This is a genomic window from Pseudoalteromonas sp. MB41 (assembly GCF_020966275.1).
GTDB classification, from domain to species: Bacteria; Pseudomonadota; Gammaproteobacteria; order Enterobacterales; family Alteromonadaceae; genus Pseudoalteromonas; species Pseudoalteromonas lipolytica.
In genome coordinates this window covers 1-57,671 of sequence record NZ_JAJJZF010000015.1, presented here as the reverse complement: position 1 = coordinate 57,671, position 57,671 = coordinate 1, and the positions used below count along the sequence as shown (strand labels likewise).

Genomic DNA, 57,671 nt, shown 5'->3' with positions numbered 1-57,671 from the left:
CTACCACAACCATATGTTTTAAATTTTGCATCTTCAATAACACCTTCTGGTGATACTTTAATTTGCAATTTCATTACGTCACCACACGCAGGTGCACCCACCATACCTGTTGCAACAGATGGATCATTTTTGTCTAAAGAACCCACGTTACGTGGATTTTCAACATGATCGATTACTTTATCACTATAAGCCATAATACTATCCTCACTACCTGCTAGCGGCGGCGATCACTGATTAGTGATGCGCCCACTCAACTGAATCTAAATCAATACCTTCTTGATGCATTTCCCATAAAGGAGACATCTCACGTAAACGGCCAATCGAGTTTTTGATTAGTTCGACGGTATAATCAATCTCTTCTTCAGTCGTAAAGCGGCCAATGCTGAAACGAATTGAGCTGTGTGCTAATTCGTCGTTACGGCCTAACGCACGTAGTACATAAGAAGGCTCTAAGCTTGCTGAGGTACAGGCTGAACCTGATGAAACAGCAATGTCTTTAACAGCCATTAATAACGACTCACCTTCAACAAAGTTGAAGCTGATGTTTACAATACCCGGAACTGACTGACTTGGTTCACCATTAAAGTAAACTTCGTCCATATCAGCCATAATGCCATCAACCAAACGCTTACGAAGTGCGCTGATATGTGCATGGTCTTTTTCGAAATCTTCTTTTGCGATTCTAAATGCCGCACCCATACCCACTAATTGGTGAGTAGCCAGTGTGCCTGAACGCATACCACGCTCATGACCACCACCGTGCATTTGTGCTTCTAAACGAGCACGTGGCTTACGACGAACATACAATGCGCCAACACCTTTCGGGCCATATACTTTGTGGCCAGAGAACGACATAAAATCAACTTTTAACTGTTGCACGTCGATAAGTACTTTACCTGCACTTTGTGCCGCATCAACGTGGAACATAATTTTGCGCTCACGGCACATTTCGCCGATTGTCGCGATATCTTGGATAACACCTAGCTCGTTGTTAACGTGCATGACACTAACAAGTACCGTGTCATCACGCATAGCGGCTTCAAGCTTTTTAAGGTCAAGTAAACCGTTTTCTTCAACGTCCATATAGGATACTTCGAAACCTTGACGCTCTAATTCACGACATGTATCAAGCACTGCTTTGTGCTCTGTTTTAACCGTGATGACGTGCTTGCCTTTCTTTTTATAGAACTGTGCAGCACCTTTAATGGCGAGGTTATTTGATTCTGTAGCACCTGAAGTGAAAACAATTTCACGTGGATCAGCGTTAATCAGATCAGCAATGTCTGTACGCGCTTGATCAACCGCTTCTTCTGCTTGCCAACCAAAACGGTGTGAGCGTGATGCAGGATTACCAAAATTACCGTCCATAGTCAGGCATTGCATCATTTCTTTTGCCACACGTTCATCAACAGGCGTGGTTGCTGCGTAATCTAAATAAATCGGTAACTTCATTTCTCTCTCCGCTTTCGTCAAGCTACAGTTGACAGCTTACTTGAATGTTTTCCAGTTGCTTAATTGCAGTGTTGATGCTGTTATCTTGGCGCGATGCGACTTCTTTCACATCTGATTTTTCTACCAATTCAGCAAGGGTAATACTATTTAAAAAATCTTCGATACGCGCGCTTAAATCTGACCACAATGTATGAGTCAAACAGCGCATGCCACTTTGGCAGCCACCCGTTGCACCATGGCAGCGAGTTGCATCAACAGACTCATCAACGGCATTGATAACATCGCCAACAGAAATTTCATTCGCGCCACGTCCTAATAAATATCCACCACCTGGGCCACGCACAGAAGTCACAAGGCCATTTTTACGTAAACGGGCGAATAATTGTTCGAGGTAAGACAACGAAATTTCTTGTCGTTCAGAAATATCGGCAAGGGGCACTGCACCCACATTTGTATGGAGTGCAACATCCAACATGGCGGTTACTGCGTATCTGCCTTTTGATGTTAACTTCATGGAGCCCCCGATGTTACTGCACGCTAAGGTGTGCAAATTTTAATTACCAGACCAAAATAGTCAAGTATTATCACGTGATAAAAATTGATACTTGCCATTGATAAAACCGAATACCCGACTAAATTGGTCAAGTACTATGTCTATTGTAATTACCTGAGTAATTTAGTCAAGTATTATGCTTATAACCTGTGATTATTTTATAGACTTATTAATTGAAGTCAGAATGCCGCGTAAGATATTCATTTCGGCTTCTTCTGGGCGCGCACGATTAAACAAACGACGTAATTTAGTCATCACCATACCTGGGTGCTGTTTGATGATAAACCCGGTGTCGTTTAATGTTTGCTCTAAATGCTCATAGAACAACTCAGTTTGTTTTGCGTTAGGGTAAGTAACGTCGTCTTGTTCTTGCTGTTTTGGCTGGGTGTTTAAATACGCCATACGTGTTTCATAGCACAGGGTTTGTACTGCCATAGCAAGGTTTAATGAGCTGTATTCTGGGTTCGCAGGAATGCACACATGATAGTTACACTGTTGTAACTCTTCATTGGTTAAACCGCTATTTTCACGACCAAACACGAGTGCAACTGGGCCATTCGCCGCTTCTGACACTAATTTTTCACCACATTCACGTGGCTCAACCATCGGCCAAGACAAGGTGCGCGAACGAGCACTGGTGCCAATCGTTAAACTACAATCAGCAATCGCATCAGCAAGGGTATCAACAACCACGGCTTTGCCTAAAACATCGGTTGCACCTGCAGCAAGCGCACTGGCATGACTATCAATTTCACATGCAGGGTCAACAAGATAAAGGTTTGATAAGCCCATCGTTTTCATAGCACGTGCTGCTGAGCCAATATTACCAGAATGAGATGTGTTAACTAATACGATACGAATATCATCAAGTGTCATTGCGTTGTTACTTACTGAATGTCAAAAATTGCGCGAATTCTACCATGAAAGCTATTCTGGAGGCTATACAGATCACGCGATCAATCAGTATTGATCACAGATCATGGGCGGTGCTAGGGATTTTTCTTTTACTAGTACATCCTTATTTTTAGTATCAGATTTATGTATGAAACGCCCTGTATAATTTTTAGCTTTTAAAAATAGTCAGATAGAAATTTAATTTAAAATCAGTTCAGTACAAAAAACAACCAAAAGTATTTCCGCTTTGTTGTTTACTTTGCAGTAAAAACCGCTAGAATACGCCGGCTTAAATATATTCGTTCTTTTACAACCCAAAGGTAATGCTATGCATCCAATGTTAAACATTGCGGTTCGCGCTGCGCGTAACGCAGGCAAAATTTTACTTCGCGCAAGTGAAGACTTATCAAAAGTTGATGTACAACAAAAAGGCACTAACGATTTAGTGACTAACATCGATAAAGAAGCTGAAGCCGCAATCCGTGACACTATTTTAAAATCTTACCCTGATCACTGTATCGTTGGTGAAGAACTAGGTGAGCACAAAGGCAAAGATGCAGATTACCAATGGATTGTTGACCCACTTGATGGCACAACAAACTTCATCAAGGGTATCCCTCATTACGCAGTATCAATCGCACTTAAAGTAAAAGGTCGTTTAGACCAAGCTGTTATCTATGATCCAATTCGTGGTGAATTATTCACAGCGTCTCGAGGTCAAGGCGCACAGCTTAACAGCAAGCGTTTACGTGTATCAAAAACTAACGAGTTAGCAGGTTCTATTCTTGCTACAGGCTTTCCGTTTAAACAAAAGCATCACTTAGACGCATACTCTGAGGCATTCAAAGCTTTATTTATTCACACGGCTGATATTCGTCGTGCAGGTTCTGCTGCTCTTGATATGGCGTATGTTGCAGCTGGCCGTGTTGATGGCTTTTTCGAAATTGGCCTTAAGCCTTGGGATACAGCCGCTGGTGAGCTTTTAGTTAAAGAAGCGGGCGGTATGGTTGTTGATTTCGCAGGCGGTATTAACTACAACCAAAGCGGCAACATTATCTGTGGCGCGCCAAAATTAACACAAGCAATCATTCGTGAAATTCGTCCAGTATTAACTGAGTCACTACTTCGCTAATGACCCATTAGTTCTAACGCGTGATTAGCATGACAAAAAGGAGCTACGGCTCCTTTTTTTGTGGCTGAAAATAGTCATTCTCCAACTTTATTTCTATGGCACTCTTTTCTGTAAACGGCAGACCGGCTAAGTCTTCAGCAAAGTAACTGTTGAACATCTGATCAAACTCACCTGAGCTTTTCATCGCGTTTAAGCCTGTTAATAATACCTCGGCTAGCTCTGGCTTGTTATTGCTAACAAAAAAATAAAAAGCGCTCGGGTAGCTAATATAGACATTGGGCACAATCGCCAGTTGCTCACTATTTATTTGCTTAAGCTCTGAAGTCACCTCGATAAATGAACGCGGGAAGTAATCAACCCGGCCACTTATAACTAAGTTAAACATTGCTTGATAATTCGCCAGTGGCCGAACCGCTAAGCCATTTTGCGCCAATATTTTTGTATCAGGCCAGTCATGACCTTGTATAGCGGTAAACGCCATTAAGTCTTGTTTAGTTTTTATCTCTTTAAACCGCGGTAAAAATTCACGTTTTGTAAGCAGTGCGCGTTTACCGATAAACCCTTTAAATAAAGGGACTGGAACAGCAATCGCTAGATGCTCTCGCTCTGGGCTGGTCATACTCCAGTAGACATCGGCTTGGTTTTCGTCGAGCATGAGTAATGTGCGCTGTTGATGAGGGTGCACCAGTACTTCGTTTATAACGGTGGGATACTTTGCGGCACGAAACGCTGCAGCTAACAGCGCGTGTAAATAATGATCGCGCTGATACAAGGGACGTTGCTCTATGGCTAAGTTCACCACATTTTTGGCATCAATAGGCAGGCTGCATCCTAGGCTTAGCACAACAAGGATTGCACTACATAGTCGCTTCATTATTATTATTCTTAACGTGTTTTTTTTAACCTACACTGGCTTAGAGTGAGACACAAGTGAAATTGGCCGAACTCAAATTTTCTTCATAACCCGATTTGCAGGGTGTCATCGCTCGCGGCACTTAGCCTCACCACTGCCGGGGCCGGACAACGACGCTTACAAACAAATAAGTGACTCGTTTTAAAGCGTTTGGCCTCTTTTTTCGCATCAGTTGCGAGTGCTGCAACTTGATGGCTATTAATGCATTGCTCAAGGTCAGGTTTAACGAGACCAATCGACAGCGTTAGCAAAGGTACAAACTGTTTTTTACCTTCGCGGTTACTCGCCCAATACCCCCCTTGCGAGATGTGTTCAGGGGTAAAAAAGGCGCGTGATTTTTCTTCAAATTCTGAAATGATCGCATGGCACCTATGCTCTGCATCGTCTTTATCGAATACCACCATAAAATCATCGCCACCAATGTGACCAACAAAGCCTTTGCTTTTGCTACAAACATCAACGATCACTTCGGCTAATAATTTGATCACACTGTCGCCACTGGCGTATCCATATAAATCATTAAATTGCTTAAAGTGATTTAAATCGACATACGCTAACGAAAACGCATAACTATTGCGCAGCCTTAATTCGATGGCTTCATTTATTGCCACATTACCGGGTAGCATGGTCAATGGATTTGCGTGTTGAGCGTGGCGTATTTTTTCTTCGGTGATGTGTTTGAGAATATTACGTAAAGGTGCCAATCCTAAGTAGTCGCCGTTGCGTGTTATGACGATATGGCGGCGAATATCGAATTCAAATTCGGTGATTTGTTGACTAACCGTATCAAGCAATTCGTTTTCATCGACCACTAGCGGTTGCTTATCCATTAGTGCGGTAACAGGCTGCTTATCATAAAGCGCGTGACCATAAGGAGCTGCAAACACCTCGGTAAGTTGATCTCTGTGTAATAAGCCTACGGGACTATTTTGTTCAAGGACAGCAAGACTGGTGAGTGTTTTATCTTGCTCAAAAATACTGTGCGCATCTTTACAACGGGTATTCGTCTCAATACTGGCATGCTCAACAGCAAGCCAACCGATAGCCATTGATTGTTCAAAGCTGCTGCTGTTGTCTGATGATTCAAGGTGTTTTAAGCAATGCAGATTAATTTGGTAGCTGGGCTGTAAACTCGGTCTTTCTAATAAAAAGCCCTGTGCATGCTGAACTCCTAAACTTTCGAGTAAACGTAACTCTTCTACGCGCTCGATACCTTCGGCAATCACTTGGGTATTCGTGGCTTTAGCCAATACAATGATTGATTTTAGAAACTCTTTTTTCACCACACTTTGGTCACAGTGATCAATAAAGTATCGGTCAATCTTTACAAACTCAGGGCATAACTCAGACCACTGCTTTAACCCCGAATAACCTGCCCCTAAATCATCAATGGCAATTGAAAAGCCTAATTGACGATAATGCGCGATGGTCTTTAACAGTAAACATCCGTCGTCTACTTTTTCTTGTTCAGTTACTTCAATGACAACGCGATTAGCCGCCAGCCCAAAATGTTCAACTAGGTGTAATGTTTCGCCTTTAGGATGACATGGGTCGAGCAGTGTTTTGGGGCTGACATTTAAGAACAACTTACCTTGCAGGTTGAGCTTAACAAAGTTTTCAATGGCTTTACTGCGACACAAAAGCTCAAGTTCTGAAATTTTATTGCAGGCAATTGCAGCAGAAAATAAAGCGCTGGGCATCTCAAGTTCAGAGCTTTTTGGCCCCCGACTTAAAGCCTCGTAACCCAAAATATGTTGATTAGAAACATCAAAGATGGGCTGAAACAGCGTTTTAATGTCACTGTTTTCTAATATTCGCTGTAGTTGTGCACTCACCTTTCACCTAGTTTCTGTCATACAAATAGATGACTAAATTAGCAATCTAGTATGACAATTTTATGGCAAGCGCTGCGCTTCATTCACCTCTTGTTCATTTATTCCCACTAATTCCAATTGCTTAATGCGCGCTAAGCTATCGATCATTTTTAGTTCAGCCTGTTCAATATCAACATGATTCATTTGTTGTTGTGTCGTCATCGCCAAAACGGCTAACGGATTAAGTAACAGCTGTTGTATGTGATAACAGTTAGGCCCTGTAAAATCGGGTAACTCAGGTTGTAAATTAAGGGGCTCATTGTCACTAGAGATTGCCGTAAGCGGTGTGCTTTCAACATATTCAGTAATAGCGTCTAATGTCTGCTTACACTCTGGAAACACCTGATTAAACGCTAAAAATAATCCCTGTGATGAATGAACCAACGACAACAGCATGGATTTAACTTGCTGCGTATCTGACTGCCCTTGCAGTGCTGTCACAACCTGCCACGCCAAACTTTGGTACTCACCTAATTGTTGTTCTGGCGTTATTGTGGGTGGCTTTGGTGCTGACTCAGCTTGCTTGGCAACCTGTTGCTCTTTGCAACCGAGCAGTAAAAAAATAATAAATACATTACTTATTAGATACTTCATAATTTCTTCCATAAAAAAACCGCCCAAACAGGGCGGTTCTTTTTTAAGCATGGCTTATTAAGGCATAGGATCGAGATCCGCACCTTCTTTTTCGATTACTTCTGGAATTAAGTCTTCTTTACTTACACCCATTGCAATCGCCACTGCTGATGCAACATACACAGATGAGTAAGTACCGATAAACACACCAAATAGTAATGCTGTCGCAAAGCCGTGAATAGTTTGACCACCCCATACAAACAACGCAATCAATACTAAAATTGTGGTGATTGATGTTACAAGGGTACGATTCAATGTTTGCGTAAGTGAAATATCAATGATTTCTATGGTGTCATCGATACGCACTTTACGGAAGTTTTCACGAATACGGTCAGATACAACGATGGTATCGTTGAGTGAGTAACCTATCACCGCCAAAATCGCTGCTAAAATCGTTAAGTCAAACTCAAGATCCAGTATTGAGAATAAACCTAATGTGATAATAACATCGTGTAATAGTGCTGATACCGCGCCAACCGCAAAACGCCATTCAAAGCGAAATGCCACGTAGATCAAGATACAAATAAGTGCAGTTAACATGGCCAAGCCACCCTGCTCTTTTAAATCTTCACCTACACTTGGGCCCACAAACTCAATACGGCGCATTTCAACACTTGAATCAGTTTGTTTTAAGGCATCAATGATTTGGTTACCAATGACTTCTGCTTTCACGCCATCACCTTGCGGTGCAAGGCGCACAAGAATTTCTTTACTTGAGCCAAATAGCTGAACAGAGAAATCTTCAAAGCCACTTGCCGTAATTGCTTCACGTACTTTTTTCAGATCTGCAGGTTGTGCAAAGCCAACTTCAACCGCTGTACCACCGGTGAAGTCTAAACCGAAGTTTAAGCCTTTTGTAAAAAACGATACGAAAGAAGCCAAAATCAACAATGTTGATAATGTCATGGCAAACTTGCGGAACTTCATAAACGGGAGTGTTTTACCACCGAGTTTTAAGATTTGCATGCTGACTCCTAAATCGACAACTTATCAATACGCTTACCGCCAATAAACAAGTTGATTACCGCACGGGTACCAACAATGGCTGTAAACATAGAGGTGATAATACCAATCGCAAGTGTCACGGCGAAACCAGCAATTGGACCCGTGCCCACTGCAAACAGAATCACTGCTGCGATTAACGTGGTGATATTTGCATCAAAAATTGTGCTAAATGCGCTGTCGTAACCGAAATGAACGGCTTGTTGCGGACTACGGCCGTCGGCAAGCTCTTCGCGGATACGCTCAAATATAAGCACGTTTGCATCAACGGCCATACCCACGGTCAGTACGATACCTGCAATACCCGGTAAGGTTAATGCCGCACCTGGAATTAATGACATAACACCCACGATTAATACTAAGTTCGCACCAAGGGCAATATTTGCCACCATGCCAAACCCTTTGTAATAAACCAGCATAAATACAAGCACAAATGCAAAGCCTAGTACCACTGCCGTCATACCTGCTTCGATATTTTCTTGACCTAAGCTTGGGCCTACCGTGCGCTCTTCTACAATTTGAATAGGAGCAACAAGTGCACCTGCACGTAGTAATAAGCTCAGATTATGGGCTTCAGCAGGGTTATCAATACCCGTGATTCGGAACGAACGGTCAAGACGTGCTTGAATTGTCGCCACGTTAATCACTTCTTCTACCTTAATTGGAGGAAGTGCTTTACCGTTTTCATCTGTTTTACCCGATGGCTTGTACTCAATGAATACAGTTGCCATACGCTTACCAATCGCGCGCTTAGTGAACGCATTCATTTTTGCGCCACCTTTGCTATCAAGGCTAATGCTTACTTGCGGACGTTGATACTCATCCATTCCTGATTGCGCACCAGTGATGTGGCTACCTTCAAGAATAATGCGTTTTTTTAGTACCACAGGGTAACCGTCACGCGCCATGATCACTTCGGTGCCTGGTGGTACACGCCCTTGTAAGGCTGCACTTGGGTCAGCATCTTCGTCTACTTCACGGAACTCAAGCGTTGCCGTAGCCCCTAAAATTTCTTTGGCACGGGCGGTGTCTTGTACACCAGGAAGCTGTACGATGATACGCTCAGCACCTTGACGCTGAACGTTTGGCTCAGCAACACCGATTTGGTTGATACGGTTACGGATAATCGTTTCGTTTTGCTTGATAGCGTAATCACGAATTTCTTTAAGCTTTTGTTCGCTCATACTGGCGTAAAAAGCGTTATCACTGCTGCTATCATCAATGTACACATTGAGCGGGTAACGGGTTGATAAAAAGCGCTCTGCTGCGTCTTTATCTTCTTCGTTACGCATTTCAACACGTAAACGCTCGCTGCCAGCTACACGACGAATCGTGCGGTAACGCAGCTTTTCTTCACGTAAATCACTTTTAAAATCTTGTTCCATTTGCTCAAGCTGTGTATCAACCGCCGTCGCCATGTCGATTTCCATAGTAAAGTGAACACCACCACTTAAATCCAGACCCAGCTTCATCGGGTTACCACCCAATGCTTTTAACCACTCAGGTTGTGCTGGAGCCATGTTGATGGCAGAGATGTAATCTTCACTAAGGGAATCACGCAGTAGGTCTTGCGCTTTAAGTTGATCTTCAACATTCTTAAAACGTACAAGGATTTGTCCGTCTTCAAGTTTGCTTGATTTAACAGTAACGTTATGTTCTTTGAGGGTCGCATTTACTTTATCGAGTACGCTTAGGTCAGCATCAGTACCTTTAGTGCCCGATACTTGTATGGCCGGGTCACGACCATACAAGTTAGGAGAGGCATATAAAATACCAACGACTAACACAACAAGAACAAGTAAATACTTCCATAATGGAAACTTGTTTAACACGTGTGAGTCCTTATTTTTATTGTTATAGCGACTTCATAGTGCCTTTTGGCAATACTGCAGAAACAGCTGATTTTTGTACTGTTACTTCTGCTTGGTCGTTTAATGAGATAACGATGAAGTCTTTGTCATCAGCGATTTTAGCAATTTTACCAACTAAACCACCTTGCGTAAGCACTTCGTCACCTTTTGCCATCGCGCTCATAAGGGCTTTATGCTCTTTTACACGCTTAGCTTGCGGACGGTAAATTAAGAAATAAAATACCAGACCAAAAATACCCAACATGATTAGCATTTCCATGCCACCACCTGCTGGTGCTGCACCTGCCGCACTTGCGTGCGCGTTTGAGATGAATAAACTCATTACACTTCCTCTTTAATTTTTCTAAAAATTTAATCTGATGTATCTGCAAGCTCTGGCACTTCTTGGCCGCGGCGTGCATAAAAATCTGCAACAAATTCGTCTAGTTTGCCATGACTAATGGCATTACGTAAGCCTTCCATTACACGTTGATAATAACGTAAGTTATGAATCGTGTTTAGACGTGCGCCTAAGATTTCATTACATTTATCAAGATGATGCAAGTACGCACGTGAATAGTTTTTACATGTATGGCAATCACACTCTGGATCAAGTGGACCGGTGTCTGTTTTATGTACTGCGTTACGGATTTTAACAATGCCACCTGTCACGAATAAGTGACCATTACGTGCATTACGGGTTGGCATTACACAGTCGAACATATCGATACCACGACGCACCGCTTCAACCAAGTCTTCTGGTTTACCAACGCCCATTAAGTAACGTGGTTTGTCGGCTGGCATTTTATACGCACAATGATCAAGAATATTGATCATTTCGTTTTTAGGTTCACCCACTGATAAACCGCCCAGTGCATAACCATCAAAACCAATGTCTTCTAGGCCTTTTTGTGATTGTGCACGAAGCTCAGGGTACATACCCCCTTGGATAATACCAAACAGTGCTGCTGGATTATCACCATGGCCTTCTTTTGAACGTTTAGCCCAACGCAGCGAGAGCTCCATTGAGTCTTTGGCTTCTTTTTCAGTGGCAGGATATGGCGTACATTCGTCGAAAATCATCACAATATCAGAGCCTAAGTCGCGCTGAACTTGCATGGCTTTTTCTGGTGAAAGCATGATTTTTTCACCATTCACAGGCGAGCTAAACATGACGCCCTCTTCGGTGATTTTACGCATCGCACCTAAGCTGAATACTTGGAAACCGCCTGAATCAGTTAAGATAGGACGATCCCAATTCATGAAGTCGTGTAAATCACCGTGTTGCTTAATGATTTCTGTGCCAGGACGCAGCATAAGGTGAAAAGTATTACCAAGGCAGATTTGTGCCCCCGTATCTTTTACTTCATCGGGAGTCATCCCTTTTACCGTGCCGTAAGTACCTACTGGCATAAATGCAGGCGTTTCTACAACACCACGCTCAAAAATCAAGCGGCCGCGGCGCGCTTTACCGTCAGTGCGGTCTAATTCAAATTTCATATTATCCTCTAGTGTCGGAAAAACAGTCCAACAAGCTATAATTTAACCGCTCGATTCTAACCTGTTTGCGCATTTATTACTATTAATTGGGCTAAATTCAAAAATAAAAAGCCCGCTAGCTAAACTCTCCCCACCATGCAGAATTCAGCGTTGCACAGAGGCTTCATATCAACGCATAGCTTAGTAAGAATGGCTGAAAATAAAAAACCCAGTGAAATGCTGGGTTTTTTACGGGGTGATATAAAAGATGACTAACGCTTATTTACGCGTTAAGAACATGGCATCACCATAACTGAAAAAGCGATACTGTTGCTCAATCGCTGTTTGATAAGCACCCATAATGTTTTCTTGGCCTGCGAACGCGCTCACCAACATAATCAACGTTGATTCAGGTAAGTGGAAGTTAGTGACCATGGCATCCACCACATTGAACTGATAACCCGGGTAAATAAAGATGTCAGTATCACCAAAGTAAGTATCAAGCTTGCCACCATGTACTTTTGCAGCCGACTCTAAAGAACGTACTGAAGTGGTGCCCACCGCAACAACACGCCCGCCTTTTGCTTTGGTTTCGGCTACGGCTTTTACAACCTCATCGGGAACTTCGATATATTCTGAGTGCATAACATGTTCATCAACTGAATCAACACGCACAGGTTGGAATGTACCCGCACCCACGTGCAAAGTAACAAACGCCATGTTAATGCCTTTGTCTTTTAAAGCCGCCATTAATTTATCGTCAAAGTGAAGCCCTGCTGTTGGTGCTGCAACAGCACCGGGTTTCTCACCATACACCGTTTGATAACGCTCACGATCAGCCTCATTATCTGGGCGGTCTATGTATGGCGGTAATGGCATGTGGCCAATATCGTTTAAGATATCTAATACATTTTCGTCTTTAGCAAACTCAAGTTCAAATAGCTCACCGTGACGCGCTACCATGGTTGCTTCGGCTTTGCCTTCAAGGATAATTTTAGAGCCCGGTTTTGGTGATTTACTCGCACGTACGTGAGCCAGTACACGGTGCTCGTCCAATACGCGCTCAACGAGTACTTCAAGCTTACCGCCAGACTCTTTTTGGCCAAACATGCGTGCTGGTATCACTTTCGTGTTGTTAAACACTAATAAGTCATTTTCATTTACCAGAGATAAAATATCACTAAACACTTTGTGTTCAACCTGCCCTGTTGGGCCGTCGAGCGTTAATAAACGACTGCTTGTTCGATCTGCTTTTGGAAAACGAGCAATTAATTCATCAGGAAGGTCAAAGCTAAAATCAGCCACGCGCATAGAGCATATCTCTCATTAATAAAAACGCGCCAAGTTTACTCTGATACGCTTGCCACCTCAAGCAAAGCACCTCGGTTCAAGAACAAACAACCTAACCGTGTAAGCTGGTACAGGCTAATAACCGTTTTTAGGTAAAGTTTGCTTGTAGAATAATAGAAATGTCATTATTCTAACCCATTCACTAAGCATGGGTTCAGTTAAGAGGTAGTAGCGCCATGGCAAAGCAGTTGCAACTGCTAATTTTAAACGCTAGCGTTGCTGAGCGTGAAACAATTAAGTTAACACTCAACAAACTTAATGTTTTTACGTTTATTGAAGCCAACGACTCGCAAGAGGCGTTAAAAATACTTAAAAGCCAGCCGGTGGATATTATTATTACGGGCCTTGAAGTCGGCAAAATTGACGGCTGGCGCTTCTCGCGCATGATTCGCTCGGGGTTATTAAAAACCCCAAAAAATACACCTATACTGCTAACTCCCCCTATTTATTGTGAGCGTATCGCTGAAACAACAGCCCGCAGTTATGGTATTGATGCTGTATTGCCTTTTGAACGCCAAGATATGCTGCCGCAAGTCCTTGCTAATGTCCTGTCGACACACCTAGAAAAAAGCAGCCGCCTTAATTTACTCCTACTTGAAACGAATAACAGCAAAGCAAATAACATCAACGAACAACTCAAACTCAGTTTTGCTGTTACACACACGACATCGACAAAAGCAGCACTGGCGACGTACCTACAACAAAAGTTTGCAATTGTATTGATTGATGCAACGCAATCGCAATCAGATCCCGCAGGCGCGCTGATTAGCGAAATATTGCAGCATAATCCTAAACAAGCCATTGTTACCATCATTGATAACAACGATGCTGATTATGCCGAGCAACTGCTGCTCTCTGGTGTCACCGATTTTATACGCGCCCCTTATGATCAGTCTTTACTGAGCAAAGTATGTGACCATGCCGCACGCCGTGAAGATTTTATGGTGAGTTATGCAGAGTTTGCACAAAAAGTTGAGCAACTAAGCCAAAGCCAAAGCCGCTATAAAGAACTGTTTTCGGCTCACCAACGTATTTTATTGCATTTAAACACCGTGGTATTGGAGTTTGATCAGCAAGGAAATATTCGCTTTATTAACCCTGCATGGGAAAACCTCACGGGATACGGCATTAAATCAAGTTTATCTAAGTCGTTAACTGATTTTTGTTTGCCTGAGTGTCAGCCCAAGTTACAAGATACGATTCAAAGTATTTTGCACGGGGGGGAGCTACAACAGCAAGTTGAGATACAACTGAGTCATAAAAACGGCAATGCCATTTGGGTTGAATGCCGAATGCAGTTAATAAAAAACAGCCGTAACTCTGCAACGATTACAGCCACTATCGATAACATTCACGAACGCAAGCAAGCTGAGTTACAGCTTCGTCATTTAGCATTGCATGACACGCTAACTGAATTACATAACCGCTATTATTTTGATCAACAATTGCAACGTATTTGCCAAGCCAAATACACCAATGGCGATATAGAACATGCGCTTATTTATATCGATTTAGATCATTTTAAAATCATCAATGACAGTAAAGGTCATCAACAAGGTGATATTGTGCTTAAAGAAGTCGCTCAACTCTTTACTGCCAATATTAGCGACGAGCACTTAATTTGCCGTATTGGCGGTGATGAATTTGCGGTTATTCTGAAAAACACCAATTTGCTTGATGCCCATTTAGTCGCAGAAAGTATTTGTATGGCCATTGAAAAACATCAATTTCATTCAGAAGGCCAAGAATATTCAATTAGCTGCTCAATTGGCCTAACACAAATTACCGCACAAAATAATGATCCCAACGAATGCCTTAAGCAAGCTGATATTGCGCTGTATGTTGCAAAAAGCTTAGGCCGTAATCTGGTTCATTGTTATTCAAAAGAAGACACTCACCACAATAGCCTACAAGCAGGGTTAGAGTGGGGCCACAGCATTCGCCAAGCGCTGCAACACGATGCAATTGAATTACATTACCAACCAATTTGGGACTTTAAACGTGGCCATGTGGCTTACTTTGAAACCTTACTGCGTTTAAAGCTTGATAATGAGCTTATTTACCCGAATCAATTTATTCCCGCATTAGAATTACTAAACGACACATACCTGATGGACCAATGTGTTATTCGTAATGCGATTAAAAGTGTTGCTGATTTTCCTGAGCTCAACCAAGTGGCTATTAATTTATCGGCACAGTCATTTTTAGATGAACGATTATTACCGCATATAGAATCAAGCCTACAAGAGTATAACGTTGAACCCACGCGTATTATTTTTGAAATAACCGAGTCAGCCAGTATCAATAATTTAGCGGCCACCCGCGCAATGATAGAGCGCCTCAATGGCTTAGGCTGCCATTTCTCGATTGACGACTTTGGCACTGGCTTTAGTACATTTAACTACCTTAAACAGCTGCCAGCACAACATGTAAAAATTGATGGCTCGTTTGTTCGCGATATGTTGAACGACCCTATCGACCTTGCGCTCGTGAAGGCGATAAACGATATTAGCCGCTCTTTAGATAAGCGTTCTGTTGCTGAATACGTTGAAAATAAAGAAATATTTTTAGCACTAAAAGAGATAGGCGTCGATTACGGGCAAGGTTACTTTATTGCACGCCCCATGCCCGTTGAAAAAATTAGCAGTGAGCTTGAAAGAATCTCTAACAATAAACTTTTTAGCTAACAACTGACTAGCTAATCCGCCCCGAATATTGATACATTTTTAAACAATTTTATTAACTTTTTATCTACCATCCTGAGAATACTCATCTATAATTAATTCACGCCAAGAGATAATGTCGCGTATTTATAGTGATAATCTAAAAAAAACATGACATTACCTTTTATATTACACATGCTGAAAATAAATTAACATCTATAAGTTCTTGTATTAGCGGTATTTAGGAGAAAAGTGATGACACAACTAATCGTATTGTTACTGATCGTTAATCTAGGGATAGCATATCAATGTTACCGTAATGCGACCTACAAAGGGTACCCGGTAAAAGTATTTACAGGGTTGGGCTTAGTGCCTTATTTTAATCTGGTTGTTTGGGTTTACTTATTGTTTTTACCCAGCTTAAAGCCTTTTTCAATGGATGAAAAGCAGCCCTTATAGGCTGCTTTTTTGGTTGGAAAATCAATTAATTAAAATACATAGCTTGATGCACGTTCGAGTAGTTGCGACGATTTAATATTCCCCACTACACACTGTTTAATATCTGCTTTTTTAAACACTTTAATGTGATCCTTTTTGCTCTGATCGAGTCCGCGAATAACAACACTGACGTGCTCATCGTCGGGTAAGCTTCGTAAACCACTGCCATAATCACACAACGATAATGCAATACTGTTATTTACACTGTTTGTTAGGGCCATCATTTGCTGCTGCTGCTCTTTTGCGCGCGCTTGCTTTTTCTCTGCAAGTTGTTTGCGTAACCTTTGCTGCTTCAATGACAGCGTTTGTTGCTCTTTTTCAAGCTCTTTAATAGAGGCTTGTAACTCTTTTTTACGTTGCTCAAGTGCTTGATTTTCAGCTTCCTTATCATGACGACGCTCAAATTCAATATCACGTTTTTCGCGTTCAAGATCACGAATTTCACGGCTAATATCACGCTCTTGCTCAGCCACTTCACGGACTTGCTCTGCACTTTCACGCATCATTTCCATCGCGTGCTGATACGCTTCTTGCGTTTTAACGACCACAGCGTCGCTTATCACCTGCACATGGTCACCAAGAATCTCAATGTCGCTTATTTCATCAAAATTAATATCTGGCATAGGTGGCAAAGGAGCATCAGGCACCGATGCAAAAATAGTTGACCATCGCGACCCCCGCACGTCAAAACTAAACACCACACCTTGGTGCTGTAAATAACTTGCTGACACGTTGCTCACTTTGTTATCCGTATCTTGCTTTAAAGCAGCCGTAAGAATTTTTTCCATAATTCCCACTTCACGTTGAATTTTATCTAACTCATCACTACTTTGTGCAAACACTGGGTTCACTGTTGCTACACCACATAGCAATAACACCGCACTGGCTATCATGTTCTTTGGCATTTTAATACTCCACGTTGTTGGCAACGGTTGGCATGGGTCGGCCATCCACTTGCTCTGCTAAATCATTCAATTGCATACGCAAGTATGCTTGGTCTTGGGCGCGTTGCGTTTTGATATAAGCAAGCACACTGGCAATATCTTCTTGTCGCTCTACACGACCCGTTTTAATCGCTTCTTTCGCTAGCTGATACATATGCTGTTGCTGTATGTCATTTTGTGCTGTTAGCATGTTCTGCAATTGATCTATTTGTTTTTGTTGTGACTCTAATAAACGAGTTTGCTTAGCCACTTGCTCAAGCAACTGTGAGTCTGTTTGTTCTGGGCTGGTTATTAATAACCAGGCACACAATGCGATAGACGCAGCCATCGCCCATAAACCAGAACCAAAATACACAGCCTGCTTTTGCGTTTGTGGCATACAAGAACCACGATCCCAGTCAGGTACTGGTAACGGTTGATAGTTAAGACTATGCTGCTGCCACTTTGTCGCATTTTCCATCATCAAGGCATAGTCAGGATTACTTTCGAGCAATCTAATTTGCTCTTCCGTTAAGCTTTCACCTTCTAGCCATGCTGTAAATAACGACTCTAAATTAGCCATCTACTGCCTCCAAATGCACTTTTAACTTACCTAACGCACTGTATAATCTTGATTTAGCAGTATTAGTTGAAATACCTAACTGCTCAGCAATTTCCTCAAATGTGCAATGCTGAAAAAACTTTAACTCTACAACCAAGCGCTGCTCCCACGGCAAATTGTTCATCATACTTTTAAGCTCATTATGCTGTTGAGATTGCTGTTGATTCGCTTCTATTTCACTACGCTCACAGGCTTCTTCGGGTAAACCGTCTAGGCTTTGATGGTGCTTACGGCGACGATAATACTCAACACTTCGTCTATGCACGATTTGGTAAAGCCAAGTATTAAAGCTGCAATCTCCTCGAAAGCTAGGCAAACTCTTATACACAGAAATAAACACTTCTTGCATTAAGTCCATTGCATCATCAGGGTGACTCAACATTCGCAAACAATAGTTATAGACCTGCGTTTCATATTGCTTCACTAATTTCAACCATGCCCGTTTATTGCCTTGTTGCGCCTTGGCAATTAATGTGTCGAGTGATTGAAAAAACACGGTAGCCTCGTCATGTTATTTATCTATCGTAAAAAGGGGTAATGTATAAAGTTAGTCGAGGGAAGGAAAAAAATAGTTTGCTTTAATAATAAAAAACCCCAAATTTTTATTTGGGGCTGCAATTTATTCTGCTGATTGGGTATGTAAGCTGCATTGCTTGGCAAGAAACAGCTCTAACTGTTGACTAAACAGCCTAAAATCGCGGATTCGCCCGGTGGTTTTACGCCACACAATACCAATATCTCGGTATGCGTCGCTTTGTGATGGTGTTGCCACCATGTCTTTTTTCTCTAGAATGCCCGCGTTAATCGCCATTTGCGGTAAAAAAGTAACGCCCAGTTGATGCTCAACCATGCTCAGTAACGTATGTAAGCTGGCCGCTTCAAACGGGTTAATGCAACTTGAGCGATTTAAATGACAAGCACTTAAGGCATGGCCTGTCATACAGTGCTCTCGCTCTAGCAAAAACACACTGGCATCGGGCAACAAGTTAAAGTCTTCGACACCTTTCGCTGGCATATAATCTTTATGGTGAACTAAGCTAAAGTGGTCTTTAGCGAGCACTTGGGTGTGAAACTTTTCGGTATCGAACGGCAACGCAAGCAGCGCGATATCAATTTGCCCGTGTTCAAGCTTATCCAGTAACTTTTCACTGGTATCTTCAACAAGTACTAACTCAAGCTCGGTAAATGCTTGCTTGCAAAAGTGATACAACGGCGCCGCGATAAAGCTGGCGATGGTAGGAATTACGCCTAAGGTTAACTTACCACTTAACGGGGTTAAAAAGCTTTTGGTGAGTTCTTTCAAACTTAGCGTATCGTCAATGATTTTACGTGCTTTCTCTACGACCTCTTCCCCAATGGCAGTAAACATTAAGCTGCGATTTTCACGCTCGATAAGCTGACAACCTAAGGTTTCTTCTAAGTTTTGAATCGCACTGCTTAACGTGGACTGACCAATAAAGCAGGCACTTGCGGCACGACCAAAGTGTTGGTGCTGATGAACGGCGAGTAAATATTGTAGTTGTTTAATACTGGGTAAGTTATTCATACTCTTTTTTACTACCTGCAAATAAAAAGACCCCAATACCTAGGGCATTGAGATCTTTTCAAGCTAAAAGTCTGTTAGTACTTTTTAAACGCCGAAGGCTGTTCTCAGTACGTAGAAAATAACAATAGCAAGGGCTGCGCCAACTGGCAATGTAATTACCCAAGAAACTACAATGTTTCTTACAACACCCATGTTAAGCGCTGCGATACCACGTGCCATACCAACACCTAATACAGCACCTACAAGCGTTTGTGTTGTAGAGATTGGTAAACCCGTACCTGATGCAATAACAACCGTTGATGCAGCAGCAAGCTCAGCAGCGAAACCACGGCTAGGCGTTAAGTGAGTAATACCTTCACCGATTGTTTTGATTACTTTCTTACCTAAAATAGCAAGGCCAGCAACAATACCCAAACCACCCAGTGGTAAAATCCACCATGCGATAGCGGCTTTCTTAGCAATTTCACCGTTGTGCTCAACAATGTTTACAACAGCAGCTAGTGGACCAATCGCGTTTGCAACATCGTTCGAACCATGGGCGAATGCCATACAACAAGCTGTTAATACCATTAATACCGCGAACACTTTTTCAACGTTATTAAATTGCATTTTCTTGTCAGCTTTAGGATCAATTTTTAAGCGTGAAATAGCAAACTTACCAATAATACCAACCACGACAGCGATCGCGATAGAAAGTGCGTAACCCTCAACAGCGCCTAGGTTAATACCAATGTGCTTCAAGCCTTTCTTAATCGTAACTAAAGACATAATGAAGCCCGCTAGACCCATATACACAGGGACAAAGCGCTTAGCGTTTTTAAGTGGAGCATCGGTATCAAAAATAAGCTTTTGTGCACTCATAAAGATAAGGTAAGCAATAAAGCCCGAAATTGCAGGTGTTACAATCCAACTCCCCACAATGCCCAGTACTTTATTCCATTGGATTGCTTCGCTGCCAACAGCCACTAAAGCAAAACCAATAATCGCACCGATAATTGAGTGAGTAGTCGATACAGGCCAGCCAAGGAAAGAGGCGATTAATAGCCAGCTACCTGCAGCAAATAACGCGGCAATCATGCCTAAGATCATAAGCTCAGGTATATCAATAAATGGCGTGGCGTCGATAATTCCTTTACGAATAGTTGATGTAACCTCACCACCGGCAAGGTAAGCACCTGCGAATTCAAACACCATCGCAATAATAATTGCTTGTTTGATAGTAAGTGCTTTTGAACCTACTGATGTACCCATCGCATTGGCAACGTCATTTGCACCAATACCATAAGCCATGAAGAAACCGACTGCTGCGGCAATTAAAACTAAAAAAGTGCCGTAATTTGCAATGATATCCATTGTGTGAAACCTTTAATTTTTCGTATTTGAACTGATTTTAAATTAACGAGCTAACATCAGCTCAAGACGAGAACCTACGCGCTCTGCAATATCAGCTAGATCGCCGACCCACTCAATGATCTTGTACAAGAACATCACATCAATTGGGTTTAGTTCATTTTCAACGGCGCGCAATTGACGGCGTATTTTGATTTGCATGTCATCCGTGTCTTGTTCGATTGCATCCAATTCAACGAGCATTTTTTCTACTAAAGTCACTTCGCGACCTTTGAAGCCCGTTTCAAGTAGCTCATCTAACTCGTTAATTGCTTTTGATGCTTGTTTTGTCGCATCAACACAACGTGTTACATAAGCAAGAAAATCTTCTTGAATTTCTACCGGAATCGTCATTTCTCGACCAATTACACGACCTGCAATGTCTTTTGCTTTATTCGCAATTTTGTCTTGTTGGGTAACAAGCTCTAACAAATCGGTACGCTCAACTGGCATAAATAAGCCGCGCGGTAGTTGAAGGCGAATGTTACGTTTCATGTCATCCGCTTCACGTTCTAAATTACGAATGTTTAGACGGATTTCCTCCGCTTCTTTCCATTCTTCTTTAAAAACGTGATTAAAGAAAGGGATCAAGGCTTTGCTTGCTTGATGTACTTTCTTAATGTGATCTTCCATAGGCTTAATAGGAGATTTAGCAAAAACCCCTAAAAATGCATTTGTAGGCATAACTGACCCTTTATAAATTAGTATGCTTTGGCAGGTTCGAATTTTACAGCATTGTGTACGATTTTGAACGCTTTTTCTGCCTGACATCACCAATAATAGACAAAGCGGCCTAAAGCCGCTCGGTTTAAAAATGAAAAGTGCTTAAAAATTTACAGCGACTTTTCGATATCTGCTTGAGATGTATGACGAATATCTTTACCGTTCACAAAATAGATAATGTATTCTGCGATATTCTGACAACGGTCGCCAATACGCTCAAGTGAACGAACTGACCACACTAAATCCATAATTTTAGGGATTGAGCGTGGATCTTCCATCATATATGTCATAATTTGACGCGTAATTGCTTCATATTCACGGTCAACTTTTGCATCTTCTTTGTGAACTTCGAAGGCACATTGCACATCCATACGGGCAAATGCATCAAGTACATCATGAAGCATCTTCGACACTTGGCGACCCATATTTTCAATATTAACAAGAAGATCTTGTTGGTCTTTGGTAAATGAATCAAGCGCCACTTTTGCAATGCGCTCTGCTTCGTCACCAATGCGCTCTAAATCGGCGATTGTTTTCGCAATCGCAATAACTAAACGTAAATCACTGGCAGCAGGCTGACGACGTGCAATAATGCGTGTGCATTCTTCGTCAATATTGACTTCCATGGCGTTTACTTTGTAGTCGTTTTCACGGACTTTTTGCGCCAATTCTGCATCACCTTTACTAACCGCATCAAGCGCACTATTTAACTGCTGCTCAACTAAGCCACCCATGCTAAGTACATGGTTACGAACATTTTCAAGCTCTTCATTAAAGCGACCTGAAATATGCTTATTAATATTATGTTCCATTGTCTACCTCTATAAAATTCGTTTACGTTACCAAGTGTTTTATTCGACTAGCCGTAGCGGCCAGTGATGTAATCTTCTGTTTTCTTTTTACTTGGTGTCGTAAATAAGGTGTTGGTATCTGAATACTCTATCAATTCGCCCATGTACATAAACGCTGTTTGGTCTGATACACGCGCGGCTTGTTGCATGTTATGAGTAACAATAACCACGGTAAACTTATTCTTTAAGTCGTTAATGAGCTCTTCAATAACTAATGTAGAAATTGGATCGAGTGCCGATGTTGGCTCATCTAACAAGAGCACTTCTGGCTCAATCGCAATTGATCGCGCAATCACAAGACGTTGCTGCTGACCACCTGATAGGCCAAATGCACTATCGTGAAGACGATCTTTTACTTCATCCCACAATGCAGCACCACGTAAAGATTGCTCAACGACTTCGTCTAATTTACGCTTTTCTTTAATTCCTTGTAAGCGTAGGCCATAAACAACATTTTCGTAGATTGATTTTGGAAATGGATTCGGACGTTGGAATACCATACCAACATTACGACGCAGTGCGGCAACATCGACACTTTTATCGTAGATGTTATGACCATGTAGTAAAATTTCACCGGTGATACGACAGCTATCAACTAAATCATTCATCCGGTTAATACAACGAAGCAGCGTCGATTTACCACACCCCGATGGGCCGATAAACGCTGTTACCTGACCTTTGGGAATCTTCATATTCACGCCGCTAAGCGCTTGTTTATCACCGTAGTATAGATCTAAATCTTTAATCTCTAACGCAGTTTGCTCTGCGGTTAGATTCTCTAAGTCTAGTTTTGCCGCGCTTTTCGCTTGGTTTACGTGTGGTGCAACTGTAATCATCTCTGTCTACCTATAAAAATTCTGTATTAATGCTCTAGAGCTCTAAACTTTTCGCGTAAATGGTTACGAATACCAATCGCGGTGATATTCAGGGCGATAATTACTGAAACCAGTAAGAATGCCGTGGCATATACCAGCGGACGCGCCGCTTCTACGTTCGGGCTTTGGAAACCAACATCATAAATGTGGAAACCTAAGTGCATAAATTTTCTATCTAAATGTACGTATGGGAAGTTGCCGTCTAGTGGCAATGTAGGCGCCATTTTAACCACACCCACTAACATAAGTGGCGCAACCTCGCCCGCGGCACGTGCAACCGCTAAAATTAATCCAGTCATAATCGCTGGGCTGGCCATTGGAATAATAATACGCCATAAGGTTTCAGCTTTTGTCGCACCCAGTGCTAATGAACCGTGGCGAACAGTACTTGGAATACGTGATAAACCTTCTTCTGTTGAAACGATAACCACAGGTAAGGTTAAAATCGCAAGGGTCAATGCCGACCATATCACACCTGGCGTACCAAAAACGGGGCTTGGTGATGATTCAGGGTAAAATAATTGGTCAATACTGCCACCCAACATGTAAACGAAGAAACCCAGACCAAATACACCGTAAACAATAGATGGTACACCCGCAAGGTTGATAACGGCGATGCGAATCATCTTCGTGACAGCATTTTTGGCTGCATATTCGTGCAAGTAAATTGCCGCAACCACACCAAATGGCGTCACAATAACGGCCATCAGTAATACCATGAACACGGTACCGAAAATCGCAGGGAATACACCCCCTTCGGTGTTTGCTTCGCGCGGATCGTCTGACACAAACTTACCTAGCTGTACAAAGTAATGACCTAACTTAGCAAAGAACCCCATGTCATTTGGGAACCACACATCAAGCACTTGATAAAGTGGTAATGTAACAACCTCACCGCGCATATCTTTTACGGTTACTTGGTCACGCTTTGCTTCTTTGCGTAGCGCAAAAAGTTGTTTTTCAAGTACCGAGTATTCTTCACGTAGCTCAGCACGGGCAGCTGCCAGCTCTGCAACACGTTCATCGGTAAGTTCATTATCAAGCTGATACGCTTTTTCTTTTAAACGTAAGCGCTCAAGTTCGTAGTTAATGTGACCAATGTCGCCATTTTGCAGATCAAGTGCTTGGTCATTTAACTCAACAGCACGCTCAACAAGATCATAGAGTACGTCTATTTTGTTCTCTGTGATAACTTCGCCGTCTTTAATAACTTGGTCAACATAGCCGTAAAAATTACCATTTTTACTGCGCTCAAATACGGCAAGTTCAGCCGGCGCTGTGCGTGATTTGATATCGGTTTCTAATACCCAACGGAAATCTAAATCAACGTATTCACGGTTACCGGTTTTAATTAATAAACGTTCTAACTGCTCTTTGTCGTAATGAGATAAATCAACGCCTGTTGCCTCAATACGTGACTTTGCAACGAGCTCACGATCATAAACTTCACCAATCACAGTTTGTTTTGCAACTGAGCCTTGTAACTCAAGTTGAATAACTTCTGATGGCCAGAAAAAGCTTAAACCTTTCCAAGCAATCATGGCTAACAAACCAAGAACTGAGATTAAACTGATGCTCACCGCACCACCGGTCATCCAAATCCAAGGAGAACCAGACTTAAACCACTGCTTTACCATGTCGTGTCTCTCCACCTACATTGAACTGTATTTATCACGCAGTTGCTGACGAACAAACTCAGCCACTGTGTTGAAAATAAATGTGAATATGAATAGTACAAACGCTGCTAAGAATAGAATGCGATAATGCGAGCTGCCTACTTCTGACTCTGGCATTTCAACCGCGATATTCGCTGCAAGTGTTCGCATACCTTGGAAAATACTCCAATCCATAATAGGCGTGTTACCTGTTGCCATAAGTACAATCATTGTTTCACCCACTGCACGGCCAAGACCCATCATCACTGCGGAGAAAATACCTGGGCTTGCAGTAAGAAGAACCACACGTACCAGTGTTTGCCATTGTGTTGCACCGAGTGCCAGTGAACCATTCGATAAATGTTTAGGAACACTGAACACCGCATCTTCTGCAATCGAGAAAATAGTGGGGATAACCGCAAAGCCCATCGCAATACCGACAACGAGCGAGTTACGTTGGTCGAATGTCATGCCTAATTCATTGGTGAGGTACTGACGAACATTACCATCGAATACCCATGATTCAATTGTGCCACTCATCGCAAATGACAACCAACCAATAAACAGCACAACCGGAATCAATAAGATTGAGTGCGAACCTTCAGGCACACGGTGACGAATAGAAGCTGGCAGCTTATTCCAACCAAATGCAGTCAGTAAGATACCAATCGGTAGTAACAGCAGTAAGCCCACAATCGCTGGTAAATGCTCTTCAATTAACGGCGCTAACCAAAGACCGGCTAAGAAACCCAAAATAACGGTCGGTAACGCTTCCATGATTTCAACGGTTGGCTTTACGACTTTACGCAGCTCACTCGACATGAAGTATGCGGTGTAGATAGCCGCAGATAAGGCAATTGGTACCGCAAATAACATCGCGTATAGTGCGGCTTTAATGGTACCGAATGAAATTGGCACTAACGAGAATTTAGACTCAAAATCATCACTCGCTGAAGTTGACTGCCAAATGTATGCAGGTTCAGGGTAACCTTCGTACCAAACCTCTTGCCATAATGCAGACCACGTTACTTCTGGGTGCTCATTATGGATTTCAATCACTTTCAATGCATCATCAGCAAGAATAAGTGCAGCATTTGAACGCGGCGCAATTGCGAAATTATCAATTGGGCCGTCACTGACTTTACCTTGCCACAGCTTTGCTTCACTGGTGGTGTAGTAAATGCCTAGTTCGCCATTGGCACCCGCAGTAAAGAAAGTGCGGCGATAGAATTCAGTGAAAATACTTAACTTTGATTGTTTGCTGGTTTCAAACGCGCGAATTTTTTGAAACTCACGGCCTTCGTCGGTATTCACCTCAAACCACTGCGAAACTTCGCCATTATCATTGGCAAGCATCAATGAGTTTGCACCGGCAAGTAATTGCGTAGAAACGAGGTTTGCGTTTTCTTCGTTTGCAGCAAGTACTTGAATAAGCTCTACCTCAGACGGATAGCGCGTATCGTAAACATAAATTTGGTTAGCTGAGCGAATAAAGGTGCGCGTCGTATCTGGCGACATTAATAACTCATCAACACGGCCATCAATATCAAGCTCTGTGCGCTCAACGCTCCATTCAACTTCGCCAGTGAACATGTTCTCTTCAGCTAAAAAGCTGCTAAATAAAACACGTTTATCCGCAGTTAACGCAACCACCGCGGTTTTATCTTCGTAATGGCTAAATGCAAACTTCTTAATGGCAGCGCCTTGCTCATCAACTTCTAACGCCACTTTACCCAGAGGGTAATCTAAACGAGGCGTTAATTGACGCTCATTGTTAGGGAATGTGACCAAAAACTTCGGCACCACAACCATAACAGACCCGTTTTCAAGGCCATAAGCGTATTGCCCTTGAAAAGGAGCTGAGCTTGCAAAACTGCTTACATCACTGGGGAGTTCAGTGTTAAGAGTGGTGATTTTTTTACCGAAGTGTTGTTTTTCAACATTGTAAAAATCAACCGTGCCTTTTTCGCCTAGTAAAAAGGCAACTTCGGTTTGTTCTTCAATACCGAGCCCAACAATTTCTGACGCATTTTGTAGTTTTACACTGTTACGTGTCTCTACTTTTGCTGATTCAAAAATAGGTTGAACAACATAAAGAAGGTAAAAGAAAATTAGTAACAGCGCGACAAGCACCATTACACCACCTGCGGAAATACCCCACTTGGCAAACCGATCTTTAAATAGACGGCTTCTATCCGTATGAAAGGTCGGTTTATTCGGATTGGAAGTCATCAAAACACCCTTAAATCTTAACGTTGGGCGCATTATATTTCACCAAGATGACAGTATTGTTACAAACGTCATATTTCAGTGTAATAAAACAGGTATTTTAGATACGGGGTTTATCCCTAAAACATGACCAAAATACTACCAAAAACAATACTCTAAGAATGCCAAAGGAATTAAGCTAACAATTTGTTATCGCTAATTTTTTATTACTCTATGGAAAAAATTGGACAAACGTTAAATCAGCATTAATACTCAATGTGACTTATTTTTTTCAATAATAAGAATCATCTTAACCCAACGCCTCCTTCCTTTTTTGCATTTTTCAGAGGCTTTTTATAGAGAATTAAATATGAAGCAGTTAGTAATTACTATTTTAGGTCCCGATAAACCGGGCCTCGTCGAAGATATTTCAGCCACGATTTTAAGCCATCATGGCAATTGGTTAACCAGTAACTTAAGTCATTTAGCGGGCCATTTTGCGGGCATTATTGAAGCCGCAGTTCCTGAAGAACACTTGCAAGAATTGCAAGATGCGCTGCACAGCTTACCGCATTTAGAGGTAAGGATTGAGCGCGGCACTGATACCTTACCTGACGTGCCTTCTGAAGAAATTAATTTTGTGATCACCGGTAACGATAGACCAGGCATCGTGCAAGAGCTTGCCAGTGTCATTCGCCACAAAGGCGCTAACATTACGCATCTCAATTCAAAACAACAGAGTGCGCCAAATTGGGGAGTGCCTATTTTTAGCGCGGTGGCCACCGTTGCGCTACCAGTGGGGATGAACAAAGACGAAGTCATCAGTGCGCTTGAATCGATTACCACCGATCTTATTGTTGATATAGAAGATGCTTAATCAACGACTATAAGGGCACAAATAACCCTTGATACCTAACGACGTGTCACATTAGTGACACGTATGTCACATAACCGTCATCTGCATCCTCTATATTCTAACTAGCCAGAAACGTTGGAAAAACAGATGAACGCAAGTCACTCCTCTTCACACGCCGTCACTTACTTTGCCAAAGAGCTTAGTTGGCTGTCTTTTAATGAGCGCGTACTGCAAGAAGCAAAAGACAAGTCGAATCCAATCATCGAACGAATGCGCTTTTTAGGGATTTATTCAAACAACATGGACGAATTTTTCCGTGTGCGTGTCGCCGATGTTAAGCGTCGTATTCTACTTAACAAACTGCCTGACGCGAATTTTGAAGAAGACGAAATACTGTTACAGCAAATACAAAAAAAAGTACTGCAACTAGGTAAGAAATTTAATCAAATTCATAAGGATATTTTAGCCGACTTAAATGAGCACAATATTCATGTTGAATTACCCGAAAAGTTAAGCGAATTCCATTTAAACTGGCTAGAAAAATTCTTTCACGACAGTGTATTGCAACATATTTTACCTATTTTGATCACTGAGAAAAAAGACTACTCCGATCAAATTAACGACACAATGACCTACTTTTTTGTCGAAATGAGTACGCAAAAAAGCCATTACGCAATGCTTGAAGTCCCTACCGACCGAGTGCCGCGTTTTATTATTTTGCCGCCAGAGAAAACCCGTCGCCATAAAACCATTGTGATGCTGGATGACATCATCGCTTATTTTATTCGCGATGTGTTTAGCAGCTTTTTTAGCTTTGATGATATTCAGTGCTATGCAATTAAATTAACCCGTGATGCTGAGTACAATCTAGATGATGAACTTGAAGAAGGGTTGCTCGATAAAATGTCGAAGGGGCTAAAACAGCGGATTTATGCAGAGCCTGTACGCCTTGTTTATGATGAAAGCATGCCCGATGACATGCTCAGTGTCATGAAAAAACGCCTCAATATAAGCCAACATGATGCGCTTATTCCTGCAGGACGCTATCGCAATTTTAGAGACTTTATCGCCTTTCCGAATGTGGGTCGCCAATACTTAGAAAATAAACCATTGGTGGCGTTAAAAAGTGCTGCATTTAATCAGTTTTCAAGTGTGTTTGACGCGATTTCAGCACACGATATTTTACTCTACTACCCCTATCACACCTTTAATCATTTATTAGAGTTTGTTCGCCAAGCTGCGTTTGACCCTGATGTTACGCAAATTAAAGTAAATATATATCGCGTTGCGAGCCAATCGCGCTTAGTGTCAACGCTAATTAATGCTGCAAAAAATGGCAAGCATGTCACAGTTATGGTTGAGTTAAAGGCGCGCTTTGACGAGCAAAATAATATTGAGTGGGCGAAAACGCTGAGTAATGCTGGGGTTAAAGTTATTTTTGGTATTCCCGCATTAAAAGTGCACAGTAAATTGTGCGTTATTCACCGTAAAGAAAAAAACACCGTCGTGAAGTATGCTCACATTGGGACGGGGAATTTCCATGAAAAAACCGCAAAAATTTATACCGACTTTAGCTTATTCACCAAACACGAGGGGATCACAGAAGAGTGTGACAGCGTGTTCAAATTTATTGAAAGTAGCTACCGACCTTTTCATTTTGAACATTTAATGATTTCGCCTGTCAATGCGCGCGAAACGATTATGGCGCTCATTGATGATGAAATAGCCCTCGTAGAGCGTGGAAAACAGGGCCGTATTACCTTAAAAGTGAATAATTTAGTTGATAAGCAGCTTGTCGATCACCTTTATTTTGCTGCAAGACGCGGTGTTAAAATACGTATTATCGTTCGCGGTATGTGCTCATTAGTCCCGACAACCACCAGTGCGCATGACAATATTCGTATCATAAGCATTGTTGACCGATTTTTAGAACATCCCAGAGTGATGGTGTTCCATAACAATGGTGATGAAAAAGTCTATATTTCCTCTGCCGATTGGATGACCCGAAATTTAGACCATCGTGTCGAAGTGGCTGTTCCTATTTTTGATGCAAAACTTAAGCAACTCATTATTGATATTCTTGAGCTACAGTTTAAAGACCGAACTAAAGCACGTTTGATCGACAGTGAGCAGAAAAATCACTATGTTCGCCGAGGTAATCGCAAGAAAATTCGCTCGCAAATTGCCATCTACGATCACTTAAAGAAATGGGAAAGTAACTATAATAATGAATGATTATCCTTCAATTGCTGCAGTAGATTTAGGCTCAAACAGTTTTCATTTAGTGGTCGCAAGAGAAGTCGATGGCTCTTTGCAAATACTCCATAAAGAAAAGCAGCGGGTTTATTTAGCAGATGGCTTAGATGATAAAAATCATTTGAGCCAAGCGGCAATCGAACGCGCTTTAGCTATCCTTAAGCAGTTTGCAGCCACATTACAGGACTTTCCACTTGAGAACGTGAAGGTTGCCGCCACGTATACACTAAGACGTGCCAAAAACATTCACTCGTTTTTAACCCAAGCCAGTGACGTTTTTCCATACCCGATTGAGGTCATTTCAGGACAAGAAGAAGCGCGCTTGATATACCAAGGTGTCGCGCATTATATTCATCATGATAATAATCGCTTAGTCATTGATATCGGCGGTGGAAGCACCGAATTAATTATCGGTAAACACTTTAAGCATCGCTTACTTTCAAGCCGAAACATGGGGTGTGTCAGCTATACAAAGCAGTTTTTTGCTGATGGACAAATTAATGCCAAACGCTTCGCGAAAGCACAAATACGCGCAGAGCAAGAGCTTGAAGTTATCTTTGCGAACTACATCAACACAGGTTGGCAGTCTGTCGTGGGGACATCGGGTACAATAAAATCAATTTTGGCAATGATTAATGCAAATGACGCAGAGCAAGAGCTGATTACTCTTGAAAGACTGCATGAGCTTAAAACGCAATTTATTGCCGCTAAACAGATTCAAAATTTACACATTGAAGGTTTAACACCTGAGCGACAAGAGAGTATTTGTGGTGGGCTCGCGATTTTAATTGCACTCTTTACGCTTTTCGACATCGATGCGATGCAATACAGTGACTTTTCACTGCGTGAAGGGCTCTTGCATGAAATGCAGCAAAAACTCGCACACAAAGATATTCGCACCAATACCATTCATAATTTAAGCGATCGCAATACCATCGACAAAGAACACGCAAACCGCGTATCTAGCACCGCTGAATGGTTATTTGAACACGTTAAAATACCTTGGCAGCTCAGCCATCCCGATTTTTTAAATTTACTTAATTGGGCGGCACAGTTACATGAAATAGGGCTGGGCATAAACTCATCTGGTTTACATAAACACAGTGCCTATATTGTGGCAAATAGTCAGCTTCCGGGCTTTACACAGCAACAGCAAACGCTACTCAGCTGTATGATCCGCTTTTACCGTAAAAAGATTCGTTTAGACCAATTTCCCACTTTACACACAGTGCAACACCATCAAATTTTACAGCTGATCGTGATTTTGCGTCTTGCCGTGCTTTTAAATCAAAAACGCACACCAGATCAAGGCGTGTCGTTAACGGTAACGGCCAAGCAAAATAGCATGTTCTTAAAATTCAACGACACGTGGCTGAAGGAACATACTTTGCTTTTGGCCGATTTACAGCAAGAACAAAAATACCTTAAAAAAGTCGGCTTTTTGCTCGATTTTCATTAATGATACCGCTCTGCTTAATTAGTGGTCTATTTTGAGGCAATAAAACCGCGTTGATAACAAGGCTAAAATGTCGTTATTTAGTTGTTCTCGGCCATTGCTCTTGCATTGCATTGCTCTGCATCCATGCAGTCGTAAATCAGACATTTTTAACGCAGGTAGCAACTGGTTTAATCACCCAAAATGATTAAGTATTATTGCGGATTAATGGTATTACATATCCCTATGACGATTAGCACTTTGCATCATTTGCTTTAAGCCTTGATGCTCAAGTTCGAGTAAGCGCTCAAGCTTTTCAATCGTGTCTTGGGTTTCTGCTCGCGAAACAAGGTACTCGTATAAATCGATCACCTTTTTATGTTGAGTTGATAGGTAAACTTGAATGGCTGTTTCGTCTATTTGCTGATCAGTGCTGATGTCACTGAATGTGATCAGTTCAGGGTTGTCTGCAAAGTATTCATAACAGTAAGTATCAAGGGTGTTTATTTCGGTAATGGCTTTAAAGCCAACCAAATCTTCGGCGAGCTTTTTCTCATAGTTGAGATAATACTCCACCAGCATTTGATTATGTTCATCCAATAAGTCTTTTACACTATGGAAGTTGGCCGCCATTTGGGTGTGAAATAAAACGGTCCAATCATAAACCTGTTGTATTGTTTTAACTTGCATGTGCATTCCTTATTAAAGTCAATTTAATAAATAAATGCATAAATCAATCCAGATTAAAAACTCTTTTAAATCAATAAATAAACTGTGGTATGTGTAACCTGTACGCAAAAAGAGCGTACAAGTTACACACTGGCTGTAAAATTTATAGGTCTCGTTTACGCCAGATAAAATACAAAGCAGGTAGCACCAGTAAAGTCAGTACCACGGCACTGAACATCCCACCGACCATAGGCGCAGCAATTCGGCTCATTACCTCACTGCCGGTGCCAGTACCGTAAAGCACCGGTAACAAACCAATTATAATAGTGGCTACGGTCATCATCACAGGTCTAACCCTTAATCCTGCACCATTGATGATTGCTTGGCGAAGTTCAACGACACCAAAGTGCTCTGCTTGCTGTTTAGCCTCGAGATAAGCTTGGTTAAGATACACCAGCATGATCACCCCTATTTCTACGGCAACCCCTGCAAGCGCAATAAAACCAACCCCGACAGCAACAGAGAAGTTGAAACCTTCGATATACATCAGCCAAATACCACCAATCATCGCCAGAGGAAGTGTTAGCATGATCATCGCCACTTCAATAAAGCTTCTAAAGTTAAGGTATAACAGCACCACAATGATAGCGAGCGTTAGCGGTAGCACATAACTCAATTTAGCTTTAGCGCGCTCCATGTACTCGTATTGACCTGCCCACGTAATTGAGTAGCCAGCAGGCAACTCTAGCTGCTCATGCAGTGCCTTTTGGGCACGCTCAACATAGCTGCCGATATCACTGCCTTCAATATCAATTAAACTCCAGCCATTGATTCGCGCATTTTCGCTCTTTATCCCCGGAGGACCGTCTTCGATAAAGACATCAGCCACATCAGCCAGTGCAATTCGCTGCCCACTTGCAGTGACAATAGGCAGCAGCTTGAGCTCTTCTGGCGAATCACGGTAATCTTGTGGATAACGTAAATTAACCGGGTATCGCTCTTGTCCTTCAACCGTTTCGGTTACATTCATACCACCAATTGCAGTTGCCACAACCTGTTGCACATCGGCAATGTTAAGACCATAACGTGCAGCCTTGTCGCGATTGATATCCACTTTAATATAGCGCCCACCCGCTACTCGCTCTGAATACACAGACGCAGTACCCGGTAAGTCTTTTAATATCACTTCAATTTGCTCACCAATTTTTTGTATTTCACTCAGCTTAGGGCCCGCTACTTTAATACCCACTGGCGTTTTAATACCGGTGGCAAGCATATCGATACGCGTTTTAATCGGCATAACCCACGCATTCGTTAAGCCGGGGAACTTCACTAAGCTATCAAGCTCTTTTTTAAGCTTTTCGGTTGTCATTCCCTCACGCCATTGTGATTTAGGCTTAAGCTGAATAAAGGTTTCAATCATGGTGAGTGGCGCAGGATCAGTGGCTGTTTCAGCCCGCCCCACTTTACCAAAGACACTCTCGACTTCTGGCACACTGGCTATGAGTTTATCGGTCTGTTGTAAGAGTTCTCGGGCCTTACCGATTGAAATACCCGGATAGGTTGTGGGCATATACATTAAATCCCCCTCATCAAGCGGAGGAATAAACTCACTGCCAATCTTATTAACCGGATAAAAACCGACTACAGCCAAAATGATAGCCATCACTAGCGTGGTTTTTGGCGCTTTAAGAACCGCATTTAATAACGGTTTATAACTTGCCACAAGTAAACGGTTGACTGGGTTCTTTTGCTCAGAAATAACTTTTCCGCGAATAAAGTAACCCATTAACACCGGCACTAAGGTTATTGCTAAGCCAGCGGAGGCTGCCATGGCATAGGTCTTGGTGTAAGCAAGCGGAGAGAACATACGCCCTTCTTGTGCTTCAAGAATAAACACCGGCATAAAGCTGACAGTAATAATTAATAAACTAAAGAATAATGCAGGGCCCACTTCTGAAGCCGAGTCCATCACCACTTGCCAACGGTTTTCGTCGGTAAGTGGGGTTTTTTCCATGTGCTTGTGCATGTTTTCGATCATAACAATCGCGCCATCCGTCATTGCGCCAATCGCAATCGCAATTCCCCCAAGTGACATGATATTGGCATTAATACCTTGCCAATACATAACCACAAATGCGGTTAATATGCCCATTGGTAAAGTAATAATTGCCACAATTGATGACCGAATGTGAAACAAGAACACCACACACACCAGGGCTACAACGATCAATTCTTCAATCAGTTTTGAGGTCAAATTATCCAGCGCTTTGGTGATTAAGTTAGAGCGGTCATAGACAGGCACAATTTCAACGCCCTCGGGTAAGCCTTTTTTCAAAGAGTCTAACTTTTCTTTTACCTGTTTAATTGTGGCTTGTGCATTTTCACCAAAGCGCATCACAACAACGCCCCCAGCCACTTCGCCTTCACCATTAAGCTCAGCAATACCGCGGCGCATTTGCGGCCCTAATTTTATATCGGCAACATTGCGAAGCTGCAGCGGTGTGCCGTTGGCATTAGTCCCCAACGGGATAGCCTCTAAATCGGCCACACTTTTAATATAACCGGTGCTTGATACCATGTATTCCGCTTCGGCCATTTCAACAACAGAGGCACCTCGCTCCTGGTTACCTTGCTTAATTGCTGTTTGAATCAGGCTCAGAGGAATGCCATAAGCACGCAGTTTATCGGGGTCTACATTGACTTGGTATTGCTTAACCATGCCACCGACCGATGCAACTTCTGACACCCCTGGTACAGTTTGCAATTCAAACTTTAAAAACCAATCTTGTAAGCTACGTAGCTGACTAATATCGTGCTTTCCTGTTTTATCAACTAATGCATAAAGGTAAATCCAACCGACCCCTGTTGCATCGGGACCAAGCTCTGGTCGAGCCGACTCGGGTAAGCGAGCACTCACTTGACTTAAGTACTCTTGCACCCGACTGCGTGCCCAGTATAAATCGGTGTCTTCATTAAATATGACGTAAACATACGAATCGCCAAAAAATGAAAAGCCCCTGACCGTTTGTGCCCCTGGTACCGAGAGCATAGCGGTGGTAATTGGAAACGTTACTTGGTCTTGCACTACTTGTGGCGCTTGCCCGGGGTAGGATGTTTTAACGATGACCTGTATGTCAGATAAATCAGGTAGCGCATCAACTGGCGTATTCTTCAAAGAAAAAATGCCAAAGCCTGCCAGCATGACGGACAGCAGTAATACAAAGAAACGATTACCGACTGACCAGCGAATGACTGCTGCAATCATTTCATCTCTCCTTGCATTGGATGGCTTAAGGTCATGATGTCAAAAATCATAAATTCACCCTCTACCAGCTTAAACGTGAAATGTACTTCGTCATTAGGTTGTAGGTGTGATAAATCGATACGCGGCGAAAAATGAAACTCCACGGTTGCTGCCTCACGGCCCCATTTTGGAATTGCTTCACGGCTGATCACCGCGGTTCTGGCTTTGCGATCAATACTGTTGATCACCCCATTGACCATGGCACTCTCGCTATCAGGCTCTTGCATACGCATAAAGTCAGAGCTTTTGCTTGATTCGGAGTCAATCAAGAATTGCGCTGATGTCACCACGTTATCGTCTTTTAGTAAGCCTGATAAAATTTCAATGTCGTGATTATCACTGCGCCCAATGGTCACAGCGACGGACTTAAAGCGCCCTTCACCTAAATCAACCACCACTCGGTCTTGGCTACCTGTGCGGATCACCGCCTCTTTCGCTATCACTATCTGTGGCTCTGTTGGCTTAGCCGTAATACTGACCTCAGCAAACATATTCGGTTTTAATAAGCCCTCATCATTCACAAACCTGAGGCGCACACGTAATGTACGGTTTTTCTCATCGAGGGTAGGATAAATATAATCAACCTTGCCGTGCCATTGACGGCCCGGTAAATAATCTAAGGTCATTGTTACAGGCAAACCTTTACTGATAAGCCCTGCTTGGCGCTCGAACACTTCAGCTTCAACCCATACTTCTTCAAGGTGAGCAATACTCATCATGGTTGTGCCGGGCTTCACATAAAAGCCTTCTCGAATGTTTAGCTCATCCAGTACACCACTTTGCTTGGCATAAAAGGTGATGTTTTGTCTGACCTTCTGACTTTGCTCTAAGCGCTCAATAAAATCACTCGATACATTTAATGAGGCCAAACGCGCTTTGGCAGCACGAATAAGCACACTATTATTGCGCTTTAGGGCAAGTAGTAACTCTTCTTGCGCATTCACCAACTGTGGAGAATACAAGGTATAGAGTGGTTCACCTTGCTTTACTTGATCACCCGCAGCTTTCACGAACAGCGTTTCAATCCAGCCTTCAACACGTGGATGAATATGCACTAATTGATCTTGGTCGTATTGCACGTAGCCCACAGTATCAACGGTAGTTTGCAGTGACTTAAAACGTACCGGTGCGGTTCTAACACCTAAATTGTTGACAACGGCAGGTGATATTCTAACTGTTCCGGGGCTGTCTTCGGCGCTGTTTTCTTCATATACAGGGACTAACTCCATGCCCATTGGCGACAATCCTGGCTCATCACGTCGGTAGTTGCTATCCATGGGAGCAACCCAATACAGAGGTTTCTTTTCTGCACTTGGCATAGCGGAATGATCAGCAGTAGAAAGCTGATTTACTACGGTTGCCAAAGCGGCACCCACTGCCAAAGCCACTCCTAATTTAACGGTATTATTCATGATGTGCTCCTTGGCTGTGTGCTGCATTAATTTGGCTGTCTTTTGCTGCTGCGTAATAATTTAAACGTGCCAGCGTAATTTGTGTGTCGATATCGATATTTAGGGCATCTATTTTTGCATTTAACTCACTGATACGAGCACGCATGACTTCTGAAAAGTCCCCATCATCATTGGTATATGCATTTAATGTGGCTTCGGCTTGCTCTGCCATTTGTGGTAAAAGCTGCTCGACATAAAGCGCTCGACGTTGGGCTAGGCGACTTAACTGGCTAAGCTCTTTAAAGTATTGACCTTGCAGTTTTTGTAACGTGATTAGCTTTGTGGTTTTAACTGCTTCAGCATTTGCAATAGCCGCATTGACTTGCTGATCTTGGCGGTTATCTGTAAATAAGGGTAAATCAACACTGACCCCTATCGAGAATAAATCGGCGCGCGAACTTCCCATCGGCGTATCATCACGATAACCATAGCCAACATTCATACCAAACTGTGGCTTATAGGCTTCTTTTGCCACTTCGATTTGTGTGCTTTTTGCACGTAAGGCATGCTCAATAGCCACAACAGCAGGATGCCCCATAAGCACTTCGGTCACGCCTGTTGGTTGCATATTTTGGTATGGCATTAAAGCCGCCACATCACCATTATCACTGCTGACAGGGCCACTTAGCATGTCAATTGGCAACCACTGTGCTAAGCGCTTTTTCGCACTATCGAATTGCTGCTCAAGCATCACCAATTTATCTTCTAAGCGTGTAAGCTCTAATTGAGCACGAATGATATCTTGCTGGCGCGTAGTCCCTAAAGAATTTGCATAGCTTGCTTCTGTGATATCAATCAATTGGTTGAATAGCGCTTTATCTCGGTTAATTAATTGGATACTTTGCTGAGCTCGGTAGGCATTTAACCATGCTTCAGTAACAATAGCCTTTACTTGCGCTTGTCGGTCTGCACGTTGCCATGGGTATTGTTCGGCCGATTGCCTTAACGCTTGCTGCTGTAATGCCAAGCTATCACCGCGGCTAAACTGTTGTGATAAACCCACTTTGAATTGCGTCATACCCTCTTGGTCAAAGGCAAAACCATCCGTCGGTAAATTCATTAGCCCTACCGTCAGAACAGGGTCTGGCAAGGTGCCTGCGGCAATACTTTGCGCTTCAATTGCCTCTTGCTGATATTTGTTTGCTTGTAGCCAAGGCTCATGCGTCAGTGCGTATTCAACCACGCCATTCAGTGTCAATGGATTAGACTGAACCATACTGGAAGTCGTTACTAATACACCAAGGCAAAATGCCTTTAAAAATTTGCTGTGAGTCATCACATGCTCCACTAAAATTCTAGAAAGTTAAAAAACAATAGAGTTAGGGGCAGAATGGGTTGTAAAGCAGCGCTTAGCTGAATTTTTGACAGACCTATCCTGCTTAAGCAGTAATAGGTGGGCGATATAAAGAACTTATAGGGTAGCTGCGTTGGCTAACATTAAACAAACGTACTTTTTCAGATTGTTTGTTAGCATTCATCACTGGGTTATTAAGAGGAAGGAGTGAATGCGCAGTACACGCATTAAATGGACACGCACAGTCGGCACTGTCCATGGTATCTTCATGACAACAGTCCATGTCAGACATGTCGTTATCATTGTCCATATCGGCATGATGATTCATAGCCATTGAAGCATGCGGCATGTCGCAGACCATTGACACAGACGCAACTGACTGACTCACAAATGTGAGCAGCATCATGGCTATTAACATATAGCTTGAAAGTCGCGTCATCAACATACCTTAAATATTAATCGTGTAAATTGTAGCCTGAAAATTACGCCAACTACAAGGGTTTCTCTATTTTTATACTGCTACTAGCGGCTATTGCAAATAAACAGTAGCCAGTAAAATACCAAAAACCCACCCCCAGCTCTGCGTGCATTTTTATCAACTCACCCATTTGACCATCGGCATTGCCTGCTAAATAAGCAACGATTAATGCAATGACAAACACATCAACCATACTCCATTTGCTGAGTTGCTGAATAAGTTGACCGAGTAACTGCTTAAATTTATTCACGGGAAGAAAACAATACAGTAACTGCATCAATAATTTTATTGCCGGGATAACAATCGAAAACACCGCAACGAGTACCGCTACTAAGTAGTTTTTATTGTTAGCAAGCTCGTTCACAGTGCCCCAAATACTGCGCGTTTTTTTGTACGCGTCTATTTCGCCTTCAAGCTTATCAAGACCTAACATACTGGAGGCCATCATCAATACGCTGCGCGTATTTCTGTCACCTTCATCTGCTAACATTTCAATGCCTGTTTTAGCTAACTTAGATTTATCTATTTTACCTTCTAACGTGAGAACGGGCTGAGTAACCCCTGGGACAAGTAAAGCGAGGGCAAAAATAATCGTCACAATTGGAAATATTGAACGCATGGTATAAAAACCTTATCCACTAACAGTGCGAGCATAATAACCAACTCAATGTCATTAGTCTGCAATTGATGACAAGGTCGTCAATACTTCATCTGCGTAAGCACGTGCGCTGTACATTGCTTTAAATACAACGTCCATGTGTGAAGCTGGCCGAATCATGGTTAAAAATGACCGCACGTCTTGCCATTGTTCTTCTTCGATTGCTTTAACAAGTCGCAGGCTAATACCTTGCATACCATTAAAGCTTAACAATGCACTGGAAAGTTCTGCGCCGAGTGAAAACTCTTTTGTAACTCTATCTAATTCCATATCGAGAATGGCATCAAGCACAGACAGCAATCCGACTAAATAACCTTGCTCTGATAGCTCTTTACCACCGGGTTCAAGCATCAACGCAATAAACTTTGCACGTGTAAGCGCAAGCTTGGTTAATTCTTGTGGTTTATCATTCCCCAATTCACTTAATGCTAAAACACGGACAAACTGACGAATCGCATCTTCACCTAAGTAAATAACCGCTTGTGAGATTGATTTTATCGTTTGTTGTGAATTAGGTGAGCGTGCATTTACCAATCTTAAAATACGCGCTGTTAAACCAAGGTCTCGACCAACGCGTTGCTGCACCGCATCAAAGTCAATATCAGGCCTTGCTGTACAGCTTAGTAAATCAAGTACTGCCATTTTCGACGGTTCAACATTACCAAAGCTAAGCACTTCTGGCTTTGCAAAAAAGAAGCCTTGAAATAAATCACAACCCGCGTCTTTTAACTGTTTAAAGTCATCATAATTTTCGATGCGTTCAACGATTATGATTGCATCTGGGTAACTGCGTTTTAGCTTTTTGATCATCATATTGGTTTTAATAATAGGATGCTCAACCTCTAACTTGATGAAGTCCATCAAAGGAAGTATGTCTTGCCATTTTTCAGTGCCATCATAATCATCAAGGGCAAAAAAATAGCCCTCTTTTTTGAGCTGTTTAACACGTGTTACAACTTTTGGGATACTTGTCGTTCGCTCAACTATTTCGAGTACTGCACTGCTTGGTTGGAGCAGTCGCGGAAAATCATCAAGAATGGCATCGGTCGATAAATTAATAAACGCAGGTTGAAACCCTGTAAGCTTTTCAAGTCCCATTAACATCAATGCATTAAAAAAGAGTCGTCCGGTGGCTTGGCCATCACTGGTTCCTATCGGAAAAACATTATCGCTCGATTCTCTGTATAACAATTCATACGCATACACACTTCTATCAGCATTAAATATTGGCTGCCTGGCTATATACTGAGTCACGTTTTGACTTTTTTTACCTTCCATATTTAACTCTGACATATTACTTCTCACTAAATGTAACTAAAGCCACATTACAATTGTTATAAGTATAGTGAAAGATGTTTTCCTTGCTAAAAAAGAAAAACCCGACCAAACTAAATTTATGAATAACTTTAAACATAGTCCATTGCACTTAATTTTTTCGTTATTTTTCATAATTTTATACGGTGCTATTTTTAGCTCTGCGCATGCGGCATCGCCCCCTGCGTTAAAGTATAATATTACGGCCTCTGGAAGCTATTACCCATACTATATTGATGACGAAAACTCGCCCGGTATCCTGCCAGAAATCATCCAACATGTGCTAAGTCTGTCTAACATTGATGCACAACACATTGAATTGCCAGCCAAACGCACGGTTAAGTATCTTCATTTAGGCCACATCGATTTTGATGTTATCAGTCCTGAATGGCTCAGTGAGAAAGAGCGAGAAAATGACATGTTCCGCTATTCAGATAATTTATTTACCGTCGAAGAATACCTTGTTAGCTTGAGTAAAAATATCAACAAATGGCAAGATTTAGAGGCAATAAAAAAGCACCCTGTCGGCACGGTACTTGGCTATTACTATTATGATGATGAGCGCTTCACGCGCGTTGATTTTCACTCCGAAAAAGAGCTGGTTAAAGCATTACAACTCAACAGAATAGAGGTGGCAATTATTGATAAGCTCTCTGCGATATACTGGTCAAACTGGTTCAATATCAATACGCAGCTTGGCGCCCTTCATTCACAAGGTAATTTGAAAATTCGTATCCGAGCAGAACATCAGTCGCTCCTCAAGAATATAAATGCAGCTATTGAGCAACTTAAAAATAATGGCACGATTGATACCATCATCAATAAATACACAAAAAACATACCCCCACAATAATTAGGGATATTCCGCTTTGGGGCTACATTTGCTATACTGCGCGCTGTTTTTCTTGTTAACTAAAAAGAGCCTCCTATGAGCATTGAACAAGCCCTTATCGAACGCAGTAATAACCAATGTGAACTGTGCGCCGCAACAGAGAATTTATCTGTATACGAAGTCCCTCCTGTCACGGAAGCTCACTCTGATAAATGTATCTATGTCTGTCAGACTTGCAAAGACCAAATCGAAAATAACGCAGAATTAACTGCAACTCACTGGCATTGCCTAAATGACAGCATGTGGAGTCAAACGCCTGCTGTTCAAGTGGTAGCGTATCGTATGTTAAAACGTTTAGCGGCAGATAATGGCTGGGCACAAGATGCTTTAGACATGATTTACCTTGAAGAAGACACGCTAAAGTGGGCGCAAACAGCCCTTGCTGAAGATGATGACATTAAACATATCGACAGTAATGGCGTTGTGCTGCAAGCGGGCGATACAGTAACGCTAATCAAAGATCTCGATGTAAAAGGGAGCAGCCTCGTTGCTAAGCGCGGCACCGCCGTAAGAAATATTGGTTTAACCAGTAACCCTGAACACATTGAAGGACGTGTCGATGGGCAACGTATCGTTATTCTAACAAAATACGTGAAAAAATAATTTCTTATTAAAAATGGGCCTTGCGCCCACTTTGACTCAATTAAGCTATGATTAAGTCAGCGAACTTTATGCTAATACAATAATCTCAGTGTATAACACTAAAAACGCAAGGAAAATATCATGGCTTCGGATACCTTTTCATCTTTAAAACGTGCTTCACTTTGCAGCGTAATGATCTTAGGAAGCAGCTTAGTTCTTACCGGTTGTGGCGAAGACTCTGCCGCGCCTCAAGCAGAGCAATCAACAATGAAAACGCTCAATACGCAAATTACTTATTTAGACCGTAGCATGCTGCCACCAGGCTCTGTATTGAAAGTGCAGTTAGCCGATGTATCAAAAATGGATGCAAAAGCAGACGTGATCAGCGAACAAGAAGTTGAGTTAAAAGGGGCGCCTCCTTATAACGTCGCACTTGAGTATGATGAAAGTAAAATTGCTGATCGCCATCGTTATAGCGTCGGCGCTCGAATCGAAAACCAAGGCAAGCTGTTATACATTAGCACCACTCACAACAACCCGTTTGCTGAAGGTGCTCAGAATGATGTGTATAAAGTGACGGTATCTAAAGTGTCGGCGAAAAAGCCCGATGTAACGTTAACTAATACATATTGGAAAGCAGTCACGATTAACGGTGAACCCGTTAAAGTAGAAACAAAAGAGCCTTTCATTCAATTTAAAGAAGATGGCTCAACGCATGGTTTCCTTGGCTGTAATAGCTTTTCAGGCAGCTATGACGTGAATAATCAATCACTCACCTTCAACCCGTTAGCCAGTACTAAGAAAATGTGTATCGAGCAAATGGATATTGAAGCTGCAATGTCTGCTCTACTCACTGCGACAGCGCAATTTTCAATTAATGGTGAGCAGCTTACGCTATTAGATGGCAGCAGCGAACCCCTTGCTACATTTGCAGCAACCTATATGAATTAATGACAGTTAACACGAAAACGCCCCGCAATTGCGGGGCGTTTTTTATTTATACCCTTTATTAAATAGGCACATTGTTGCAGCATTACTCTTCAACTAATTGCTCACTGCGATAAAAGCCACTACTGTCACTTAATACAGAAACAAGCTCAGGTAAAACCGCGTCCATCGTCTGTTTTAGTTTCCATGGTGGGTTGATCACTATCATGCCTGAGGCAGTCATACCGTGTACCTCAGTATCTGCTTCGGTGGCTAATTCAAATAATTGAATATTACGCATGCCAGATGCGATTAAACCTGCTTCCATTTTATCTATGCGCTCACGATCAACGACCGGATACCAAATCATGTACGTACCCGTTGCAAAGCGTTTGTGCGCTTTAACGAGGGTTTTTACCACCGTGTCATAGTCATCTTTAATTTCGTATGGAGGGTCAATCAGCACACATGCACGACGCGATGGCGGTGGCAGCAGACCAACTAACCCTTGAAAACCATTTTCGCCACGCACACGGATAGAGCGTTTACCTATCATATTCTGCTTAAGTAATGCTAAGTCGCGAGGATGTAACTCAAAAAACCAGCCATTATCTTGGCGACGCAAAAAGTGTTCAGCAATTTTTGGCGAGCCAGGATAGAAATCTAATTCGCCATTCTGGTTAAACGATTTAATCAGCTCTATATACTCATTTAACGGTGCATGCTCACTCTGGTGCTGCCAAAGCTTTGCTATGCCATCTAAATACTCTTGTGTTTTTTGTGCATCACTGCCCGCTAGTTCAAAAAAGCCCGCCCCCGAATGGGTATCAATATAATCGAGAGGCTTATCTTTAATTGTTTGGTATTTAAGAACTTCAGCTAAAACCAGATGTTTAAGCACATCAGCAGGATTGCCTGCATGAAAAGAGTGTCGGTAACTAAGCATATTTATAAATCGCTAAATGCAGTGCTGCATGAAAAATAGATGAAGATATTGTACATGATAAATAGTGAATAATCCTAAAATCTAAGCGCAGAGTGAACCATAAATGAATAAAAATGCAGCCACGCTGAATTACACCTTAATTTTAAATAAAAATACGCTAAAACAGGCGTAAATGCTGGCATATCAACACACTTTCCTTTACATTTGCATGACAATAATCACAGTTTTATGAGCGCATTTATGAATAACGAAACCCTTTCCCAACTCGAACAACTGATCGACAAATTAATCCACCGAAACAGCGAACTTGAAAGCGAAGTGAAAAGCTTAAAAGATCAAACTGCAAAATTAATAGACGAGAACGAAACGCTTCAACTTGAAGTACTCGATAGCGAAGAAAAACAAAAAGAAGCAAGCAGCACATTAACTGGCCTGCTTGAGAAATTACAAAGCGTACACCAGGCTAGCTAATGAGCAGCCCACAAAGTCAGCGGGTCACCGTAGAGCTACTAGGTAAAGAACATGAGTTCTCTTGCCCTCCGGGTCAAGAGAACGCCCTAGTTGCTGCTGCACAACATTTGAATGACTTAGTGGACCAAATGAAACAACGCTCTTCTGTTCGTAATGAACAAAAAGCGTTATTAATGGCTGCGCTGCACTTAAGCCATGAATTGCTCGAAGCACAATCGCAACAAGCAAAACAAGAGCAACAGCATGACTCTTTAATCGATAAACTTAGCCAGTACTTAGACCAAACTCACTCGACTTAACACGCCGTGAGTGGTATTGGTTATATAAAAAGCGCATCTTGCGCTTTTTTTGTTTACAATGCTCAACCTGAATAATAACCGAGCAAATTAGAATGCGCATATATGCTTTATCAATGTGGGCTTTTTTAGCGCTACTAACAGCAAGTTTCTCATCTAAAGCCAAGGTTACATGGCAGACTATCAGCCCTGAGATTCAATTTTTACAACAACAGGCATCGCTGCGCTTTTACGATTCAAACCAGGTCCTTATTGAAGGTAAAACGTGTGCACTTATGTTTGATGCCAGCGGTGATTTTGCCGCGGTTGAGCAACTCGCACAGCGTTTGAAAAAGCGCTTAAAAACACCTTTATGCTACTTGGTTGCGAGTCATTATCATGATGACCACTTGCTGGGTCTTGCAGTGTTACAAGCCACGTTCCCTGATGCAAAATTGATTGTTCATCAGCAACTAGCGAATGAATTCACCCACTATCAAAAAGCCTTAAACGATAAACTTGATGGCTATGAAAAAAGCATAGAACTAAGTTATCAACGTTTAGCAAGCCAACCACAAGAACAACAAGCCGTTTGGCGAGAAAAACTATCACTTGCTAAACAACGCCTGTTTCGTTGGCGCGAATTAACACTCAATCCCCCCGCTATCCGTATTGCTAAAGAAACGCATCTCGACCTTGGTGATTACCCGATTACTGTTATGCCGTATCAAGCACACACGCATGGCGACTTAGTATTAACAGCCGATCATGGCCGGGTATTACTTGGTGGAGATATAACCGATTGGTTACCTTACCCAGGGCATGGGCAAATAGATAATTGGCTCGCAGCGTTAACTGAGATTCAACAAAATAGTGCTATCACAACAATTTTACCGGGTCATGGTGCACAACTAACTCCTGCAGAACTTAATCAGCCGAAAACATTTTTATCTGCTATTTTGACACTTGCAAATGCACAGCCCGAGAAGCCTATTGGTGAGTTAATTCCCCTGTTTCCTGAGCAAATAAAACAAGACTATCAACTTGATGAAGTCGGTCAACGCGCTTTCGTCATGTTTCTAGAAGCTGGACTTAAGCAGGCCAAATCGTCAAAATAGCGCTAAAATAGTAAAGGGATTTTATTACATGGCTTTAATGCGTTTGAAATATTTACTATTGCTGAGTTTTTTTATTGGCCTACAAGGATGCCAAACAACTCAGCAAGATACACAACAAGAGCAACAGGCTCGGCCAGAGATTTTTAGCCATTTCAAGCCTGATTTAAGCTTACAAACACAGCCGACTGAGCAACCTGTTGCTACAGCCGATAAGACTGCTGAACCTGTAAAACTTCAACCTTATAAAGATACGCCACTCGCTAAACCGCGAGCGGCTGATTTGTGGCAACACATTGCAAATAATCTATCGTTGGTATTTCAAACCAATAAGCATACGACAGCTCGGATAAAGTGGTACTTAAAGCAACCAGCCTACCTTGAAAAAGTGAACCGACGCGCTGCACCGTATCTTTACCATATCGTCAAACGCGTCGAAAAACAGAATTTACCGATGGAACTTGCATTACTCCCCTTCGTAGAGAGTGACTTTAGACCCACTATTCAATCATCAGAGCAAGCTGTGGGGATATGGCAGTTAGTTGGGGCAACTGCCTATCACTTTGGCGTGCAGAGCGACCAATGGTATGACGGCCGCCAAGATATTCTCGCCTCAACCGATGCTGCCTTAGCGTACCTCAGTTATTTGCACAAACGCTTTGATGGCGATTGGTTACACGCAATCGCGGCCTATAACAGTGGTGAAGGGCGTGTTAAGAAAGCCATCGAGAAGAATAAAAAACTCGGTAAGAAAGCCGATTACTGGTCGCTGTCATTACCAAAAGAAACCGCTGAGTATATCCCTAAATTATTAGCACTCAGCCACTTAATCAGACACCCTGAAAAAGGCCTAAAACGCCCAAAACTCGCTAATAAACCGCTCACAACGGAGTTTAATGTCGGCCAGCAATTTGATTTTTCGGTAATTGCGAGTTTATCTGGGATTGGGCGTAGCCAATTACATAAACTAAACCCTGGCTATTTAAAGAATCAAAGCTCTCCTAATGGCCCCCACACGCTGATATTACCAATAGAGCAGCGTACTTTATTACAGAGTAAACTATTTCGTAACAACTTTATTGGCGAGTACACCGTTCAAAAGGACGATACGCTTTATCGCATCGCAAGACGTTTTAATATGCCTATAAGCCAATTAAAAATGCTCAATAATAAAACCTCGAACCTCATTAAAGTGGGTGAGCAATTGCGCCTAAGTAAACCTCAAACGATGCCTGGATCGTTAATAGTTGATTACAATATCAGCCCGTATTTAGAGCAACAAGAAGACGTTGTTTCAACTGTTGCTGTCGATTATCAAGTAAAGCCGGGGGATTCTATTTGGAGCATTAGTCAGCTTTTTGATGTCCCTCATAAAGACGTGGCTATTTGGAATAAACTCAGCGCGTCTAGCCTACTAAAACCAGGCACCATACTAACTTTGCATATTCCTCAAGCAAAGCCACCAGCCCCTCAAACATCAGCCAGCGAGGCTATGCTGTCGGGTATTGAAAGCTCTTTGAAAAAGCCTTGATTGCTGTGTCATTGTGGTTAGCGTAAAATCAGTGTTTATATTCTAAGTTTACAAGAGAAAAAACATGCAAATCAGCAAAGACACTGCCGTTGAGTTCCACTACACATTAAGTGAAGCAGGCGAGCAAATTGAATCAAGCAAAGATGGCGAGCCACTTTCATATATCCATGGTACAGAAGGCATGCTACCAGGTCTTGAAAAAGCCCTTGAAGGTAAAAGCGCTGGCGATAGCTTTAGTGTAACACTTGAGCCAAGCGAGTCTTATGGTGAGCGTGTTGATGACCTTATTCAGCGTATTCCACTTAAGCACTTACAAGGTAACACTAAAGTGTGGAAACCGGGTATGACTGCGATTGTTCACTCAAACCAAGGCCGTCATCAAGTGACGATTGTAAAAGTAGGTCGTTTCAATGCAGATTGTGACTTAAACCACCCATTTGCAGGTAAAACACTGACTTTTGACGTTGAAGTACTCAACGTCCGTGAAGCGACACGTGAAGAATTAGCGCACGGTCACGTACATGGTGAAGGCGGTTGTGGTCATAGCCACTAAGGGTAAATAATGACAAACGTTGCTATTGTCACAGGTGGCAGTAAAGGGATTGGTAAGGCTATTGTTGAGCGCTTAGCGCGCGAAGCATACATCGTGTATAACCTTGATATTACACCATCAGAAGGTCACTACCGCTACTGTGATGTCAGTAATGTTGAGCAGGTAAAAGCGGTTATTGCTGATATAGCACAAGAAACAGGCCGTATCGATGCGCTTATTTCTAATGCTGGTCGTCATTTAAGTGCCACCATTGAAGATACTGACGAGGCAACGTTTGATGCTCTTTTTGCGCTCAACGTAAAAGGCGCGTATGCGGCAATTCAAGCAGTTTTACCCAGCATGAAAGCAAAACGGCAAGGTAGTATTGTTTTAATTGCCTCTGATCAAGCGCTTATTGGTAAGCCCAATTCTTTTGCTTACAACGTAACAAAGCATGCACTTGCTTCAATGGCAAAAACAACCGCTCTGGATTATGCCGCATTTAACATTCGCGCTAACGCTATTTGCCCAGGCACCATTGAAACACCTTTATTTCATAATGCAATTGACGCTTACTGCAAGCGAAGCGGTGCCGATAAAACCACCGTCGTCGCAGAAGAAGCAGCATTACAGCCATTAGGGCGCTTAGGTCAACCAGAGGAAGTGGCTGCATTGGTTAATTTTTTAGTTAGCCCTGAGGCAAGCTTTATCACGGGTAGCCTACACAGCATTGATGGTGGGTATACCACGCAATGAGCGACAAGATTATTGACCCCCATGTGCATTTTTTTAACCTCACTGAGGGTCAATACACTTGGTTGCAAGGCGAGAAACCACCTGCGTGGCCTCACCTCGATAAGATCAAAGCTCCTATTAGCATGGCGCAACTAAAATCAGCATGCCCATTTCAATTAGAAGCACTTGTTCATATTGAGGCAGGGTACGATAATAATGACCCTATTAAAGAGCTCAACTGGCTAGCACAGCATTTAAACGGCTACAAATACAAAGCCATTAGTTATAGTCGAATAGACGCTACCTTGAACGAATTTAGTCTGGCGCTTTCGGCATTAACACATTCACACCTTGTGGGTATTCGCGATATTACTGAAGGTAAAGATGCGACTCGTTTACTCGCACCTAATTGCCTTGAAAACTTAGCCTATCTTGCTGCGCAAAACTTGCGATTTGAAGCACAGTTTGAAATTGAAAACCTACACATTACCGAGCAGCTCATAAAATACTGCCATGCCCTTCCCTCATTACGAGTCGTAATTAACCATTTAGGCTTTATATGCGATGAACAACAATGGCTAAACGCGGTTATTAAATTAAGCCGCTGTGATAATATTGCGATTAAGTTCTCAGGCTTAGAGTTCAGCAAACTGGCTGCAAGTAAGCACCAATGGCTGCTTGATACACTGCTGCAATACTTTGGCGAGCAGCGTATTATGTTTGCCAGTAATTTTCCTGTTTGCCAAATAAAGACACACTACGAGACATGCTGGCAGCATTACTTTTCATTGTGTAACCAGCACAGCGTATGGCATCGTCTAAGCTACAAAAACGCCCACGAAATCTATCAAATTGATTAAAAACTAGCTATATTTAGTTAAATAAAAGCGGTTTAGGTTAGTGGTTATGTTTATTTTTTCAAAAGAAGCGGCCATTTTAGGTGCGTGCGTATTTAGTCTTGTTGGGTGTGGCGGCAGTGGGAGTGACAACTCCGATTCAGGCAATCTAGACCCAGCCACCATTACGTGGACACAAGGTGTGTTTGAGCCATCGAGTAAGTTTGATCAACAATGTCAGGCACTCAATGAAAAGCACTGGCTGCGTTCATGGAGCCATGAAACATACCTTTGGTACGATGAAATAATAGACCGTGATCCAGCCCTCACTGATGGGGTTCTCAATTATTTTGCGTTACTAAAAACCGAAAACACCACGGAGTCAGGGGCTAAAAAAGACAACTTTCATTCCAGTTTACCCACCGATGAATGGCGAGCACAAAGCCAGTCGGGACAAACCTTTGGCTATGGCTTTAAAATACGTTTAATAAGTGCCAGCGCCCCACGTCAAGCCATTATAACTTATACCGAACCCAACTCACCCGCGGCAACACAAAACCTAGCGCGTGGTTTTGAAGTGTTAGAAGTGGATGGTGTAGACTTTGTAAATGCCAGCACCCAAGCTGAAGTCGACGTACTCAATGCGGGTCTTTTTCCGTCTGAATCCGGGAAAGTAACGACCTTTGTGTTTAAAGATATCAACACCAGTGAAACCCGCGAAGTCACCATGACAGCCCAAACTATTACGGGACAAGCTGTAGGCAATATTAAAACATTCGCAAATGGAGAAGTCGGTTACTTCCAATTTAATCGCCACAATGCGATTGCAGAAAAGCCCTTATTTGATGCTTTTAATACATTAGCAGCACGTAATGTGAAAGACCTGATTATCGACATGCGATACAACCCCGGTGGTTTCCTACAGATGGCAAGTCAAGTTGCTTATATGATTGCAGGTGCCGAAAATACTGACGGCAAAATTTTCGAAAAGACTATCTTTAACGATCAACACCCAACCTTTAACCCAATCACTGGGGAGCGTTTGGAGCCCGTGCCGTTTACCGATGAATTTGTCGGATTTGCAGAAAACCCAGCAATCAACCCTGGCACACCATTGCCTAGTTTAGACCTAAAACGTGTTTTTGTGTTAACAACAGGCAGTACATGTTCAGCCAGTGAAGCCGTAATTAATGGCTTAAGAGGGGCCAATATTGAGGTCATTCAAATAGGGGAAAATACCTGTGGTAAACCCTATGGTTTTTACCCAACCGATAACTGTGATACGACCTACTTCAGCATTCAATTTACAGGGGTTAACAATAAAGGCTTTGGTGAATATGCCGATGGTTTTGCCCCCCAAAACAGCACTGGCAGTGAGTTTCAACCCGTGCGAGTCCCAGGTTGTGCAGTCGCCGATGACTTTAGCCATCAGCTAGGCGACGAAAATGAAGCATTACTTAGTACTGCACTGGCATACAGAGCGACTGGCACATGCCCTGTAGCAAGCTCAATGACCAGCAAACAGGGTTTTGCACCAGCGCTGTTCACTGATACACCAAAAGTACAGGACAACCGAGCAACAACGCTTATTGAGCAAAACAAAATACTTGAGTATTAGAGGCGTGTATGAACTTTAAAGTAGCCACAGCAATATACTTTGTGACTTTGCTTGGGTGTAGTGCACAAAGCCAAGAGCCGACTCCTAAGCTACAACATGCGGTGTTAACAACACCGCAAAGCACCTTGATTGCACAAGGTATTGCCAGATTAATGCACAGTCAGCCTATTGCAGTCGCCGATGATGCCTTTATCAATAGCAGTATCCTCGTTACTGACAGCATGGGCATCACAGATGCGCAAGGCAATCCAATCATGGGAAAGCAGCTTTCTATGCCCGATCGCTTTGAATTACTCATTAAAGATAAAATGTGCTTTGTTCGTCATTTAGACAGCAAAGCAACAGAGCCACTGCCGCTGGTAAAGTGTAAAGCGGTTAACTAAGCCTCACATATACCTAAACACCTATAAAAAAAGCCCTTACGGGCTTTTTCATTGCTGAATCTATTTATTTTATTTCGACACGTTGCGAACGCATCACAACATCATCGTTTAACTCAATACCAATGCCAGGTTCTTCGGATACTTGGAAAAAGCCATTTTTAGGTTGTGGGTCTTGAATACATAACTCACGATTCCACTTTTTAATCGCGTAAGTGTGATGCTCATGAATTAAGAAGTTAGGAATGGCTGTTTCTAAATGCAACGATGCCGCTGTTGCAACTGGACCGCCACATACATGCGCTTGAATACGCACATCAAAAATATCAGCGTAATCACAGACCTTTTTCGTCTCGGTGAAACCGCCACATAAACCAAGATCTGGCTGAAGCACATCAATGCTTTGATCTTCAAGATAAGGACGTACACCCCAACGATTATACAAGCGCTCGCCACCGGCTATGGGCACTGCAACTTTATCAGCGACTTTGGCATGCAATGAATGGTTTAGGTAGTTCACTGGCTCTTCATAATACATACAATCGAATTCTTCGGCGATTTCACCAATTTGAATTGCAGATGTTGCCCCTGGCAAACTATGACATTCAAAAATAATATCAACTTCATCACCCACTGCTTCACGAATAGCCTGCATACGCGCGCGGTATAACTTCATTTCACCACGAGAAATAATATTAGTGCGGTCATAATAAGTATTGCCGTGCTTATCGTATTGGATAGGGTCAACTTTCACTGCATCGTAACCTTCAGCAATCGCTTTTAATGCCGCTTCTGCATATTCTTCTGGATGAATAAGTGCTTTAAACTCGCTGTCCCAGTCAAACTGTAATTGCGATGCGTAAGTACGAAGTTTGTCGTTAACTTTACCCCCTAGCAATTGATAAACAGGTAAACCTAATGCTTTTCCTTTGATGTCCCACAGTGCAGTATCAATCGCACTCATCGCAGCGTAGACAACAGGTCCTCCGCCTAATCCCCAAAAGCTCTCGCGTAGCATTCGTGACCATAGCTTTTCAGTTTGAAACGGATCATGGCCTATTAAAAAAGCGTCAGCCATTTCTTTGATCATCGCAGCGGCTGCACTGTGACCTAAGTCATAAGCAAGCCCGGCTTCACCAACGCCACTAATACCTTCATCTGTATGAATACGCACAAACACAGGTGTCCAAGCAGGTCTGTCTGGACAATGAATATCGAACACTTCGACGCGATTAACTTTCATGGTTACTCCTTACTGAGCAAAACTAGGATCAAGGCGATAAGCCTTACGCAGCATCGCAGGCCACGCTAATTGGCCTCCAGTACTGCCGCTATGCACGACATTCGCTTGATTATAAATATTATCGATAATAGGTTGAGGCACCGGAATAGCTGTTTGACCACTGGCTTGAATCGCCAATTGAATTTCACAGGCGCGCTGTAAATCATAGAAGCGCATAAATGCATCCCCCACCGTTGGGCCCACCGTTAAACCGCCATGATTTACTAAAAGCATATGATTTGTAGTGCCTAAATCATCTTGTAAGCGTTTTTTTTCATCCTTGTTCACGGCTAAGCCTTCATAGCCATGGTATGACAGTGACGGCAATGAAAACATCGAGTATTGGCTTAACGGTTGTAAACCTTTTTCTTGCGTTGCTACCGCAATAGTCTCTTTGGTATGAAGGTGGATAACACAATGCGCATCATCGCGCACTTCGTGAATAGCACTGTGAATAGTGAAACCTGCAGGGTTAATTTTAAACGGTGTATCGTCGAGAATATTCCCTTCTAAATCAACCTTCACTAAGTTTGACGCGGTTACTTCATCAAAGCTTAAACCAAATGCATTGACCAAATACTGATTTGTGCCCGGTAAGCGTGCAGATAAATGGGTATAAATTAAATCACCCCAACGAAAATGCTCGACCAAACGATAGCATGCAGCCAAATCTACGCGAAGCTGCCATTCTTGTTCAGATACTTTATTTTTTAAATCGAGTTTTGGTAAGTCAAACATGGAAAACCTTGTATATGCGACAAGCATAAATAGATGTATAGAAGTCTAAATCACTATTAACCGATGATCAATAGCTGATACAAAAAGGCCACATCAATTGATGTGGCCTTTTTTATTAAATGTAGCGGATTATTTAACTTGTGATAAATAATCTGCAATTGCTGCCATTTCTTCTTCAGATACGTTCGCAACCATTGCTTTCATCGCAGAAGCCATACCGTTATTACGTGCACCAGACTTAATGTCTTTCATTTGTGCAAGTAAGTATTCTTTATTTTGGCCATTTAGCTTAGGGTATAGCGGCATAATGGGTGCTTTACCTTCTGCACCGTGGCACGTTTGGCAAAGTTTTGCTGTGTATAGCGTTGCGCCATCAGCAGCCATTGTATTGAAAGATAGGCTTGCAGCCATTGCAAGGCCAGCCCCACATAGAATTTTAGTTATCTTGCTCATTTGTATCTTCTCTTTTTAACGGGTTAGAAAACATTTTCTTTAGTGTAGACCATGATTTAACAATATTGCACCCAAATTGCCCCCGAAAAATTGTTACAGCAACCTAAATGCTATGCAGTTATGCGGGTTACCATATTAAATCATCAGGCACTTCAAAATCAGCATAGGGATCGTCTTCATCCTTTTGCTTATCTTCGGGTTCGACATGGAACACTATATATTCTTCGCTAACTTCAGCGACTTTTCGAGCTGGTTCATCTTCCAGAACAAAAAATTGGCCTTCTAAAACACAAATCGCTAAGCGACCACCCGCTAACGCTTTTTGTGTTTTTTCATTTACGTCGAGCTCTTTCACTTTATTTTCATAGGTGAAGTTAAAGGTGCGATCGCCACGGATCTCATCCTGATTATTATGCTCTAAAATTTGCTTAACGCGAGCAACTTGCTCACGTTGTTTTTGCTCTTCCAAACGCGCTTTATTTAGTTCATCTGCTTTTTTCTGCTGCTCGAGCTTGGTTTGCTCAATGTGCTTTTGCAAATCACTTGGGTTACTGGTAGCCCCTTTCTTTTTTTTCTTTTGCTGCTTACGTTTTTCAGTTTTAGCTACTTTCGCTTGGTGCGAGGTAGTGAGCCCAGCTTTAAGTAGCTGATCTTGTAATGAACCCATCACTAAATTCCAATAATTAAAATGCGTATAAGGGCTATTTTAATCAGCTATGCAAACAAATAACAGTACTGAACCCATTTGAATCTTTGCTATTTATATTATTACACGCAGATTAACACGCGATGAAATCATGACACTTTGATTTAACGCAATATTTCTTACTTTAATCATTATGATACTTGTAAAATTACTCGCACTCTATAAGCTAATACTTTTTCTTCACGGAGCTAAAAATGCAGCTGCGACATTTGTTACTTTGCTCTGTATTTATTTTCTTTGTTTTATACGCACCCCAGCCCCTACTTGGATTATTTGCTCGCCATTTTTCTGTGTCGCCAGCCGCCGCCGGCAGTTTAATGACAGCCACAATGCTCCCGCTAGCAATCGCTCCATTAGTGTATGGGTTATTTTTAGCAAAGCGTAACCCGCTGGTTATTTTAAAAATCGCTATGGTTATACTGGCTATTAGCTGCGTTATTTTTACCTTTGCGCCGAGCTTTAACGTGTTACTTTTGATACGTTTTATTCAAGGTATTACGCTGCCAGCCGCACTCACCGCGATGACCAGTTATATTGGTGTCACTTACCAAGCCGACCTACTACAGCGTAATATGACCTTATATATTGGTAGTACGATTGTTGGTGGTTATTTTGGTCGTATGTTAGCGGCCTTATTTACTGATTTTTTAAGCTGGCAAAGCTTTTACTATGTGATAGCGATTGGCTTAGTCTGTCTTGCCTTCGCTATCCCTAAACCCCAAAAGACAACCGCAATTCATACCCCGCAATCGCCCCTTTTATATTTAAAGCAATTAAAAAGCCCATTAGTTTTGAAGCTCTATGGGGCGGTTTTTTGTATGTTCTTTTGCTTTGCAGCGCTGTTAAATTATTTGCCCTTTATTCTGCAAGATAGCTTTGCCATTACTAACACGCGCGAAATCGGACTTGTTTATACTGGCTACTTAGTCGGTGCGCTTGCGTCAATAGCCACCCCTTGGCTACTGAGAAAGTCTTCATCTCCTTGGCGCTTGCTCACTGGGGTATTTTTATTTTATAGCCTCACAATATTGCTGTTGATGAGTCAACAGCTGCTGTTATTTGTCATCGCATTTACAGGTTTTTGTGGCGCTATGTTTGTGATTCATTCAAGTGCTGCACCATTGGTTAATAAAATTAGTACCGCCCCTGCCAGTGTGACGAATGGGGGCTATGTATCGTTTTATTACAGTGGTGGTGCACTTGGTTCACTGTTACCGGGGCTGATATACCAGCAACATGGTCAAGTTGCCTTTATGGCAGTACTGCTGCTGGTATGTTTAATAGGGCTCGCGTTGGTTTATTTAGCAGGAAGGAATACGACTCGAGGCTGATGCCCTGTACTGGCAAAGAAGCGTTCTAAGTCGTCTTTTTTCATTAACCAAGTCGCGGTGTTCTCAAACGGATGGCAATGAAAAAGCGCATTAAACCAGATTTCTTGATCAAGCCACAACGTGACATTATTTTGTTTGTCGTTTAAAAGTGCCAGCATAGACACACAGCCAGGCGGCACTTTTAAATAACGTGCAAGCCGCTCATCTGAGGCAAAACCTATCCGCGAAAGTCCTTGCTGCTTTGCAATCGCTTTTAAATCAAGCTGTTTGTCGTGGGCTGTTATCACCAAAAAATGACGTTTACCTTCGTTATCACGCAGAAATAAGTTTTTCAGTCGCGTACCAGGCCTATCAACCATAAACGTATCAGCATCGAGGCTGCCATGTAATGGTGGGTGTTCTATTTCTTCGTATTCAATAGCGAGCTGAGCAAGTGCCGCTGCCAGCTTGGTTTTATCGGCATACATTTACAAACAACGTCCTCGTAATTGCACACTCAAATCACGCCATAATACTTCGTCAATTACATGTTTGTCGTCGCAATACGAACGCTCTTTGAGTTCTTCATTTAATAATTCAACCGCTTGATCTTCTAACAGTAATTTTAAGTTGCTCGACTCTTCAAAGTACTCTTGCTCGGCAAAGTCTTTAAATTGTCGACGCGTCATCGGCTTATCTAAATTAATAGGCTTTCGGCCTTGCGCTTTTACTGACACAACATAAGCAAAAATTTTATTTCCCTGCTCATCATTTTTTCCATAAAACTGTTTGTTGTTAATTTCAAAAGGAGGGGCGTCCCCTTGGCTTGCGCAACCAGCTAATAAAACAACCAAAAGCGATGCTATTTTTTTCATTATTGGATAAGCCTTGAACAGTAGATGCGACCTAGTCTATCAAAAATAAAAGCGGAGGGTAAAAATTCGATCATTTTTTAAAAAACACTTGACCGCGAATGTAAAAATAATTAAAGTTCACCCCGCTTAAGACGTAAGACTTAAGCATCCTGTATTTAGGAATGTGGGGCTATAGCTCAGCTGGGAGAGCGCCTGCCTTGCACGCAGGAGGTCAGCAGTTCGATCCTGCTTAGCTCCACCACCTTCCTACTTTTCTTAGGCACTCTGCCAAATTTAATATCAAACTTATCTAAAAAAATTATCTAGTTTATCCGTTATTTTTTGCCGTCTTAATTTTATTCACATAAAAAAAGCCGAGCAGAGCCTAATGCAGATCAGTTAAGCATATTTTTATGATCACTTGACTGATCTTTTCATAGCTTCACAATCCGATATTAGAAATAGTATCGGATTTTTTTATGTCTCTAATTCAACACTTCGATGATATGTCCTCCTTTTTAGATGATGTACATACACTCGACAAACTTAAGCAGGTTCTTGACCCTGATATTCTTGAACAAGCATTTGAACATGCGGGAGTTGCCACTGTTCGCAGAAGGCGGTTACCGCTAGAAGCTATTATGTGGTCTGTAATTGGAATGAGTTTATTCCGAAACGAAACTGT

56 protein-coding genes and 1 tRNA gene (1 of these 57 running past the window's edge) are annotated in these 57,671 nt (G+C 42.3%); 21 read left to right on the top strand and 36 right to left on the bottom strand.

The features are described from left to right. The 4 genes from iscU to trmJ all read right to left on the bottom strand — a co-directional run. On the bottom strand, window positions 1–194 hold the 5' portion of the coding sequence (gene iscU, locus LPA49_RS14530) for a Fe-S cluster assembly scaffold IscU (protein ID WP_036973292.1). 190 nt of this gene lie to the left of the window's left edge; 194 of the gene's 384 nt are visible here — the first part of the coding sequence; the start codon lies at window positions 192–194; its stop codon lies beyond the left edge, outside the window. A 40-nt stretch (window positions 195–234) separates the two neighbouring features. After that, a complete protein-coding gene (locus tag LPA49_RS14525; protein ID WP_230236894.1) occupies window positions 235–1,452 on the bottom strand; it encodes an IscS subfamily cysteine desulfurase in 1,218 nt (405 codons plus the stop codon). Window positions 1,453–1,474: 22 nt separating this feature from the next. Further along, window positions 1,475–1,966 (bottom strand): Fe-S cluster assembly transcriptional regulator IscR, encoded by a 492-nt coding sequence (iscR, locus tag LPA49_RS14520; protein ID WP_036973294.1) that lies wholly within the window; start codon window positions 1,964–1,966, stop codon window positions 1,475–1,477. Between the two features lie 192 nt (window positions 1,967–2,158). Further along, window positions 2,159–2,881, bottom strand: coding sequence for a tRNA (cytosine(32)/uridine(32)-2'-O)-methyltransferase TrmJ (gene trmJ / locus LPA49_RS14515; protein WP_036973295.1), 723 nt, complete (start codon window positions 2,879–2,881; stop codon window positions 2,159–2,161). A 346-nt stretch (window positions 2,882–3,227) separates the two neighbouring features. On the opposite strand from trmJ, the gene suhB reads away from it, so the two are divergent. Continuing rightward, on the top strand, window positions 3,228–4,031 hold the full coding sequence (suhB, locus tag LPA49_RS14510) for an inositol-1-monophosphatase (protein WP_230236891.1): 804 nt from the start codon (window positions 3,228–3,230) through the stop codon (window positions 4,029–4,031). 43 nt (window positions 4,032–4,074) lie between these two features. On the opposite strand, the gene LPA49_RS14505 is transcribed toward suhB, so the two are convergent. The 8 genes from LPA49_RS14505 to queA all read right to left on the bottom strand — a co-directional run bounded on the left by LPA49_RS14505 (window position 4,075) and on the right by queA (window position 13,093). Then, complete coding sequence (locus LPA49_RS14505) at window positions 4,075–4,905, bottom strand: ABC transporter substrate-binding protein (RefSeq protein WP_230236889.1); 831 nt, start codon at window positions 4,903–4,905, stop codon at window positions 4,075–4,077. 83 nt (window positions 4,906–4,988) lie between these two features. Next, on the bottom strand, window positions 4,989–6,779 hold the full coding sequence (locus LPA49_RS14500) for a GGDEF domain-containing protein (protein WP_230236886.1): 1,791 nt from the start codon (window positions 6,777–6,779) through the stop codon (window positions 4,989–4,991). Window positions 6,780–6,839: 60 nt separating this feature from the next. Continuing rightward, on the bottom strand, window positions 6,840–7,412 hold the full coding sequence (locus LPA49_RS14495) for a hypothetical protein (RefSeq protein ID WP_141687265.1): 573 nt from the start codon (window positions 7,410–7,412) through the stop codon (window positions 6,840–6,842). Window positions 7,413–7,469: 57 nt separating this feature from the next. After that, a complete protein-coding gene (gene secF / locus LPA49_RS14490; RefSeq protein WP_036973300.1) occupies window positions 7,470–8,417 on the bottom strand; it encodes a protein translocase subunit SecF in 948 nt (315 codons plus the stop codon). A gap of 8 nt (window positions 8,418–8,425) precedes the next feature. Then, the gene (secD, locus tag LPA49_RS14485; protein WP_036973301.1) at window positions 8,426–10,285 is read right to left on the bottom strand and encodes a protein translocase subunit SecD; all 1,860 of its coding nucleotides are present in this window, start codon (window positions 10,283–10,285) and stop codon (window positions 8,426–8,428) included. Between the two features lie 22 nt (window positions 10,286–10,307). Next, a complete protein-coding gene (gene yajC, locus LPA49_RS14480) occupies window positions 10,308–10,646 on the bottom strand; it encodes a preprotein translocase subunit YajC (RefSeq protein ID WP_036973302.1) in 339 nt (112 codons plus the stop codon). 29 nt (window positions 10,647–10,675) lie between these two features. Then, window positions 10,676–11,803, bottom strand: coding sequence for a tRNA guanosine(34) transglycosylase Tgt (gene tgt, locus LPA49_RS14475; RefSeq protein WP_036973303.1), 1,128 nt, complete (start codon window positions 11,801–11,803; stop codon window positions 10,676–10,678). Between the two features lie 258 nt (window positions 11,804–12,061). After that, complete coding sequence (queA, locus tag LPA49_RS14470) at window positions 12,062–13,093, bottom strand: tRNA preQ1(34) S-adenosylmethionine ribosyltransferase-isomerase QueA (RefSeq protein ID WP_230236883.1); 1,032 nt, start codon at window positions 13,091–13,093, stop codon at window positions 12,062–12,064. A gap of 215 nt (window positions 13,094–13,308) precedes the next feature. Between queA and LPA49_RS14465 the strand changes: the two genes are divergently transcribed. Continuing rightward, the gene (locus LPA49_RS14465) at window positions 13,309–15,819 is read left to right on the top strand and encodes an EAL domain-containing protein (RefSeq protein ID WP_230236880.1); all 2,511 of its coding nucleotides are present in this window, start codon (window positions 13,309–13,311) and stop codon (window positions 15,817–15,819) included. A 231-nt stretch (window positions 15,820–16,050) separates the two neighbouring features. Further along, window positions 16,051–16,254 (top strand): hypothetical protein, encoded by a 204-nt coding sequence (locus tag LPA49_RS14460; RefSeq protein WP_036973306.1) that lies wholly within the window; start codon window positions 16,051–16,053, stop codon window positions 16,252–16,254. Window positions 16,255–16,283: 29 nt separating this feature from the next. On the opposite strand, the gene LPA49_RS14455 is transcribed toward LPA49_RS14460, so the two are convergent. The 10 genes from LPA49_RS14455 to LPA49_RS14410 form a co-directional block, all read right to left on the bottom strand. Beyond that, entirely contained in the window at window positions 16,284–17,198 is a 915-nt protein-coding gene (locus tag LPA49_RS14455) for a hypothetical protein (RefSeq protein WP_075594507.1), read from the bottom strand. A gap of 1 nt (window position 17,199) precedes the next feature. Beyond that, window positions 17,200–17,799 carry a hypothetical protein gene (locus tag LPA49_RS14450; RefSeq protein WP_036973308.1) on the bottom strand — a complete coding sequence of 200 codons (600 nt, stop codon included), beginning with the start codon at window positions 17,797–17,799 and terminating at the stop codon, window positions 17,200–17,202. Beyond that, window positions 17,792–18,334 (bottom strand): RNA polymerase sigma factor, encoded by a 543-nt coding sequence (locus tag LPA49_RS14445; protein ID WP_230236878.1) that lies wholly within the window; start codon window positions 18,332–18,334, stop codon window positions 17,792–17,794. The genes LPA49_RS14450 and LPA49_RS14445 overlap by 8 nt, the downstream gene beginning before the upstream one ends. Window positions 18,335–18,457: 123 nt before the next feature. After that, window positions 18,458–19,384, bottom strand: coding sequence for a hydrogen peroxide-inducible genes activator (locus LPA49_RS14440; RefSeq protein WP_230236875.1), 927 nt, complete (start codon window positions 19,382–19,384; stop codon window positions 18,458–18,460). An 84-nt stretch (window positions 19,385–19,468) separates the two neighbouring features. Beyond that, window positions 19,469–20,737 carry an inorganic phosphate transporter gene (locus LPA49_RS14435; RefSeq protein WP_036973311.1) on the bottom strand — a complete coding sequence of 423 codons (1,269 nt, stop codon included), beginning with the start codon at window positions 20,735–20,737 and terminating at the stop codon, window positions 19,469–19,471. A gap of 42 nt (window positions 20,738–20,779) precedes the next feature. Then, window positions 20,780–21,457 (bottom strand): TIGR00153 family protein, encoded by a 678-nt coding sequence (locus LPA49_RS14430; RefSeq protein WP_036973312.1) that lies wholly within the window; start codon window positions 21,455–21,457, stop codon window positions 20,780–20,782. Between the two features lie 149 nt (window positions 21,458–21,606). Beyond that, window positions 21,607–22,308, bottom strand: coding sequence for a phosphate signaling complex protein PhoU (phoU, locus tag LPA49_RS14425; RefSeq protein WP_036973313.1), 702 nt, complete (start codon window positions 22,306–22,308; stop codon window positions 21,607–21,609). A gap of 47 nt (window positions 22,309–22,355) precedes the next feature. Beyond that, window positions 22,356–23,183 carry a phosphate ABC transporter ATP-binding protein PstB gene (gene pstB, locus LPA49_RS14420; RefSeq protein ID WP_036973314.1) on the bottom strand — a complete coding sequence of 276 codons (828 nt, stop codon included), beginning with the start codon at window positions 23,181–23,183 and terminating at the stop codon, window positions 22,356–22,358. A 26-nt stretch (window positions 23,184–23,209) separates the two neighbouring features. Further along, window positions 23,210–24,859, bottom strand: coding sequence for a phosphate ABC transporter permease PstA (pstA, locus tag LPA49_RS14415; RefSeq protein WP_036973315.1), 1,650 nt, complete (start codon window positions 24,857–24,859; stop codon window positions 23,210–23,212). Window positions 24,860–24,874: 15 nt separating this feature from the next. Next, window positions 24,875–27,109, bottom strand: a complete 2,235-nt coding sequence (locus LPA49_RS14410) for an ABC transporter permease subunit (protein ID WP_065979566.1) — start codon at window positions 27,107–27,109, stop codon at window positions 24,875–24,877. Between the two features lie 346 nt (window positions 27,110–27,455). Here LPA49_RS14410 and LPA49_RS14405 point away from each other — a divergent pair, with 346 nt between their 5' ends. The 3 genes from LPA49_RS14405 to ppx all read left to right on the top strand — a co-directional run bounded on the left by LPA49_RS14405 (window position 27,456) and on the right by ppx (window position 31,656). Then, window positions 27,456–27,962: a glycine cleavage system protein R gene (locus tag LPA49_RS14405; RefSeq protein WP_036973316.1), complete on the top strand. Its 507-nt coding sequence runs from the start codon at window positions 27,456–27,458 to the stop codon at window positions 27,960–27,962. Window positions 27,963–28,088: 126 nt separating this feature from the next. After that, entirely contained in the window at window positions 28,089–30,176 is a 2,088-nt protein-coding gene (ppk1, locus tag LPA49_RS14400; RefSeq protein ID WP_065979567.1) for a polyphosphate kinase 1, read from the top strand. After that, complete coding sequence (ppx, locus tag LPA49_RS14395; RefSeq protein WP_230236872.1) at window positions 30,169–31,656, top strand: exopolyphosphatase; 1,488 nt, start codon at window positions 30,169–30,171, stop codon at window positions 31,654–31,656. The genes ppk1 and ppx overlap by 8 nt, the downstream gene beginning before the upstream one ends. 210 nt (window positions 31,657–31,866) lie before the next feature. Here the strand turns inward: ppx and LPA49_RS14390 are convergent, their stop codons facing one another. The 7 genes from LPA49_RS14390 to LPA49_RS14360 form a co-directional block, all read right to left on the bottom strand. Beyond that, entirely contained in the window at window positions 31,867–32,322 is a 456-nt protein-coding gene (locus tag LPA49_RS14390) for a hypothetical protein (protein WP_036973319.1), read from the bottom strand. 142 nt (window positions 32,323–32,464) lie between these two features. Next, window positions 32,465–35,569, bottom strand: a complete 3,105-nt coding sequence (locus LPA49_RS14385; RefSeq protein WP_036973320.1) for an efflux RND transporter permease subunit — start codon at window positions 35,567–35,569, stop codon at window positions 32,465–32,467. Next, the gene (locus tag LPA49_RS14380) at window positions 35,566–37,020 is read right to left on the bottom strand and encodes an efflux RND transporter periplasmic adaptor subunit (RefSeq protein WP_036973321.1); all 1,455 of its coding nucleotides are present in this window, start codon (window positions 37,018–37,020) and stop codon (window positions 35,566–35,568) included. Before LPA49_RS14380 ends, LPA49_RS14385 begins: the two co-directional genes overlap by 4 nt. Next, complete coding sequence (locus LPA49_RS14375; RefSeq protein WP_230236869.1) at window positions 37,013–38,335, bottom strand: TolC family protein; 1,323 nt, start codon at window positions 38,333–38,335, stop codon at window positions 37,013–37,015. Before LPA49_RS14375 ends, LPA49_RS14380 begins: the two co-directional genes overlap by 8 nt. 103 nt (window positions 38,336–38,438) lie before the next feature. Next, a complete protein-coding gene (locus LPA49_RS14370; protein ID WP_065979572.1) occupies window positions 38,439–38,792 on the bottom strand; it encodes a hypothetical protein in 354 nt (117 codons plus the stop codon). Window positions 38,793–38,844: 52 nt separating this feature from the next. Then, window positions 38,845–39,450 (bottom strand): paraquat-inducible protein A, encoded by a 606-nt coding sequence (locus LPA49_RS14365; RefSeq protein ID WP_036973324.1) that lies wholly within the window; start codon window positions 39,448–39,450, stop codon window positions 38,845–38,847. A 54-nt stretch (window positions 39,451–39,504) separates the two neighbouring features. Further along, complete coding sequence (locus tag LPA49_RS14360) at window positions 39,505–40,782, bottom strand: EAL and HDOD domain-containing protein (RefSeq protein WP_065979574.1); 1,278 nt, start codon at window positions 40,780–40,782, stop codon at window positions 39,505–39,507. A gap of 103 nt (window positions 40,783–40,885) precedes the next feature. On the opposite strand from LPA49_RS14360, the gene LPA49_RS14355 reads away from it, so the two are divergent. From LPA49_RS14355 to LPA49_RS14345, 3 genes are all read left to right on the top strand, one after another. Further along, on the top strand, window positions 40,886–41,656 hold the full coding sequence (locus LPA49_RS14355) for an ABC transporter substrate-binding protein (protein ID WP_065979580.1): 771 nt from the start codon (window positions 40,886–40,888) through the stop codon (window positions 41,654–41,656). A 75-nt stretch (window positions 41,657–41,731) separates the two neighbouring features. Continuing rightward, window positions 41,732–42,298, top strand: a complete 567-nt coding sequence (locus LPA49_RS14350; RefSeq protein ID WP_036973325.1) for an alkylphosphonate utilization protein — start codon at window positions 41,732–41,734, stop codon at window positions 42,296–42,298. A 120-nt stretch (window positions 42,299–42,418) separates the two neighbouring features. Further along, window positions 42,419–43,228, top strand: coding sequence for an META domain-containing protein (locus LPA49_RS14345; RefSeq protein ID WP_230236867.1), 810 nt, complete (start codon window positions 42,419–42,421; stop codon window positions 43,226–43,228). Window positions 43,229–43,310: 82 nt separating this feature from the next. Here LPA49_RS14345 and LPA49_RS14340 read toward each other — a convergent pair whose 3' ends face one another. Then, on the bottom strand, window positions 43,311–44,150 hold the full coding sequence (locus LPA49_RS14340; protein ID WP_065979384.1) for a 23S rRNA (adenine(2030)-N(6))-methyltransferase RlmJ: 840 nt from the start codon (window positions 44,148–44,150) through the stop codon (window positions 43,311–43,313). A 240-nt stretch (window positions 44,151–44,390) separates the two neighbouring features. On the opposite strand from LPA49_RS14340, the gene zapB reads away from it, so the two are divergent. From zapB to LPA49_RS14295, 9 genes are all read left to right on the top strand, one after another. Continuing rightward, window positions 44,391–44,621 (top strand): cell division protein ZapB, encoded by a 231-nt coding sequence (gene zapB / locus LPA49_RS14335; RefSeq protein ID WP_036973328.1) that lies wholly within the window; start codon window positions 44,391–44,393, stop codon window positions 44,619–44,621. Continuing rightward, a complete protein-coding gene (locus LPA49_RS14330) occupies window positions 44,621–44,920 on the top strand; it encodes a cell division protein ZapA (RefSeq protein ID WP_065979385.1) in 300 nt (99 codons plus the stop codon). Before zapB ends, LPA49_RS14330 begins: the two co-directional genes overlap by 1 nt. A gap of 92 nt (window positions 44,921–45,012) precedes the next feature. Continuing rightward, the gene (locus tag LPA49_RS14325; RefSeq protein ID WP_230236864.1) at window positions 45,013–46,014 is read left to right on the top strand and encodes an MBL fold metallo-hydrolase; all 1,002 of its coding nucleotides are present in this window, start codon (window positions 45,013–45,015) and stop codon (window positions 46,012–46,014) included. A gap of 28 nt (window positions 46,015–46,042) precedes the next feature. Beyond that, window positions 46,043–47,542 (top strand): transglycosylase SLT domain-containing protein, encoded by a 1,500-nt coding sequence (locus LPA49_RS14320; protein WP_230236861.1) that lies wholly within the window; start codon window positions 46,043–46,045, stop codon window positions 47,540–47,542. Window positions 47,543–47,606: 64 nt separating this feature from the next. After that, window positions 47,607–48,095 carry a peptidylprolyl isomerase gene (locus LPA49_RS14315; protein ID WP_036973331.1) on the top strand — a complete coding sequence of 163 codons (489 nt, stop codon included), beginning with the start codon at window positions 47,607–47,609 and terminating at the stop codon, window positions 48,093–48,095. Window positions 48,096–48,104: 9 nt separating this feature from the next. Then, window positions 48,105–48,830 (top strand): SDR family NAD(P)-dependent oxidoreductase, encoded by a 726-nt coding sequence (locus tag LPA49_RS14310; protein ID WP_230236859.1) that lies wholly within the window; start codon window positions 48,105–48,107, stop codon window positions 48,828–48,830. Next, window positions 48,827–49,669 carry an amidohydrolase gene (locus LPA49_RS14305; RefSeq protein ID WP_180311203.1) on the top strand — a complete coding sequence of 281 codons (843 nt, stop codon included), beginning with the start codon at window positions 48,827–48,829 and terminating at the stop codon, window positions 49,667–49,669. Before LPA49_RS14310 ends, LPA49_RS14305 begins: the two co-directional genes overlap by 4 nt. A 46-nt stretch (window positions 49,670–49,715) precedes the next feature. Further along, window positions 49,716–51,263, top strand: coding sequence for a S41 family peptidase (locus tag LPA49_RS14300; RefSeq protein ID WP_036973334.1), 1,548 nt, complete (start codon window positions 49,716–49,718; stop codon window positions 51,261–51,263). 8 nt (window positions 51,264–51,271) lie between these two features. Next, complete coding sequence (locus LPA49_RS14295; protein ID WP_036973335.1) at window positions 51,272–51,646, top strand: hypothetical protein; 375 nt, start codon at window positions 51,272–51,274, stop codon at window positions 51,644–51,646. A gap of 64 nt (window positions 51,647–51,710) precedes the next feature. Here the strand turns inward: LPA49_RS14295 and LPA49_RS14290 are convergent, their stop codons facing one another. The 4 genes from LPA49_RS14290 to LPA49_RS14275 form a co-directional block, all read right to left on the bottom strand. Next, window positions 51,711–52,886: a mandelate racemase/muconate lactonizing enzyme family protein gene (locus LPA49_RS14290; protein ID WP_036973337.1), complete on the bottom strand. Its 1,176-nt coding sequence runs from the start codon at window positions 52,884–52,886 to the stop codon at window positions 51,711–51,713. Between the two features lie 9 nt (window positions 52,887–52,895). Then, window positions 52,896–53,663, bottom strand: a complete 768-nt coding sequence (locus tag LPA49_RS14285; RefSeq protein ID WP_036973338.1) for a class II aldolase/adducin family protein — start codon at window positions 53,661–53,663, stop codon at window positions 52,896–52,898. A 129-nt stretch (window positions 53,664–53,792) separates the two neighbouring features. After that, window positions 53,793–54,116, bottom strand: a complete 324-nt coding sequence (locus LPA49_RS14280; RefSeq protein ID WP_036973339.1) for a c-type cytochrome — start codon at window positions 54,114–54,116, stop codon at window positions 53,793–53,795. A gap of 127 nt (window positions 54,117–54,243) precedes the next feature. After that, a complete protein-coding gene (locus LPA49_RS14275) occupies window positions 54,244–54,783 on the bottom strand; it encodes a DUF2058 domain-containing protein (RefSeq protein WP_036973340.1) in 540 nt (179 codons plus the stop codon). A gap of 233 nt (window positions 54,784–55,016) precedes the next feature. On the opposite strand from LPA49_RS14275, the gene LPA49_RS14270 reads away from it, so the two are divergent. Next, complete coding sequence (locus tag LPA49_RS14270) at window positions 55,017–56,153, top strand: MFS transporter (protein ID WP_065979391.1); 1,137 nt, start codon at window positions 55,017–55,019, stop codon at window positions 56,151–56,153. On the opposite strand, the gene LPA49_RS14265 is transcribed toward LPA49_RS14270, so the two are convergent. Together LPA49_RS14265 and LPA49_RS14260 are read right to left on the bottom strand one after the other, a co-directional pair. Beyond that, entirely contained in the window at window positions 56,120–56,620 is a 501-nt protein-coding gene (locus LPA49_RS14265; RefSeq protein WP_036973342.1) for a prolyl-tRNA synthetase associated domain-containing protein, read from the bottom strand. The genes LPA49_RS14270 and LPA49_RS14265 overlap by 34 nt on opposite strands. Then, window positions 56,621–57,007, bottom strand: coding sequence for a hypothetical protein (locus tag LPA49_RS14260; protein WP_036973343.1), 387 nt, complete (start codon window positions 57,005–57,007; stop codon window positions 56,621–56,623). Between the two features lie 165 nt (window positions 57,008–57,172). Between LPA49_RS14260 and LPA49_RS14255 the strand changes: the two genes are divergently transcribed. Further along, window positions 57,173–57,248 (top strand) — tRNA-Ala (locus LPA49_RS14255). 217 nt (window positions 57,249–57,465) lie between these two features. Then, the coding region (locus LPA49_RS14250) for a transposase domain-containing protein (protein WP_178387093.1) at window positions 57,466–57,671 on the top strand (206 nt) is incomplete at its 3' end.

Coding starts and splice junctions, on each gene's coding strand:
- LPA49_RS14385 (WP_036973320.1), bottom strand. CDS start 35,569: ATGATTGCAGCAGTCATTCGCTGGTCAGTCGGTAATCGTTTCTTTGTA.
- LPA49_RS14340 (WP_065979384.1), bottom strand. CDS start 44,150: ATGCTTAGTTACCGACACTCTTTTCATGCAGGCAATCCTGCTGATGTG.
- LPA49_RS14440 (WP_230236875.1), bottom strand. CDS start 19,384: ATGAATAACTTACCCAGTATTAAACAACTACAATATTTACTCGCCGTT.
- LPA49_RS14330 (WP_065979385.1), top strand. CDS start 44,621: ATGAGCAGCCCACAAAGTCAGCGGGTCACCGTAGAGCTACTAGGTAAA.
- tgt (WP_036973303.1), bottom strand. CDS start 11,803: ATGAAATTTGAATTAGACCGCACTGACGGTAAAGCGCGCCGCGGCCGC.
- phoU (WP_036973313.1), bottom strand. CDS start 22,308: ATGGAACATAATATTAATAAGCATATTTCAGGTCGCTTTAATGAAGAG.
- iscR (WP_036973294.1), bottom strand. CDS start 1,966: ATGAAGTTAACATCAAAAGGCAGATACGCAGTAACCGCCATGTTGGAT.
- LPA49_RS14390 (WP_036973319.1), bottom strand. CDS start 32,322: ATGCAAGTTAAAACAATACAACAGGTTTATGATTGGACCGTTTTATTT.
- LPA49_RS14370 (WP_065979572.1), bottom strand. CDS start 38,792: ATGACGCGACTTTCAAGCTATATGTTAATAGCCATGATGCTGCTCACA.
- LPA49_RS14455 (WP_075594507.1), bottom strand. CDS start 17,198: ATGCCAAAGAACATGATAGCCAGTGCGGTGTTATTGCTATGTGGTGTA.
- LPA49_RS14285 (WP_036973338.1), bottom strand. CDS start 53,663: ATGTTTGACTTACCAAAACTCGATTTAAAAAATAAAGTATCTGAACAA.
- LPA49_RS14275 (WP_036973340.1), bottom strand. CDS start 54,783: ATGGGTTCATTACAAGATCAGCTACTTAAAGCTGGGCTCACTACCTCG.
- LPA49_RS14380 (WP_036973321.1), bottom strand. CDS start 37,020: ATGAATAATACCGTTAAATTAGGAGTGGCTTTGGCAGTGGGTGCCGCT.
- LPA49_RS14465 (WP_230236880.1), top strand. CDS start 13,309: ATGGCAAAGCAGTTGCAACTGCTAATTTTAAACGCTAGCGTTGCTGAG.
- LPA49_RS14430 (WP_036973312.1), bottom strand. CDS start 21,457: ATGCCTACAAATGCATTTTTAGGGGTTTTTGCTAAATCTCCTATTAAG.
- pstA (WP_036973315.1), bottom strand. CDS start 24,859: ATGGTAAAGCAGTGGTTTAAGTCTGGTTCTCCTTGGATTTGGATGACC.
- LPA49_RS14355 (WP_065979580.1), top strand. CDS start 40,886: ATGAATAACTTTAAACATAGTCCATTGCACTTAATTTTTTCGTTATTT.
- LPA49_RS14315 (WP_036973331.1), top strand. CDS start 47,607: ATGCAAATCAGCAAAGACACTGCCGTTGAGTTCCACTACACATTAAGT.
- suhB (WP_230236891.1), top strand. CDS start 3,228: ATGCATCCAATGTTAAACATTGCGGTTCGCGCTGCGCGTAACGCAGGC.
- LPA49_RS14280 (WP_036973339.1), bottom strand. CDS start 54,116: ATGAGCAAGATAACTAAAATTCTATGTGGGGCTGGCCTTGCAATGGCT.
- LPA49_RS14300 (WP_036973334.1), top strand. CDS start 49,716: ATGTTTATTTTTTCAAAAGAAGCGGCCATTTTAGGTGCGTGCGTATTT.
- LPA49_RS14505 (WP_230236889.1), bottom strand. CDS start 4,905: ATGAAGCGACTATGTAGTGCAATCCTTGTTGTGCTAAGCCTAGGATGC.
- queA (WP_230236883.1), bottom strand. CDS start 13,093: ATGCGCGTGGCTGATTTTAGCTTTGACCTTCCTGATGAATTAATTGCT.
- LPA49_RS14270 (WP_065979391.1), top strand. CDS start 55,017: ATGCAGCTGCGACATTTGTTACTTTGCTCTGTATTTATTTTCTTTGTT.
- LPA49_RS14290 (WP_036973337.1), bottom strand. CDS start 52,886: ATGAAAGTTAATCGCGTCGAAGTGTTCGATATTCATTGTCCAGACAGA.
- LPA49_RS14345 (WP_230236867.1), top strand. CDS start 42,419: ATGGCTTCGGATACCTTTTCATCTTTAAAACGTGCTTCACTTTGCAGC.
- LPA49_RS14495 (WP_141687265.1), bottom strand. CDS start 7,412: ATGAAGTATCTAATAAGTAATGTATTTATTATTTTTTTACTGCTCGGT.
- LPA49_RS14305 (WP_180311203.1), top strand. CDS start 48,827: ATGAGCGACAAGATTATTGACCCCCATGTGCATTTTTTTAACCTCACT.
- LPA49_RS14525 (WP_230236894.1), bottom strand. CDS start 1,452: ATGAAGTTACCGATTTATTTAGATTACGCAGCAACCACGCCTGTTGAT.
- LPA49_RS14325 (WP_230236864.1), top strand. CDS start 45,013: ATGCGCATATATGCTTTATCAATGTGGGCTTTTTTAGCGCTACTAACA.
- LPA49_RS14450 (WP_036973308.1), bottom strand. CDS start 17,799: ATGGCTAATTTAGAGTCGTTATTTACAGCATGGCTAGAAGGTGAAAGC.
- LPA49_RS14260 (WP_036973343.1), bottom strand. CDS start 57,007: ATGAAAAAAATAGCATCGCTTTTGGTTGTTTTATTAGCTGGTTGCGCA.
- LPA49_RS14460 (WP_036973306.1), top strand. CDS start 16,051: ATGACACAACTAATCGTATTGTTACTGATCGTTAATCTAGGGATAGCA.
- ppk1 (WP_065979567.1), top strand. CDS start 28,089: ATGAACGCAAGTCACTCCTCTTCACACGCCGTCACTTACTTTGCCAAA.
- LPA49_RS14320 (WP_230236861.1), top strand. CDS start 46,043: ATGGCTTTAATGCGTTTGAAATATTTACTATTGCTGAGTTTTTTTATT.
- LPA49_RS14350 (WP_036973325.1), top strand. CDS start 41,732: ATGAGCATTGAACAAGCCCTTATCGAACGCAGTAATAACCAATGTGAA.
- LPA49_RS14405 (WP_036973316.1), top strand. CDS start 27,456: ATGAAGCAGTTAGTAATTACTATTTTAGGTCCCGATAAACCGGGCCTC.
- trmJ (WP_036973295.1), bottom strand. CDS start 2,881: ATGACACTTGATGATATTCGTATCGTATTAGTTAACACATCTCATTCT.
- ppx (WP_230236872.1), top strand. CDS start 30,169: ATGAATGATTATCCTTCAATTGCTGCAGTAGATTTAGGCTCAAACAGT.
- LPA49_RS14310 (WP_230236859.1), top strand. CDS start 48,105: ATGACAAACGTTGCTATTGTCACAGGTGGCAGTAAAGGGATTGGTAAG.
- LPA49_RS14360 (WP_065979574.1), bottom strand. CDS start 40,782: ATGTCAGAGTTAAATATGGAAGGTAAAAAAAGTCAAAACGTGACTCAG.
- zapB (WP_036973328.1), top strand. CDS start 44,391: ATGAATAACGAAACCCTTTCCCAACTCGAACAACTGATCGACAAATTA.
- LPA49_RS14265 (WP_036973342.1), bottom strand. CDS start 56,620: ATGTATGCCGATAAAACCAAGCTGGCAGCGGCACTTGCTCAGCTCGCT.
- LPA49_RS14375 (WP_230236869.1), bottom strand. CDS start 38,335: ATGACTCACAGCAAATTTTTAAAGGCATTTTGCCTTGGTGTATTAGTA.
- secF (WP_036973300.1), bottom strand. CDS start 8,417: ATGCAAATCTTAAAACTCGGTGGTAAAACACTCCCGTTTATGAAGTTC.
- LPA49_RS14365 (WP_036973324.1), bottom strand. CDS start 39,450: ATGCGTTCAATATTTCCAATTGTGACGATTATTTTTGCCCTCGCTTTA.
- LPA49_RS14410 (WP_065979566.1), bottom strand. CDS start 27,109: ATGACTTCCAATCCGAATAAACCGACCTTTCATACGGATAGAAGCCGT.
- LPA49_RS14295 (WP_036973335.1), top strand. CDS start 51,272: ATGAACTTTAAAGTAGCCACAGCAATATACTTTGTGACTTTGCTTGGG.
- LPA49_RS14435 (WP_036973311.1), bottom strand. CDS start 20,737: ATGGATATCATTGCAAATTACGGCACTTTTTTAGTTTTAATTGCCGCA.
- pstB (WP_036973314.1), bottom strand. CDS start 23,183: ATGATTACAGTTGCACCACACGTAAACCAAGCGAAAAGCGCGGCAAAA.
- yajC (WP_036973302.1), bottom strand. CDS start 10,646: ATGAGTTTATTCATCTCAAACGCGCACGCAAGTGCGGCAGGTGCAGCA.